At 47.1% G+C, this 57,671-nt stretch carries 56 protein-coding genes, 1 pseudogene and 1 other annotated feature (2 of these 58 running past the window's edge); of the genes and pseudogenes, 12 read left to right on the forward strand and 45 right to left on the reverse strand.

The features are described 5' to 3' along the window. From M1D67_RS15700 to zapA, 9 genes are all read right to left on the reverse strand, one after another. Positions 1-35 carry the 5' portion of an electron transfer flavoprotein subunit beta/FixA family protein gene (locus M1D67_RS15700; protein WP_026579113.1) on the reverse strand. 739 nt of this gene lie to the left of the window's left edge, so only the first 35 of its 774 coding nucleotides appear in the window; its start codon is at positions 33-35; its stop codon lies off the left edge, out of view. 31 nt (positions 36-66) lie between these two features. Then, positions 67-843, reverse strand: a complete 777-nt coding sequence (locus M1D67_RS15705) for an enoyl-CoA hydratase (RefSeq protein ID WP_105980104.1) — start codon at positions 841-843, stop codon at positions 67-69. Between the two features lies 1 nt (position 844). Then, positions 845-1,447 carry a TetR/AcrR family transcriptional regulator gene (locus M1D67_RS15710; protein WP_020452501.1) on the reverse strand — a complete coding sequence of 201 codons (603 nt, stop codon included), beginning with the start codon at positions 1,445-1,447 and terminating at the stop codon, positions 845-847. Between the two features lie 141 nt (positions 1,448-1,588). Beyond that, positions 1,589-3,268: a long-chain-fatty-acid--CoA ligase gene (locus M1D67_RS15715; RefSeq protein WP_020452502.1), complete on the reverse strand. Its 1,680-nt coding sequence runs from the start codon at positions 3,266-3,268 to the stop codon at positions 1,589-1,591. Positions 3,269-3,475: 207 nt separating this feature from the next. Continuing rightward, complete coding sequence (locus M1D67_RS15720; protein ID WP_026579111.1) at positions 3,476-3,880, reverse strand: DUF350 domain-containing protein; 405 nt, start codon at positions 3,878-3,880, stop codon at positions 3,476-3,478. Positions 3,881-3,898: 18 nt separating this feature from the next. Further along, a complete protein-coding gene (locus M1D67_RS15725; protein ID WP_023855454.1) occupies positions 3,899-6,256 on the reverse strand; it encodes an endonuclease MutS2 in 2,358 nt (785 codons plus the stop codon). A 16-nt stretch (positions 6,257-6,272) separates the two neighbouring features. Beyond that, positions 6,273-7,988: a DNA polymerase/3'-5' exonuclease PolX gene (gene polX, locus M1D67_RS15730; protein ID WP_146873403.1), complete on the reverse strand. Its 1,716-nt coding sequence runs from the start codon at positions 7,986-7,988 to the stop codon at positions 6,273-6,275. Positions 7,989-8,131: 143 nt separating this feature from the next. After that, complete coding sequence (locus M1D67_RS15735; protein WP_023855455.1) at positions 8,132-8,668, reverse strand: CvpA family protein; 537 nt, start codon at positions 8,666-8,668, stop codon at positions 8,132-8,134. Between the two features lie 8 nt (positions 8,669-8,676). Then, entirely contained in the window at positions 8,677-8,934 is a 258-nt protein-coding gene (gene zapA, locus M1D67_RS15740; RefSeq protein ID WP_020452506.1) for a cell division protein ZapA, read from the reverse strand. A gap of 151 nt (positions 8,935-9,085) precedes the next feature. On the opposite strand from zapA, the gene rnhC reads away from it, so the two are divergent. The 4 genes and pseudogenes from rnhC (at position 9,086) to M1D67_RS15760 (ending at position 13,020) form a co-directional block, all read left to right on the forward strand. Then, positions 9,086-10,027, forward strand: a complete 942-nt coding sequence (gene rnhC / locus M1D67_RS15745) for a ribonuclease HIII (protein WP_205802142.1) — start codon at positions 9,086-9,088, stop codon at positions 10,025-10,027. Between the two features lie 384 nt (positions 10,028-10,411). Beyond that, positions 10,412-11,011, forward strand: coding sequence for a hypothetical protein (locus M1D67_RS15750; RefSeq protein WP_095290831.1), 600 nt, complete (start codon positions 10,412-10,414; stop codon positions 11,009-11,011). Positions 11,012-11,036: 25 nt separating this feature from the next. Next, positions 11,037-11,840 carry a hypothetical protein gene (locus tag M1D67_RS15755; protein WP_224067344.1) on the forward strand — a complete coding sequence of 268 codons (804 nt, stop codon included), beginning with the start codon at positions 11,037-11,039 and terminating at the stop codon, positions 11,838-11,840. Positions 11,841-12,223: 383 nt separating this feature from the next. Beyond that, a pseudogene (locus M1D67_RS15760) lies at positions 12,224-13,020 on the forward strand (zinc-dependent metalloprotease). A 272-nt stretch (positions 13,021-13,292) separates the two neighbouring features. Here the strand turns inward: M1D67_RS15760 and pheT are convergent. The 3 genes from pheT to M1D67_RS15775 form a co-directional block, all read right to left on the reverse strand. Then, on the reverse strand, positions 13,293-15,707 hold the full coding sequence (pheT, locus tag M1D67_RS15765; protein ID WP_026579104.1) for a phenylalanine--tRNA ligase subunit beta: 2,415 nt from the start codon (positions 15,705-15,707) through the stop codon (positions 13,293-13,295). Positions 15,708-15,722: 15 nt separating this feature from the next. Then, entirely contained in the window at positions 15,723-16,757 is a 1,035-nt protein-coding gene (pheS, locus tag M1D67_RS15770) for a phenylalanine--tRNA ligase subunit alpha (protein WP_224067345.1), read from the reverse strand. A 362-nt stretch (positions 16,758-17,119) separates the two neighbouring features. Continuing rightward, positions 17,120-17,866 carry a TrmH family RNA methyltransferase gene (locus tag M1D67_RS15775; protein WP_023855459.1) on the reverse strand — a complete coding sequence of 249 codons (747 nt, stop codon included), beginning with the start codon at positions 17,864-17,866 and terminating at the stop codon, positions 17,120-17,122. 118 nt (positions 17,867-17,984) lie between these two features. Between M1D67_RS15775 and sspI the strand changes: the two genes are divergently transcribed. Continuing rightward, on the forward strand, positions 17,985-18,197 hold the full coding sequence (gene sspI / locus M1D67_RS15780; RefSeq protein ID WP_023855460.1) for a small acid-soluble spore protein SspI: 213 nt from the start codon (positions 17,985-17,987) through the stop codon (positions 18,195-18,197). Positions 18,198-18,228: 31 nt separating this feature from the next. Here the strand turns inward: sspI and cstA are convergent, their stop codons facing one another. Continuing rightward, on the reverse strand, positions 18,229-20,025 hold the full coding sequence (gene cstA / locus M1D67_RS15785; protein WP_020452513.1) for a carbon starvation protein CstA: 1,797 nt from the start codon (positions 20,023-20,025) through the stop codon (positions 18,229-18,231). 199 nt (positions 20,026-20,224) lie between these two features. Between cstA and M1D67_RS15790 the strand changes: the two genes are divergently transcribed. The 3 genes from M1D67_RS15790 to M1D67_RS15800 are packed head-to-tail and all read left to right on the forward strand — an operon-like array spanning position 20,225 to position 22,743. Beyond that, the gene (locus tag M1D67_RS15790) at positions 20,225-20,818 is read left to right on the forward strand and encodes a TetR/AcrR family transcriptional regulator (protein WP_479831382.1); all 594 of its coding nucleotides are present in this window, start codon (positions 20,225-20,227) and stop codon (positions 20,816-20,818) included. A gap of 10 nt (positions 20,819-20,828) precedes the next feature. Then, positions 20,829-21,308, forward strand: coding sequence for a PH domain-containing protein (locus M1D67_RS15795; RefSeq protein ID WP_020452515.1), 480 nt, complete (start codon positions 20,829-20,831; stop codon positions 21,306-21,308). Then, positions 21,295-22,743: a PH domain-containing protein gene (locus M1D67_RS15800; protein WP_479831383.1), complete on the forward strand. Its 1,449-nt coding sequence runs from the start codon at positions 21,295-21,297 to the stop codon at positions 22,741-22,743. Before M1D67_RS15795 ends, M1D67_RS15800 begins: the two co-directional genes overlap by 14 nt. Positions 22,744-22,869: 126 nt before the next feature. Here M1D67_RS15800 and M1D67_RS15805 read toward each other — a convergent pair whose 3' ends face one another. From M1D67_RS15805 to M1D67_RS15855, 11 genes are all read right to left on the reverse strand, one after another. Then, positions 22,870-23,148 (reverse strand): hypothetical protein, encoded by a 279-nt coding sequence (locus M1D67_RS15805; RefSeq protein WP_020452517.1) that lies wholly within the window; start codon positions 23,146-23,148, stop codon positions 22,870-22,872. A 93-nt stretch (positions 23,149-23,241) separates the two neighbouring features. Then, positions 23,242-24,750: an arabinosylfuranosidase ArfA gene (gene arfA / locus M1D67_RS15810; protein WP_023855465.1), complete on the reverse strand. Its 1,509-nt coding sequence runs from the start codon at positions 24,748-24,750 to the stop codon at positions 23,242-23,244. A 35-nt stretch (positions 24,751-24,785) separates the two neighbouring features. Beyond that, the gene (locus tag M1D67_RS15815; RefSeq protein WP_020452519.1) at positions 24,786-25,628 is read right to left on the reverse strand and encodes a carbohydrate ABC transporter permease; all 843 of its coding nucleotides are present in this window, start codon (positions 25,626-25,628) and stop codon (positions 24,786-24,788) included. Continuing rightward, on the reverse strand, positions 25,628-26,572 hold the full coding sequence (gene araP / locus M1D67_RS15820) for an arabinooligosaccharides ABC transporter permease AraP (RefSeq protein WP_020452520.1): 945 nt from the start codon (positions 26,570-26,572) through the stop codon (positions 25,628-25,630). The genes M1D67_RS15815 and araP overlap by 1 nt, the downstream gene beginning before the upstream one ends. 30 nt (positions 26,573-26,602) lie before the next feature. Next, positions 26,603-27,880 carry an arabinooligosaccharides ABC transporter substrate-binding protein AraN gene (gene araN, locus M1D67_RS15825; RefSeq protein ID WP_479831851.1) on the reverse strand — a complete coding sequence of 426 codons (1,278 nt, stop codon included), beginning with the start codon at positions 27,878-27,880 and terminating at the stop codon, positions 26,603-26,605. A 23-nt stretch (positions 27,881-27,903) separates the two neighbouring features. Further along, positions 27,904-29,109 carry a sn-glycerol-1-phosphate dehydrogenase gene (locus M1D67_RS15830; RefSeq protein WP_105980085.1) on the reverse strand — a complete coding sequence of 402 codons (1,206 nt, stop codon included), beginning with the start codon at positions 29,107-29,109 and terminating at the stop codon, positions 27,904-27,906. A 16-nt stretch (positions 29,110-29,125) separates the two neighbouring features. Further along, positions 29,126-29,812 (reverse strand): L-ribulose-5-phosphate 4-epimerase, encoded by a 687-nt coding sequence (araD, locus tag M1D67_RS15835; RefSeq protein WP_479831384.1) that lies wholly within the window; start codon positions 29,810-29,812, stop codon positions 29,126-29,128. A 15-nt stretch (positions 29,813-29,827) separates the two neighbouring features. Beyond that, positions 29,828-31,519, reverse strand: a complete 1,692-nt coding sequence (gene araB, locus M1D67_RS15840) for a ribulokinase (protein ID WP_268489470.1) — start codon at positions 31,517-31,519, stop codon at positions 29,828-29,830. Between the two features lie 14 nt (positions 31,520-31,533). Beyond that, positions 31,534-33,015: an L-arabinose isomerase gene (gene araA, locus M1D67_RS15845; RefSeq protein ID WP_101561174.1), complete on the reverse strand. Its 1,482-nt coding sequence runs from the start codon at positions 33,013-33,015 to the stop codon at positions 31,534-31,536. A gap of 260 nt (positions 33,016-33,275) precedes the next feature. Beyond that, on the reverse strand, positions 33,276-34,238 hold the full coding sequence (gene abnA, locus M1D67_RS15850) for an arabinan endo-1,5-alpha-L-arabinosidase AbnA (protein ID WP_479831385.1): 963 nt from the start codon (positions 34,236-34,238) through the stop codon (positions 33,276-33,278). Positions 34,239-34,389: 151 nt separating this feature from the next. Continuing rightward, positions 34,390-35,475: a M42 family metallopeptidase gene (locus tag M1D67_RS15855; RefSeq protein ID WP_020452527.1), complete on the reverse strand. Its 1,086-nt coding sequence runs from the start codon at positions 35,473-35,475 to the stop codon at positions 34,390-34,392. 173 nt (positions 35,476-35,648) lie between these two features. Here M1D67_RS15855 and M1D67_RS15860 point away from each other — a divergent pair, with 173 nt between their 5' ends. Next, positions 35,649-36,050, forward strand: coding sequence for a hypothetical protein (locus tag M1D67_RS15860; RefSeq protein WP_023855473.1), 402 nt, complete (start codon positions 35,649-35,651; stop codon positions 36,048-36,050). A 15-nt stretch (positions 36,051-36,065) separates the two neighbouring features. Here M1D67_RS15860 and M1D67_RS15865 read toward each other — a convergent pair whose 3' ends face one another. From M1D67_RS15865 to lrgA, 6 genes are all read right to left on the reverse strand, one after another. Continuing rightward, positions 36,066-36,329 (reverse strand): DUF1294 domain-containing protein, encoded by a 264-nt coding sequence (locus M1D67_RS15865; protein WP_020452529.1) that lies wholly within the window; start codon positions 36,327-36,329, stop codon positions 36,066-36,068. 123 nt (positions 36,330-36,452) lie between these two features. After that, positions 36,453-36,812 (reverse strand): 50S ribosomal protein L20, encoded by a 360-nt coding sequence (gene rplT / locus M1D67_RS15870; protein WP_003184266.1) that lies wholly within the window; start codon positions 36,810-36,812, stop codon positions 36,453-36,455. A gap of 32 nt (positions 36,813-36,844) precedes the next feature. Further along, a complete protein-coding gene (gene rpmI / locus M1D67_RS15875; RefSeq protein WP_003184267.1) occupies positions 36,845-37,045 on the reverse strand; it encodes a 50S ribosomal protein L35 in 201 nt (66 codons plus the stop codon). A 17-nt stretch (positions 37,046-37,062) separates the two neighbouring features. Beyond that, on the reverse strand, positions 37,063-37,581 hold the full coding sequence (gene infC / locus M1D67_RS15880; RefSeq protein WP_145654358.1) for a translation initiation factor IF-3: 519 nt from the start codon (positions 37,579-37,581) through the stop codon (positions 37,063-37,065). A 67-nt stretch (positions 37,582-37,648) separates the two neighbouring features. After that, positions 37,649-37,781: a sequence feature (ribosomal protein L20 leader region), on the reverse strand. A 136-nt stretch (positions 37,782-37,917) separates the two neighbouring features. Next, positions 37,918-38,601 carry an antiholin-like protein LrgB gene (gene lrgB / locus M1D67_RS15885; RefSeq protein ID WP_075212766.1) on the reverse strand — a complete coding sequence of 228 codons (684 nt, stop codon included), beginning with the start codon at positions 38,599-38,601 and terminating at the stop codon, positions 37,918-37,920. Between the two features lie 23 nt (positions 38,602-38,624). Further along, positions 38,625-39,038, reverse strand: a complete 414-nt coding sequence (gene lrgA, locus M1D67_RS15890; RefSeq protein ID WP_075212767.1) for an antiholin-like murein hydrolase modulator LrgA — start codon at positions 39,036-39,038, stop codon at positions 38,625-38,627. Positions 39,039-39,278: 240 nt separating this feature from the next. Here lrgA and M1D67_RS15895 point away from each other — a divergent pair, with 240 nt between their 5' ends. Then, a complete protein-coding gene (locus M1D67_RS15895; protein ID WP_026579093.1) occupies positions 39,279-40,829 on the forward strand; it encodes an alkaline phosphatase D family protein in 1,551 nt (516 codons plus the stop codon). Between the two features lie 50 nt (positions 40,830-40,879). On the opposite strand, the gene M1D67_RS15900 is transcribed toward M1D67_RS15895, so the two are convergent. From M1D67_RS15900 to M1D67_RS15910, 3 genes are all read right to left on the reverse strand, one after another. Continuing rightward, positions 40,880-41,602, reverse strand: a complete 723-nt coding sequence (locus M1D67_RS15900) for a LytR/AlgR family response regulator transcription factor (RefSeq protein WP_101561175.1) — start codon at positions 41,600-41,602, stop codon at positions 40,880-40,882. Continuing rightward, on the reverse strand, positions 41,577-43,361 hold the full coding sequence (locus M1D67_RS15905) for a sensor histidine kinase (RefSeq protein WP_026579091.1): 1,785 nt from the start codon (positions 43,359-43,361) through the stop codon (positions 41,577-41,579). Before M1D67_RS15905 ends, M1D67_RS15900 begins: the two co-directional genes overlap by 26 nt. Positions 43,362-43,746: 385 nt before the next feature. Next, positions 43,747-43,974 (reverse strand): DUF3923 family protein, encoded by a 228-nt coding sequence (locus tag M1D67_RS15910; protein ID WP_020452536.1) that lies wholly within the window; start codon positions 43,972-43,974, stop codon positions 43,747-43,749. 259 nt (positions 43,975-44,233) lie between these two features. On the opposite strand from M1D67_RS15910, the gene M1D67_RS15915 reads away from it, so the two are divergent. Then, the gene (locus tag M1D67_RS15915) at positions 44,234-45,046 is read left to right on the forward strand and encodes an HAD family hydrolase (RefSeq protein ID WP_020452537.1); all 813 of its coding nucleotides are present in this window, start codon (positions 44,234-44,236) and stop codon (positions 45,044-45,046) included. A 31-nt stretch (positions 45,047-45,077) separates the two neighbouring features. Here the strand turns inward: M1D67_RS15915 and thrS are convergent, their stop codons facing one another. The 9 genes from thrS to M1D67_RS15960 form a co-directional block, all read right to left on the reverse strand. Then, entirely contained in the window at positions 45,078-47,009 is a 1,932-nt protein-coding gene (thrS, locus tag M1D67_RS15920; RefSeq protein WP_020452538.1) for a threonine--tRNA ligase, read from the reverse strand. A gap of 343 nt (positions 47,010-47,352) precedes the next feature. Beyond that, positions 47,353-48,195 (reverse strand): putative sporulation protein YtxC, encoded by an 843-nt coding sequence (gene ytxC, locus M1D67_RS15925; RefSeq protein WP_020452539.1) that lies wholly within the window; start codon positions 48,193-48,195, stop codon positions 47,353-47,355. Positions 48,196-48,272: 77 nt separating this feature from the next. Continuing rightward, the gene (locus M1D67_RS15930; RefSeq protein WP_026579089.1) at positions 48,273-48,905 is read right to left on the reverse strand and encodes a TVP38/TMEM64 family protein; all 633 of its coding nucleotides are present in this window, start codon (positions 48,903-48,905) and stop codon (positions 48,273-48,275) included. Between the two features lie 38 nt (positions 48,906-48,943). Continuing rightward, positions 48,944-49,876 carry a primosomal protein DnaI gene (dnaI, locus tag M1D67_RS15935; protein ID WP_479831386.1) on the reverse strand — a complete coding sequence of 311 codons (933 nt, stop codon included), beginning with the start codon at positions 49,874-49,876 and terminating at the stop codon, positions 48,944-48,946. A 15-nt stretch (positions 49,877-49,891) separates the two neighbouring features. After that, positions 49,892-51,316, reverse strand: a complete 1,425-nt coding sequence (gene dnaB, locus M1D67_RS15940; RefSeq protein ID WP_023855478.1) for a replicative helicase loading/DNA remodeling protein DnaB — start codon at positions 51,314-51,316, stop codon at positions 49,892-49,894. Positions 51,317-51,432: 116 nt separating this feature from the next. After that, on the reverse strand, positions 51,433-51,891 hold the full coding sequence (nrdR, locus tag M1D67_RS15945; RefSeq protein ID WP_020452543.1) for a transcriptional regulator NrdR: 459 nt from the start codon (positions 51,889-51,891) through the stop codon (positions 51,433-51,435). 16 nt (positions 51,892-51,907) lie between these two features. Next, a complete protein-coding gene (locus tag M1D67_RS15950) occupies positions 51,908-52,300 on the reverse strand; it encodes a hypothetical protein (protein ID WP_020452544.1) in 393 nt (130 codons plus the stop codon). A gap of 185 nt (positions 52,301-52,485) precedes the next feature. Further along, on the reverse strand, positions 52,486-52,872 hold the full coding sequence (gene speD / locus M1D67_RS15955; RefSeq protein WP_020452545.1) for an adenosylmethionine decarboxylase: 387 nt from the start codon (positions 52,870-52,872) through the stop codon (positions 52,486-52,488). A gap of 235 nt (positions 52,873-53,107) precedes the next feature. Beyond that, positions 53,108-54,130 carry a glyceraldehyde-3-phosphate dehydrogenase gene (locus M1D67_RS15960; RefSeq protein WP_020452546.1) on the reverse strand — a complete coding sequence of 341 codons (1,023 nt, stop codon included), beginning with the start codon at positions 54,128-54,130 and terminating at the stop codon, positions 53,108-53,110. 517 nt (positions 54,131-54,647) lie between these two features. Between M1D67_RS15960 and M1D67_RS15965 the strand changes: the two genes are divergently transcribed. Next, positions 54,648-55,868: a pectate lyase family protein gene (locus tag M1D67_RS15965; RefSeq protein ID WP_229029929.1), complete on the forward strand. Its 1,221-nt coding sequence runs from the start codon at positions 54,648-54,650 to the stop codon at positions 55,866-55,868. Positions 55,869-55,893: 25 nt separating this feature from the next. Here M1D67_RS15965 and coaE read toward each other — a convergent pair whose 3' ends face one another. The 3 genes from coaE to mutM all read right to left on the reverse strand — a co-directional run. Then, positions 55,894-56,499: a dephospho-CoA kinase gene (gene coaE / locus M1D67_RS15970; protein WP_195201913.1), complete on the reverse strand. Its 606-nt coding sequence runs from the start codon at positions 56,497-56,499 to the stop codon at positions 55,894-55,896. Between the two features lie 17 nt (positions 56,500-56,516). After that, positions 56,517-57,149: a sporulation membrane protein YtaF gene (ytaF, locus tag M1D67_RS15975; RefSeq protein ID WP_009329359.1), complete on the reverse strand. Its 633-nt coding sequence runs from the start codon at positions 57,147-57,149 to the stop codon at positions 56,517-56,519. A 220-nt stretch (positions 57,150-57,369) separates the two neighbouring features. Next, positions 57,370-57,671 carry the 3' end of a DNA-formamidopyrimidine glycosylase gene (gene mutM / locus M1D67_RS15980; RefSeq protein WP_023855481.1) on the reverse strand. 526 nt of this gene lie beyond the right edge of the window, so 302 of the gene's 828 nt are visible here — the last part of the coding sequence; its start codon lies beyond the right edge, outside the window; it ends in the stop codon at positions 57,370-57,372.

Genomic DNA, 57,671 nt, shown 5'->3' on the forward strand with positions numbered 1-57,671 from the left:
TCAAACGTGCGCTTCATTAAGACATAAATGTTCATGTTCTATTCATCCCCTTTGTTTTCACGTTTGTTATTTCCCTTTAAAATGCGGCTTCCGCTTTTCAAGAAATGCCTGAATCCCTTCCTTCGCATCCTCCGATTGGAACACTTCGCCGAAGTATTTTCCTTCCAGCTTGAGGCCGCCTTCATACGAATACACTTTGCTCGAATTCAGGAGTTCAATGACATAAGCCATCGTCTGCGGACTTTTTTCAGCGAATTTTCGCGCGAGCTCTTGTGCCTTTTGCAGCACTTCTTCTTCATTCGCCACCAAAATCGTGACAAGGCCGTATTCAAAAGCTTCCTTGCCGGATATCGGCTCTGATGTCCCGATCATTTCAAGCGCTTTGGCGGTGCCCACATACTTCGGAAGGCGCTGCGTTCCCGCAAAGCCGGGAATGATTCCGAGATTCAGTTCGGGAAGGCCGAGCTTAGCGCTCTCCTCGGCAATCCGGATGTGGCATGCCATTGCAAGCTCCAGACCTCCTCCAAGAGCAGCTCCGTGAATCGCGGCGATCACGGGCTTTGGAAAAGATTCTACTTTTTCGAAAATCTGCTGGCCTTTATCAGCCAAATTTGCATAATCAGACCCGTCCATCAATGATGTAAACTCTTTAATGTCAGCGCCTGCCGAGAAAAATCTTCCTTCCCCGTGAATCACGACGCTTCTGACATCCTGACGTTCTGAAAGCTCCTCAAGACATGCGGAAAGGTCTTCAAGCACTTGCGTCGATAGCGCATTTGCCGGCGGGTGCTGAATCGTAATGGTTGCGATATAGTCGTCTACGGCGTATGTTAATGCTGCCATTTTATTTCTCCTCCTTCGTCTTTTGGCTGCCGAACCCATGGATCAGCAATTCATGAATGCTGTCTGCCAGCTTTGGCAGATCGTATTTTTGATCATTCATCACCCAGGTTGTAACCGTCTCATCCACCGTACCGAAAATCATCTGCTTCGCCAGGCGGACATCAAGCGTGCTCTTAAATTCTCCCGCTTCTTTTCCTTCGGTGATGATGTCTTCCAGGATCGTCAAGTACCCTTTGAGAATCTCATTGATTTTCAGCCTCAGCTCAAGATTCGACTGCCTCAGCTCAAGCTGGGTGACAATCGCGAGGTGGCGATCGCTGCTGAGCAGTTCAAAGTGCTTTTTGATGAACAGCGTGAGCTTTTCTGTCGCCGAATTTGTCACTTCCATTTCTTCGTTCATCTGCTCGATAAACTGTCCCATTTTCTCTTTGAATAGCGAGATGAGAATATCTTCTTTGTTTTTAAAATAAAGATAGATGGTGCCGTCCGCCACTCCGGCCTGCTTGGCGATTTTCGAAACCTGCGCCTGATGGTATCCGTTTTCTGCAATCACAATGACAGCTGCGTCGATAATCTGCATATACTTTGGTCTCTTTTGTTTCAATTGGCTTCGTTCCTTTCAAATTAATGAATGAATACTCATTCATGAGTTTATCGTAAATAAAAATGGACGCTTTGTCAAGAAGCTAAACTCAAATCGCACCACAAAAGCATGCCGTCAAAATCGACGGCAGACTTCGCTTTTTCAGACGCCGGTTTTTTCTTCTTGAACGAGCGCTCTTCTTAAAATCTTCCCGACTGCCGTTTTCGGCAGTTCGTCCCTGAACTCGTATACTTTCGGCACTTTATAAGGAGCCAGACGCGATCTGGCATATTCGTCCAATTCCTTCTCCGTTATTGTAACATGATCTTTCAGCACTATAAAAGCCTTAACCGTTTCTCCTCTGTATTCATCAGGGATGCCGGCAACAACCGCCTCCTGAACGGCTTCGTGCTCATAGAGCACCTCTTCGATTTCACGCGGGTAAATGTTGTATCCCCCGGCAATGATCACGTCTTTTTTGCGGTCGACAATATAAAAGAAGCCGTCTTTATCCATGTAGCCGATGTCCCCTGTAAAAAACCAGCCGTCCCTTAGACTTTGAGCGGTTTCTTCATCATTGTTCCAGTAGCCCTTCATCACCTGCGGTCCTTTGACGGCGATTTCTCCATGCTCATAAGGTCCGAGAAAACCGCCGGTTTCTTCCGAATAGATAGCCGCGTCTGTACCAGGCCAAGGACAGCCGATACTGCCCGCTTTATTCAAATCCCAAATAAAATTGGCGTGAGTGACGGGCGAGGTTTCAGACATTCCGTAACCTTCGACAAGCCTTCCGCCCGTTACCTTTTCAAACTGCTGTTTGACTTCAACAGGAAGCGCTGCAGATCCGCTCAAACAGCTCTTAATTGACGATAGATCAAATTGGTGAAGATCAGGATGGTTCAACAGGGCGATATATATCGTCGGTGCCCCCGGAAATATCGTCGGCTTTTCTTTATCGATCGTTTTCAGCGCTGCGCGCGCGTCAAATCTCGGCAGCAGAATCATTTCATACCCCTGCCTGATCGTGAAATTCAAGACGGCCGTCATTCCGTAGACGTGAAAAAACGGGACGATCCCCAGCACCTTCTCCTCCCCTTTATTCAATTGATAAAACCAGGCATCGCACATCTCCATATTGGCTAGTATGTTGCGGTGGCTGAGCATGACGCCTTTTGGCGTGCCTGTCGTGCCTCCGGTATACTGCAGGACGGCAATGTCGTGGGCCGGATCGATTTCAATCCCCGGCGGACCGCTTGGAACGGGGCGTTTCATGATGGTTCGGAAGAGGTGTGTCGTCTCATTTTCATTGATCTCAACCGACATTTGATTCTCTTTTTTTTGCACGATTGGGTACAGCAGATTTTTAGGGAAAGGCAGGTAATCTTTTATGCTTGTCGCAATGATGTGCCGGATATTTGACAGCGCTTTCATTTTATATGCCGCCGGGTACAGCATGTCAAGCGTAATGATGATGGTTGCCCCGCTGTCATGAAGCAGATGTTCAAGCTCCCTTTCCGTATACAGCGGATTTGTCTGGACGACGATGCCGCCGGAGAAAAGAACGCCGTAATACGCGATAACCGCCTGCGGGCAGTTCGGCAGCATGATCGAGACTCTGTCTCCTTTTTGAATGCCGAGTGACAGCAGGTAATCTGCCATTTTTAAAGCGTCCTCATAAACTTGCCGGTACGAACATTTTTTTCCGAGAAAATGAATCGCTGTTTTTTCAGAAAACTGTTGGGCGGATTGTTGCAGGATGGAATGGAGTGTTTGATCTTCAAATTGCAGCTCGTGAGGAATTTGTTCGGGATAATGACGCAGCCACGGTTTTTCAGTCGGCATAAGCTCCCCCCTTTTAAACAATATATTCTTGATTTCAGTATATCAAAACAATATTCAGAAAGTAATGATATTTTTTCTTTTTAAAAAGGCGCCCTTTTAAAGGACACCTTTTTCAAGCATAAAAGATCATATAAATCAGGCCGATAACCACAAATACCCCAGCTGTGAAAAACAGGACTTTCGCTAATTTCTCCATGTTGATCCCCTTTAGATACCCGAAGCCACGACAAATGACAGGCCGACTGAAATGACGAATGAAATGAAGCCGACTGCGCGGTTGTCGTTTTCAATCTCCTTGTCAATTTTAAAGCGCGGCGTCAGAAATTCAAAAATGAAGTAGCCGATCAAAAGCAGGATAAAACCGAACAGCCCCCACCCCATCATTTGCAGCAGGGAATTATGCTGGCTGATCGATTTTTGCAGCACGTTGGCGATGCCTAAAATTTTTCCGCCTGTTGCCATCGCGACCGCCATGTTTCCTTTTTGAATCTCCTCCCAATTTTTATAGGTGGTGACGAGTTCAAACACAGATAAAAATATCACAAGACACAAAACGGAAACGCTGTAGTACGCGGCAATTTCCACAAGGTCGTTCTCCCAAAACTCTTTCATCCTTCTAGACTCCCTTTTTTATTTTAATTCGACAATGGTGACGCCTGATCCTCCCTCTCCCGCTTCGCCGAACCGGGAGTTTTTCACATTGCGGTGGGATTTCAAGAGGTCCTGAACGCCTTTTCGGAGGGCGCCGGTTCCTTTTCCGTGGATGATCGAGACTCTTGGATAGCCCGCAAGCACCGCATCATCCAAGTATTTTTCAACCCGGTGAAGCGCATTTTCATACCGCTCCCCTCTAAGGTCGAGTTCGAGCGAGACGTGATAATCTTTTCCTTTGACGGCGGCGATCGTTTTTTGTTTTTCGGGTTCAGGTGCCGATTTCAGGAATTCCAGATCCTTTTCCTTAACCTTCATTTTCAGAATGCCGATTTGAACATTCCATTCGGCCGCACCCGTTTTTTCGAGCAGCGTCCCTTTTTGACCAAAGGTTAAAACCTTGACTTCATCGCCCGGTTTTAATTCGCGCTTGTCCGTTTTTTTCTGAGCCGGCTTTTTCGCTTTTTCAAACGAAGGCACCGCTTCTTCAAGGCGTTTTTTCGCCTCGATCAGCTCATGGTCTTTAAATGCTTTATGGTCTTCCTTGATCATGCGGAGCGACTGGATGATCTCGTCTGCTTCTTTCATCGCTTCTTTGACTTTTTCAGCGGCTTTTTGCTCCGCTTCTTCATAGAGCCTTTCTTTTTTCTCCTGCCATTCGCTGATCTGCTGCTGGAGGTCGCGGTGAAGGGCTTCAGCCTCGGCGCGGATGGCTTCTGTCTCGTTCAGCTCCGCCTCGGCGCGCTTTTTGCTGTCTTCCAGCGATGCGATCATCGTATCAACTTCATTATGCTCGGCCGTCATCTCCGCTTTTGCGCGGCCGATCAGGTAATCAGGCAGCCCGAGTCGCTTCGAAATTTCGAACGCATTGCTTCGGCCGGGCACTCCGATTAACAGCTTGTAGGTCGGTGACAGTGTATCGATATCAAATTCGACGCTTGCATTAATGACATTTTCGCGATTGTAGCCGTATGCCTTCAGCTCAGGGTAATGAGTCGTGGCAATGACGCGCGCGCCAGTCTGGCACACCTCGTCAAGGATGCTGATCGCAAGGGCCGCGCCTTCCTGCGGGTCTGTCCCGGCGCCGAGCTCGTCAAAAAGCACAAGGCTGTTTTCCGTCATGTCTTTCAAAATATCGACGATGTTGACCATATGTGACGAGAACGTACTTAAGCTTTGTTCGATTGACTGTTCATCGCCGATATCGGCAAATACTTGATCAAATATGGCGGTTTCTGATCCTTCTTCCGCCGGTACGTGCAATCCCGACTGCGCCATAATGGTCAAAAGCCCGAGCGTTTTAAGCGTCACCGTTTTACCGCCCGTGTTCGGGCCCGTGATGACAATTGTCGTATACTCTCCGCCGAGCTCAATATCATTCGGAACGACTTCATCCAGGGGCAAAAGCGGGTGGCGGGCTTGAATCAGGCGGACATAGCCGTCAGCATTGACAGCCGGTTTAACCGCTTTTGTCGCTTTGGCGTATTTTGCTTTTGCAAAAATAAAGTCCAGCGTCTGAAGCACTTTGACATCGTGAAAGAGTTCATTTGTGTGCTCTGCCGTCTTTTCTGTCAGGACGCGCAAAATCCGTTCAATCTCCTGTTTTTCGTTTACTTTCGCCTGGCGAAGCGCATTGTTCATATCGACAATCGCCTGAGGCTCGATAAACAATGTCGCGCCGGAAGACGACTGATCGTGCACGATTCCTCCGTAGCTTGATCTGTACTCCTGTTTGACAGGGATAACGAAGCGGTCGTTGCGAATTGTGATGATCGTATCCGACAGCATTTTTTGCGCAGATGAAGAACGCAACATTGATTCCAGCCGGTCCCTGATTCTTGATTCAAGCGTCCGCAGTTGCGTCCTGATTCCCCTTAACGTCTCAGATGCATGGTCTAGCACTTCTCCATGATCATCGATGCACGAATTGATGTCTCTTTCCAATTCGGAAAGCGGAATGAGCTTTTCTGCATATTGGTGAAGACAAGGAATCTCAACCCCGTCTTCGAACAGGCCTTCGAGAAAATGCTTCATCTGTTTTGCTGCGTATAGCAGACCCGATATTTCGGTCAATTCCGCCGGGCTTAAAATGCTGCCGATTTCCGCCCTTCTTAACGCTTTTCTAATGTCGGTAAGGCCTCCGAAAGGGGCGTTTCCTTTTAAACGCAGGACGGTTCCTGCTTCATCGACTTCTTCCTGCAGCTTTTTGACTTCTTCGAGCGAACGGGAAGGTTTGAGTTCCAAAAGCATTTCCTTCCCTAAAGAAGATGCCGCATGCTCTGTGAGCTGTTCTTTTACTTTATGAAATTCAAGTGCTGATAGCGCTTTTTGCTGCAACGTCCATTAAACCTCCTTAAGATCGATGGCGCGACAAAAATGCCTGGACTTCTTCAAAGGAGCGGGTATTTAATACATTGGCCTTTGGCGTCCATCCTTTTCTCGCTGCCGTAACGCCCGTTTTCATATCGTCAAGCATCGCTGTGTTGTGGGCATCCGTATTAATAACGAGTGTCACTCCGGCAGCATTCGCTTTCATCAAGTGTTCCATCCTGAGATCGAGCCGCGCTGGATTTGCGTTCAGTTCCAAGGCGGTATTCGTTTTCTTCGCAAGCTCGATCAGCTGGTCAATATCGACTTCATAACCCGCCCTTCTTCCGATCAGACGGCCGGTCGGATGAGCGATAATGTCAACGTGCTGATTCATCAGTGCGGTTTCAAGCCGCTTCATGATGACATGCTGCGGCTGTGAAAAGCTTGAATGGATCGAAGCAATGACAAGGTCCATTTCCGCCAGCAGCTCATCGTCATAATCTAGCGTTCCGTCAGGCAGGATGTCCATTTCCACGCCTTTAAAAATATGAAAATCGGTCAATTCCTTATTCAGTTCATCAATTTCCTTCGCCTGCATGCGCAGGCGCTCAGGCGTCAAACCGCCTGCCACTTTTAAATACTGGGAATGGTCTGTGATCGCCATATAGCGGTACCCTTTTGCCATGCAGGCTTCCGCCATTTCCCTGATCGAAAAAGCACCGTCGCTCCAAGCCGAGTGCATATGAAGGTCTCCTTGAATATCCTCGGCGGAAACGAGTCCGATGTCATCGCGGTAGTCCTCAACTTCTCTTCCTGTCTCCCGCAGTTCGGGCGGAATAAACGGAAGCCCGAAATGGGCGAAAAACTCTTGTTCGCTTGAGAAGGTTTTAATTTCTCCAGTTTCAACGGTTTCGACGCCGTATTCACTGATTCTTTCGCCTTTTTCTTTGGCAAGCTGGCGCATTTTGATATTGTGGTCTTTTGATCCGGTAAAATGATGGAGCGTCGTTGGGAACTGTTCCTCCGTCACCAGCCGGAAATCCGCACTGATTTCGTATTCAAACGCAAATGTGAGAGACACTTTCGTATCTCCTGCGGCAATGACCTCCTTGATGTTCGAAAGCTTTAAGAGTCCTTCCCGGACCAGTTCCGGATCAGTGACAGCCATAATGTAATCGAGGTCTTTCACCGTTTCTTTGGCACGGCGCAGGCTTCCAGCCCGCGAAAACTTGATGAGACCCTCGAGCCCTTCAAGCTGTTCTTCGATGATGCCGGCGACAGCCAAAGCGACCGCGATCGGGTACCGTTCAGGGCGTTTCCCCGCTTCACCTAAAGCCTGCAGGATTTTTTCTTCCGTTTTTTTGCCGAATCCGGCAAGCCCCTGAACCTTTTGCTGTTCGCATGCCTCTTTTAAAGACGCCGCATCACAGACGCCGAGCTCCTGATACAGCTTGGCGATTTTTTTGCCGCCGAGGCCCGGCAGCTTCAAAAGCGGGACAAGTCCTTCCGGAACCTCTTCCTTTAATCGTTCCAGCGTACCGGACGCTCCCGTGTCCATATATTCCTTGATGACGGCATACGTGCCTTTGCCGATCCCTGACAGGGACATCATATCATCGATTTCCGAGAGGCTCCGGTCGTCTTGTTCAAGAGCTGCCGCAGCCTTTCTGAAAGCGGAGATCTTAAACGGGTTATCCCCTTTTAGTTCCATATATATCGCAATCGTTTCAAGCAATTTGATGATATCTTTTTTATGCATGCTGTTCACCTCTTGTTTCCCCTCGTTCATCCTGCTTCAATCATACAAATTTTTGGCTGATCCTACAACAAACAGGCCTATTCGACAGTTTTCGGGGTTCTCAAGAGCCCCGAAAAAAAACTTCCCTACAAACAGAGAAGTTTTTACAAAGATCCGTACTGATGCAGCAGATTGTTTAACATGTTTGATAAAAACGGTGTTTTATGAATGATCAAATCAGCCATCACCGAACCGGCCATCATGTTTTGCAGAACATCGATCGGCAGAAGCGTTCCGATGAACAGAACGACAAACACGAACAGATAGATTTCCGCAAAACCGAGCACGGCTCCAAGTACTTGGTTGATCTGTTTGAGAACCGGTATGCTTGCAACGGCATCCAGAAACGATGCGGCAATTCTCAAAAGGATAATCGTCAGGAAAAAGAGAATCAAAAACGCAATCATATTGTAATAAGCGCCTTCAAGGCTTCCGTTTACAAACGCCAGCGCAGACTGGCCGCCCGTAAAGTCGGGAGACGGAATCCAGCCGAGCTTAGGTGCAAGGTCGCCGTAATAGGTTGCGGCCACAGCGATCGCTGCGATAAACGTAACCAAACGGATAAACTGGCGGATAAACCCTCTTTTGAGTCCAATAAACAAACCGGACAAAAGCAAAATGATAATGATGATATCTAGCATCGTGATGTTCAATCCTTTTCTTTAATTTGTCCTTTTAATCTCTCAAGCTCTTCCTTCAGCTTCAAATAATCGTGAACCACATTTACAGCCGTCAAAACGGCCAGTTTATTTATATCAAGATACGGATTTTTTTCGTTGATTTCTCTCATTTTATCATCCACAATCGAGGCAACGTGCCTCATATGGCTCTTGCTCTCATCGCCGATAATTGTGAATTGCTGACCGTAGATGTCAACTGTTGTTTTCGTTTTTTGACCATCAGACAACGTTTCTCCTCCATTCCAATTATGCGAGAATCCTAGTCTATATCATAACATGTTTAGAGATTGAATGGAAAGACGAGCCCTCCGCTGTTATGATACACTTATAAAAACAATGATTTAGCCTGTTTAAGCAGCTAATAAAGGAGATTAGAACGTGTCACATTCTGTTTTAAAAGTTCCCCCGTCTGTTATTGAACGGATGCAAAGCCACTACGGGCCTCACATGACTTCCCTTTCCGTACAGGGCGCGGTTTTCCAGGCCAAACCACAGGGCTGCACCATTACAGCATACCGGTCGGGGAAGGTGCTGTTCCAAGGAAAAAACGCGGAAAAGGAAGCGGAGCGCTGGACGGCGGATGCTGAAACACCGGCTGCCAAAAAGCCCGCATCCAAAAAAAGCATCCCGTCCGTCTATCAGCCGCCTGAAGGCATCGGTTCCATGTCTGTGATCGGCTCCGATGAAGTCGGGACAGGCGATTATTTCGGTCCGATCACCGTCGCGTGCGTATACGCTGACAAGGTAAAGCTGCCGCTGTTAAAGGAACTCGGTGTTAAAGATTCAAAAAACTTAAAAGATCCGCAAATCGTTCAGATCGCGCGCGACTTAATCAAGACAGTTCCTTACAGCCTGCTCGTCTTGAGAAATGAAAAGTATAATGAAATGCAGGAAAAAGGGATGAGCCAGGGAAAAATGAAGGCCCTTCTCCACAACCAGGCGATCGGCAACCTTCTCAAAAAATTGGACGGAACCCGGCCTGAAGCGATTTTAATTGACCAGTTCGCAGAACCTGCCGTCTATTTTAAACACCTGGCCGGCAAAAACGCCATCAAAGAACGTACATATTTCAGCACAAAAGCGGAAGGCATCCATCTTTCAGTTGCAGCGGCTTCGATCATCGCACGCTATTCATTTTTAATGGAGATGGATAAGCTTTCGAAAGAAGCCGGGATGACGCTCCCGAAAGGAGCGGGTCCGCTCGTCGATGAAGCGGCGGCAAAGCTGATCAAGAAACACGGCGAAGGCGCATTGAGGGTATTTACAAAGCTGCACTTTGCAAATACGCAGAAGGCGAAGCGGATTGCGTCGAGGCGATAAGCATTAAAAGGGGGACTTCCGGCTGTCGGAGGTCCCGTAGCTTTACATGACCTTAAACATTTTTTCATTTGAATGCGCTGTCTAAATTGAATTCCATATACCATATCTCCTGTAACCGAGGGATAAAGTTTCGTTTGATATCAAGAAAAAGAATTTTTGTATATCGAAAACCTACGGGAAACCAATATTATAGTTTTTAACTAATTCTCCCTATCTGTATCCATTTTCAAACAGTGAATATTCCATCGTTAGAAGATAAAATATTCTCTCTTCATGTTAAACACTTTTAAATAAATTGAAAAATCAGAAAAACGGTCTGTACTCCCTTTGAAGAAAATGGTGTATTTTTTCTGTATTTGAATATGTATACAGGAGTTGGTAGCCATGCAAAAGTCTCGTTTTTGGGTAGTTTGCATCACGATGCTTCTTACTATTAATCTTTTCCCTCTGTATCAGGCCTCTGCTGAAGAAGAATTTACTGAAGTGCTTGATGAAAATTCCGAATATTACGAACTTGGTGAGTCTGTTAAAATCGAAGGAGTTTTAGAGCCCGCAACGGCAAGCAGTGATTTTCAGGTTAGTTGCATAGCTTGTGTTAATAACAGATACGTAGTGAAGACAATAAAGGGCCCTACCAAGGTAAAAAAACGTGTAAGGTTTTTAACCTCTTCTTGGGCAAAAGCCTCTAGCTATACCTGGAGTAAAACTCAATCTGCCAGCTCCACTGTATCATCTAATGTGGGGATTAGCGCCAAAGGGATATCAAGTCAGTTAGGGGTTTCTAATACAGTAACCACTTCTTATTCAGTTGCAATCACAATTCCCGCTAATAGTAAGAAATATAGTAAACTTGCATTCTATAGTGATTACAACAAACGGTATGTAAGAGTAAGAAATTATTTAGGAAACTCCCTTATAAGTACAAAGTATGCTTACCACTATGCTCCGCGTAAAGATACATACTTGCAAGTTATCTATAAATAAAATATAAAGAGGTAAAGGAGTCACCATGTCAAAAATAAAATGGATCATCACGCTCTCCATATGCGCAGCTCTGGCATTTTCTCTCTTTATTTTCTTCAACAAGGCGAATTTTACAGAGGCCAGCGAAAATAAAGAAAACGGGCTTTTCTTTGCTCAAAACTATATCAGCTATGCGATGGAAGACGAGACGATGTCGTTTAACATTTTCGGCCTGCAAAAAGCAAACACCGGCATTCCGATAAGCGGTGATACGGTTACGTCGCTCGCTTTTGATAACGATCATATTCAAATCAGCGATTACAAGGTTGAAACAGGGATTCGCCATAAAGGCTATACGCTCGTCAACATCATCGTTGACGTCCGAATCTCAAGCGATAAACTGGAAAAAGCTGATCAGCTGCTGATATCTTTTAACGGACGTGATGCAGAAGCATTTCAAATCGGAAAGATTACCCTTCAAAACGATCATAATGTTCGAAGCGGTGACCTGTCGCCTGCCGGCCAGTATACTGCAGGATATCCAAAACCGTCCTTGGACGTTCGGCTGAAAAACAACCTGGCAAAAGATATCTCCCTTGAAAAGATCACCGATCTAAACTGCGTCATGACGTATTCATTTGACAAGAGGACCGCCATCCAAGCTAAACAAAGCAAACACATCGTCGTCCCGGCTTTTGATATGACAGGGGAATATGATTTTTATACGGTCACTCCTGTTTTACGTTACACTGCAGCAGGGAAGCCTCATCAATACAGCTTGCCCGGTGTACTGTACGGAGCTTTAGACTCCGATGTAGAAAAAATCGAACGGATGCTGAAGCGTCCATAGTTACTGCAAAAAAGCCGGTCTCTGGCTATTATGGTTCGGGACGGCTTTTTCTTTATCCTCTAAAAAACAGCTGATACATACCCCCAGAGTCTTTCTTTGATCGCTGCCATTTCAATTACGATAGCCGCAAGTTTTTGTAAAACTCAAATTTTTCTCTCGTTTGACCGAACATTTTGACGTTTTCAAAGATTACTTTTTTTAAAACCCAGATATCAGGGTTAAAAGACCTGAAAAAAGAAAGATTCTCATGACCATAGACGGTAATTAAAAGGGAATGCCGAATAGACCTATATAAATCTTCCTCATTTTGGATGGTTAGCAGGAATTCTTAGTTAACTGGACGAATCTTTAGTCTGTTAAAAACTAAGGAGGAAATTTTTCAAATGAAAAAACGGTCTTTATTCTTTACTTTATTGCTTTCTGCAAGTTTAATACCTGGGGCGGCCGGAGTCGCGGAAACGGGCGGTCATAAGCATACTCATGAAGCAAAAGGGATTTATAAGGAAGCATTGCCTAAACCTAAGGAAGGTTATAAAGATTTAACAGGCAAAGTTCAGATTGAAAAAACAACGAAAACAAAAGTGCTGGATGAGAAAGGAAATGAAACGAGTACGATCACATTTAAAAAGAATGTAAACAACGGTAAATTTTCGACTCAGGCAAGCAAAAGATAAGTGTCCTCGCGGTGGCTGATAAGCAGTACCGGCAGAAACACAAAGACTGGAAAACGAGAATCGTCAACATCGTTGAAGAGGCGGACGAAATGTTTAACCGCGACCACGATATTGATTTTGTCGTGGAAGCTGTTGCCCCATGGAGTTCTTCCGGAAGCAATGCCTCTGACATTCTTGACAACCTGGCGGACAAATTCGAAGGACAGCCTTATAAATTCGTAGCCGGCTTTACAGCCAACGACAATTTTGAAGCGGGCGGCATCGCTTTTCAATACCCTGTTAAACCGGACGGTCCTGCTTTCAGCGTCACGTTCGACCTGGGAACGGAAAATACGGCAAAAGCACAAAGACAAAGACACGAATTTTCCCATAATTTCGGGGTGGAGCATGATCCGCAAGGAAGCGGCATCCGTTGCATTATGAACTACGATTACGCATACACCGTCGATGTCTGGGATGCGGAACACAACAGCCTGATCGAGAAAAATAAAGTTTGGTATCAATAGTTATAAAAAGGCGTCTCCGCATAAAGCGGAGACGCCTCAGATTGTTGACAAAATCCCAAAACGGCTTTTTGTTTTGGGATTTTGTCATCTTTTCAGCGTGATTGAAAACCTTTGCAGTCTAGGAAGGCCGAGCATCGGAGCGGAGCGAATGTTGGAATTCGTGAGCACCGACGCGCAGACCTGACAACGAATGCGAGGGTTTGTCGACACGCTGAAGCGGAGACGCCTTTTTTGTACTGCAGCCGGGCAGCCTCAATTGGGCTGGGAACCGGTTATCCTCTCAATACAGCCTGATACGCATCCTCCAGTGCTTTCAGCACCTGGTCGTGAACTTTTGTCACTTCTTCTTCAGTCAATGTTTGTTCAGGATTCAAATATTGCAAGCTGAAGGCGACGGATTTCTTGCCTTCTTCCATGTGCTCGCCTTCGTAGACGTCAAAGACATGGACTTCTTTGAGCCATTTGCCGCCTGCTGTTTTGATGACGTCCTCAAGCTGACCGGCCGCTGTTTCTTTATTCACAACAAGCGCGATATCCCGGGTAACAGAAGGATACTTTGGAATTGGTGTATACGTGATCTCCGGTACATCCAATCGAAGGAGCTCGTGCAGGTCCAGTTCAAACACATACGTGTCGCTCAGATCCAGCTCTTTTTCAACTGACGGATGCAGCTGGCCGATGAAGCCGACTAATGAGCCGTTATGCAAAATATTGGCCGTCCGCCCGGGATGAAGCTCTTTTCTTTCAGATTGAGCGAATTCGATGCCTTCGGTGATGCCGAGCTTTTCTAACAGACCCTCGACGATGCCTTTTACGACGAAGAAATCAACCGGCTTTTTCTCGCCCTGCCAGAGGTTTTTATGCCACAGGCCTGTCACGGCTCCGGCGACGTGCTCTTTTTCGACCGGTTTCGTATGTTCTTCGGCTTTCAAGAAAACTGAACCGACCTCATAAAAAGCTGCAGAATCGGACTGCCGTGCCAGGTTGTATGCGACCGAATCAAGCAGATTAGGAAGCAGGCTGTGCCTCAGCACGCTTCTTTCCTCGCTCATCGGCAGCGAAAGGATCGTTTTAAACGATTTTTCCAATGCGTAAGCCGTTGCTTTTTTATCGTTTGTTAGTGAGTATGTGATCGCCTGGGAAAGGCCTGCTCCTTCCAGAAAGCGTCTTACTTTTCTGCGCTTGTCCTGATAAGGTGTCAGTCCGCCCGCAAAGCCTGTTACTTCCGGCAGTGTCGACGGAATGTTGTCATATCCGTACAGTCTTGCGACCTCTTCGATCAAATCTTCTTCAATCGCAATATCGCCTCTTCTTGACGGAACCGTCACGACCAGTTCCCGTTCAGCGTCTTCAACTGCAAAGCCGAGCCTTTCAAAAATGTTGACCATTTCTTCTTTGCTGATGGACATGCCGAGAACCTTCGTCACTTTATCAACGGAAAGGCGGATGACATTCTCTTTGATATCAAGGTGGTTTTCTTCAACCGTACCTTCTAAGACGGTTCCTCCGGCATACCGGCTGATCAAATCTGCCGCGCGTTCTGCAGCGAGGCGCACCCGTGCAGGATCGATGCCCTTTTCAAAGCGGACGCTTGATTCGCTGCGAAGACCGAGATCCTTTGATGCTTTGCGAACGGTCTGACCGTTAAAATACGCGGCCTCAAGCAGCACTGTCGCCGTATCTTCGCGGACTTCGGAGTCCGCTCCGCCCATTACGCCTGCGACTGCCTGCGGAAGAGAACCGTTTGTGATGACAAGATGCTCAAGCGTCAATGTTCTTTCTTGTTCATCAAGCGTCGTTATCGTTTCATTTTCGTACGCTTTGCGGATGACGACCTCTTTTGAGCCAAAGCGGTCATAGTCAAACGCGTGCAGCGGCTGACCGTATTCGAGCAGAACAAAATTCGTAATATCGACGACATTGTTGTGCGGTCTGATGCCGGCATTGATCAGCTTCGTCTGCATCCAAAGCGGCGACGGGCCGATTTTGACGTTTTTAATGATTTTTGCCGCGTACAAAGGATTGGCTTCTGTATCTTCAATTTTGACGGAAATATAGTCCGCCGCTTTTTCGGCGCCTGCCTGATAAGCCGTCTCAGGAAGCTTGACTTCGCGGCCGAGAATCGCAGCCACTTCATAGGCAACGCCGAGCATGTTCATGGCGTCGGCGCGGTTTGGTGTCAGTCCCAGTTCAAGAACCGCATCGTCGAGCGCCAGGCTTTGAAGGGCGTCCGCACCGGTTTCTGCATCGCCCGGGAAGACGAAGATGCCTTCCGCATATTCTTTCGGCACAAGCTTGCCTTGAATGCCAAGCTCCTGCAAAGAGCAGATCATGCCGTTAGACACTTCTCCGCGAAGCTTCGCTTTTTTGATTTTAAAATTGCCGGGCAATACCGCACCAACCGTGGCGACGGCTACTTTTTGCCCTCTGTCCACGTTCGGAGCCCCGCAGATGATCTGGACAGGCTCTTCTTCGCCGATATCGACGAGGCATTTATTCAACTTGTCGGCGTTCGGATGCTGTTCGCGCTCCAGCACATGTCCGATGACAACGCCTTTCATTCCTTCTCCCTTATATTCGATGCCTTCCACTTCAATTCCGCTTCTCGTAATCTTTTCAGCGAGAATCTCGGGAGTCATCCCATCTAAATCCACGTATTCCTGCAGCCATTTATATGAAACAAACATCACGCGTCCTCCTCTTTAAGCCTGTTTAAATTGAGATAAAAATCTGACATCGTTCGTATAGAAATGACGAATGTCGTCAATTCCGTATTTCAGCATCGCGATCCGTTCAACACCCATTCCAAATGCAAATCCCTGATATTGTTTGGAATCGAATCCGGCCATTTCGAGCACGTTCGGATGCACCATTCCGGCGCCGAGAATTTCGATCCAGCCCGTTTGTTTACAAACGGAGCAGCCTTTGCCTCCGCATTTAAAGCAGGAAACATCGACTTCGACAGACGGCTCTGTAAACGGGAAGAAGCTTGGACGCAGTCTGATTTCGCGCTCTTCGCCGAACATCTTTTTCGCGACCGTTTCAAGCGTTCCTTTTAAGTCGCTCATGCTGATATCGCGGTCAACGCAGAGCCCTTCAATCTGCATAAACTGATGGGAGTGTGTCGCATCATCGTTGTCGCGGCGGTATACTTTGCCGGGGCAGATGATTTTGACAGGGCCTTTGCCTTTATGCTTTTCCATCGTGCGCGTCTGGACGGGAGACGTCTGCGTTCTCATCAGCGTATCTTCCGTAATATAAAAGCTGTCTTGCATATCGCGGGCCGGATGCTCTTTCGGAAGGTTGAGCGCTTCGAAGTTATAATAGTCGGTTTCTACTTCAGGACCCTCTTCCACCGAATATCCCATGCTGATAAACAAGTCTTCGATTTCTTCAATAACGATCGTCAGCGGATGCCGCGCTCCTGTTTTTACAGGGCTTCCCGGAAGCGTCACGTCAATCGTCTGTTCTTTCAGCTTCCTACTCACCTCTTCTTCCTCTAGGCGGGCATTTTTTTCGGCAATCGCCGCGGCGATTTTTTCTCTTACTTCGTTCGCCAAGGCGCCCATTTTCGGCCTTTCTTCAGCGGACAGCTTTCCCATTCCCCGAAGCACTTCCGTGATCGGTCCCTTTTTTCCCAGGTACGCAACGCGGACATCGTTGACTTCTTTTAATGAACCAGCGGCTTCCACTTTTTCAACCGCTTCTTTCTCAAGCCGTTTCAGCTCTTCCTGCATCTTAAAAACTCCTCCTTTTATGTAGCAACCTGTTATTTTAGGCAATAAAAAAAGCCCCTTTCATAATGAAAGGGACGAATCGTGGCCGTGGTACCACCCTTTTTTAAAACAAAGCAAAAAAGCTTTGCTGCTTACTTCATTGGCATAACGGAATGAATCCGGTTCACCTTTACACATCCCTCGAGAGACGCGGTCCCGGTGACAACTCAAGAGGTGAAGCGTTTTTCCGGCCTGCCATAAAAATGCTTGCAGTCTAAGGCATTTTCTCCCTAAATGGCGACATGTGAAAAAACGGAGCCTCTATCACTGTTTTTAAACATATTACATTCATTATAGTGAATTACATGATCCTGTGCAACCGGTTATCCGTGGAGATGATAAAGAAGGACCGCGGTTGCGGCCGCTACATTCAGCGACTCCGCTTTTCCGTAGATCGGAACGTACAGATTTTGGTCGGTCTGTGCGAGGAGAGCCGGATCAACCCCAGATCCTTCGTTTCCGATCAAAAGCGCAAATGACTGCGACGGCTCCGCTTCTCTAAATGGCACGGCATCTTGCAGCGCTGTGCCGTATACCGGGACGCTTTTTCCCTTTAGCTCTTCAATCAGCTCCGAAAGCTCGCGTTTTAAAATCGGAATGTGAAAATGCGAACCTTGAGCCGATCTGAGCGTTTTGGCATTGTAGGGGTCGACAGTGCCTTGTCCGATCACAACGGCATCGATCCCCGCCGCGTCTGCCGTCCGGATGATCGTCCCTAAATTGCCCGGATCTTGCACAGCATCCGCAAGCAGCAGCTTTTCGTATTGAAAAGGTCCGCTTTCAGGCATTCGGCATACAGCGGCGACAGCCTGGGGTGTCTCTGTTTCGGCAATCGCCGAGAAAGCATCGTCGCTCAAAATATAGCGGGCAACAGACTCATCAAGCGCGGCCGGGAAATCCGCTTCGTCTCGGACCATGATTTCTTTCACAACACCCGGTGTCTTCAGCGCTTCCTCAACGAGATGCTCGCCTTCTATTAAGAAAGTATTGGTTTTTGTCCGCTCTTTTTTCGTATGAAGTTTTTTCCAATCCTTCACTTTTTGATTTTTGGCTGATTCAATTCGTTTCAAATCGTTTTGACTCCTTTGTCTCGCAATAGTCACATTATATCTCATCAATGATACATAATAAACCCGAAAGCGAGGCAGAATATAGAAAATCAGATTTGATGAAATGGAGTGAAAAAAGATGGATTTGAATTTGCGCCATGCCGTTATTGCCAATGTATCAGGAAACTCGCAAGAAGAGCTTGAGCACACGATCGTCGATGCGATCCAAAGCGGTGAAGAAAAAATGCTTCCGGGATTAGGTGTGTTGTTCGAGGTCATCTGGCAGCACGCAACTGAATCGGATAAAACTGAAATGCTTGAGACATTGGAACAAGGATTAAAAACGAAATAAACCGGCGGCCTGAAACGGCCCCGGTTTATTTTCATCCTGGAATAGAAGGCTCCATCCGCAATGCCGGATCGCGCCAAATCTCCGTCCACTTTTTAATGGCAGCCGCCATGATCACCAGCCCCAGCAGCAGCATAATAATTGATAAAATGCCGTTTAAAACGCTGAAACCGGCAGCTTCCGCATTAAAATAAACGTTTTTGATCATCCAGTATCCCGCATAGTTGACCGTTACGTACAAATAAGCGAGCGGAATGAGACATGTCAGCATATAACGCCGTTTGTCCGCTATTTTTAAAATGACCGTCGCGCCGATAATTAAACCGACGGATGCCATCAGCTGGTTGGATACGCCAAACAGCGCCCAAATCGAGCTGATGTCGCCTGAATACAGCAAATACCCCCACATGAAACAGGCAACGGCGCTCGCTGCGACCGAACCCGGAAGCCAGTCCGTTTTTTTCAGCGGTTTGTACACTTCTCCGAAAAAGTCTTGAATCAAATAACGCGCCACCCTTGTACCGGCATCAATCGCCGTTAAAATAAAGACGGCTTCAAACATGATGACAAATTGAAAAAAGTAAGAGGCCAAATGGCTGAAAAACGGAATATCCGTAAAAATATAAGCCATGCCGACGGCAAGGGTAACAGCTCCGCCTGTTCTTCCTTCAAGATCGAGACCGATTTCGCGGCTGAGTTCAGGCAGGTGGACGACATTCATGCCAAGCGTCCGAAAGACTTCAGGCGAACTGTTGATGGCAAAATAATCGCCCGGCTGCAATGCCGTTGCCGCGATCAGCGCCATGATGCCGACAAGACACTCAACGAGCATCGCCCCAAAGCCGACGAATTTCATATCGCTCCACTTATCAAGCATTTTCGGCGTCGTGCCTGAACCGACAAACGCATGGAAGCCGGAAATCGCACCGCAGGCGATCGTAATTGAAATAAACGGCCAAACCGGACCAGGCGATACAGGTCCCCCTCCGCCCGTAAACTCGGTAAACGCCGGAAACGGAATCGCCGGATTGACGACGAACACCCCGGCAATCAAAGCGATAAACACCCCGATCTTCATGAAGCTGCTCAAATAATCGCGCGGCGCGAGCAGCAGCCATACAGGGAGCGCAGCTGCAAAAAATGCATAGACAGGAAGTGCGACAGCAAGCGTTTTCGTATCAAGCGTCAAGGCGTCTCCAAGCGGCGTTTCCGCGATGGACGGTCCGATGAAGACACCGGCCATCAGTAAAATAAATCCGCCGGTTGACGCTAATTTTAAGTTACCTGTCTTTTTATAAAATAAACCGACCCCCATTGCGATCGGAATTGTAATCGCAACGGCGAACGTCCCCCACGGATTGCGTTCAAGCGCATGAAGCACAACCATCGACAGCCCCGCCATCGTGATCGTAATAATAAACAGCATCGCAAGCCCCGTGCAAAATCCCGCAACAGGCCCGAGCTCTTCTTTCGCCACTTCTGAAAGCGACTTTCCCTTCCTCCGCATGGACGCAAATAAAACGACAATATCATGCACGGCTCCCCCGATCACCGCTCCGATCAAGAGCCACAACAGCCCCGGCAAGTAGCCGAACTGCGCCGCCAAGATCGGCCCGACAAGCGGCCCCGCGGCTGCGATGGCCGCAAAGTGGTGGCCGAAAGACACCCATTTGTTCGTCGGCACATAATCTTTGCCGTCTTTCTGGAGATGGGCAGGAGTCGGCTTGTCATCATCAACCTTCAACACTTTCACCATCATAAATGTTCCGTACAAACGATAGGCGATCGCCAAAATACAGATGGAAGCGATCACAATTGTTATTGCATTCATCCAATTCCTCCCCCCTTTGTTTCTTTTTTAACATATCTCATATTTTTTGTAAGCGCAATCATCTTTTTTCGAAAAAAGACACGGCCTCCATCTTCGCTTTTTATGACAGCTTCCTTTTGTTATAGACGAGCACCCGGACCTCTCAGTTTGATTTCATATTCTTATTGACACTTTAGCACGATCGTACTAAAATTGAGTCATGAATACGAAATCACAAAAAAGACGACTGCAAATTATTGAAGACGCTATTCAAGTGCTTGTGGAAGAAGGCTATGCGAATGCCTCGATCGGCAATATCGCGAAAAAGGGGGGAATCAGCAAAGGAGTCGTTACGTATCATTTTCCAAATAAAATGCAGCTTATGAAGGCTGTTGTTGAGTATTGCTACGGACTTGCAGCACCTTATATGGAAAAATTCATGGATGGTTCAGACAGTGCGCCGGCGACACTGCGCGCATACATTGAATCAAATCTCAGATTCATGTATGAACACCGGGCTCACGTGACCGCAATCATTGAGGTGGTATCCAACCTACGAACAGAAACCGGTGAGCTGTTTTACCAGAATGAAGATGAATCAATATATGAGCCATTAGTTGAAATTTTTAAGTGGGGACAGGAAACAGAAGGGAGTTTCAGGCAGTTTTCCCCGCACATTATGGCCAGAACCGTCCGAAGCGTCATCGATTCTCTTGGGACCAAAATCGCAAATCAAGATATATCAGATAAGGAAGACATGATATCAGAAATTGTCGATACGTTCGATTATGCAACAAGAAAAATAACTAAATAGGGGGGCTATCGTGAACACTGGTGAATTTAAAAAATTGGACGGGAAAATTGTTGCCGTACGGAAGCTTGAAGGTGTGATCACTTTATGTGTGTATGCATCCATGATTCTGGCATTGCTATACTTTACTATCACATTCGGCTGGCCAAAATGGATATTGGCTGTCACATTATGTTTAGCTGTTGCCTCGGTACCGTTTGAACTTTATCTTTTGCCGAAGTGGAAATATCACTTGTGGCGATACCGCCTAAGTGAAGTAAGTATTCAAATCCATAAAGGGATCATTTTCAGACGAAAAGTATTAATTCCTATGGGGAAAGTCCAGCATGTCGAAGCAAAACAAGGTCCTATTTTAAAAAAGTACAATTTATATACAGTGACTTTATCAACGGCAGCCGGCAGCCACGACATTCTGGGATTGGCCGAAGGAACAGCCGATTCGATCCGCAAAGAAATTGAAGCCTATGCGAGGTTAAGCGATGAACAAGTCTGACACATTGATCAAACATCGTCTCCATCCGGTTTCCGTCCTTTACTTTATCGCTACAGCGATCAAAGAATCCTTTTCCTTTATTTGGTTATTCCCACTACTCGTATTATGTATTCATAAACTGGGCGGTGACATTCCCGCTTTCCTCATCAATATCACTTTAGGCTCATGCCTTATCATGTCGTTTTTCGTGATTGGTGTATTAAAATGGCGGTCATTTACCTACCAAATACATGAGAAAGCGATATATGTTGAATCCGGTTTGCTTGTCGTCAAGAAAAGATGGGTGCAGCCGGATCGTATACAATCAATTGATTCTGCGATTCGTGTATATGATCATTTATTTTCCACCCGGACTTTGACAATTGAACTTGCCGGAGGAGAAGAATCCGGCATCACACTCAGCTGCATTTCAAAAGAAGAAGAACAGCGCATTCGGACGGCTTTAAAAACAGAAGCAAAAGACAGGCCGAGCGAACATGCTGAAGACTCCATGTTTCAATTATCTAAAAGTAACCTCATTTTACACAGCCTGCTATCGCCTAAAGTCGGGATTGTGTTTACGCTGTTATTACTGGGATTGCTAAAATATATGGATATATCGAAAGAAGGAGACAGGGACACTTTGTTCACCTCCTTATCCGGCTGGTTCGGCCCCAACTGGATCATGATCACGGTGGTCTTGATGGCTATTCTATCATTCGCGCTTTCGCTATTACTCACATTTGCAAGTGATTTTCAATTCACATTAAGGAAAAATAGCAAAGGAGAAATTGAGATTGAGCAGGGTCTGTTTGAAAAGAAAAAACGAACGATCGGACAAGACCGGATACAGGCCGTTCTCATCATTGAGCGTCCGATTCACCGATTCTTGGGGTATGCAGCAATCAAAGCTGTTGTGATTCGCAATCGTTCAAATGAGCAAAGCAGTAAAACCGTCACCCTACTTCCTTTTGTTAAAAAAGAAAAGGCCGAATCCATGCTTGAACCGTTTACCGGTTACCGCAAAGGAGGCCATCTGCACACGCTCACAAAGGGAGCGAAAATTCACTATATGGTTATGCCATTTATAGCCGGCTGTCTTTTTGCCATACCGATATGGCTGTTTGTACCTTCCGACTATCACAATCTAGCTGCAGTTCTGCCGCTCGGATTATTCAGCCTGGGGTGGATAGGGTATCGGATGATTGGCTGGAATCAAAGCAGCCGGTTTTTAACTTTGCAATACGGAATTTTATCCCGGAAAACGGCAATTATGAAACGCGGACGCATTCAATGGGCATCATTGAGCCAAACATTTATGCAAGAGAGAAAAAACTTAGCATCAATTAAGCTGGCCGTTGCCTCAGGAAAAGAAAATATGAAGTTTTCGATCAGCCACATTCCAATAGAGAGTGCAGCAGATCTTTATCAACATGTCCTTAAAACAAAGGAATAATTTTCAAAACCACCCAAAACCCAGTTGACTAATAGGAATAATAAGAATAAAATAGACACATGCTTCATCTGCTGCCTTTTTTAAGGCGTAATTGGCGGGTATCATCGGATATCCGCCTTTTTTCTGTCAGCATAACGGAACAATAAAAAAATGAACGGCCATGACTAGACAGAAAGCGGCGATCCCTCCGATTCGATTGATGTTTGTTTTGACAAGTGAAGCTGAGAGATGGTGAGACAGCGAAAAAAACAATATGGTGCCGATCAAGATGACGCCCGCCTCTAAAAATGAGTGATTGAGAAACCTGGTCCGATCAAGGACCGCCGTGATAAACAGAAGCCAAAGGTATGCTATAAATGCGTACATCAAAAAGCAATATGCAGCCGAAAAAAACGACTTCATCATATCCCCCCCCTCCTGTTTTATAGTATTCTCCGACATAAATGCGCACACCTTTTCACACCTAAAAAAACCGGCACAGCGGCCGGATTTTTTAGATCATCTTTTTTTCATTCTGATCACATTCCAGGAAAGTTTCGGAAGGTGAGCCGTCAGCCTGCCGTCACATACTTTGGCGTCTCCGCCGCTGTGCGGAATGACGTTGTTGCGGTCTTTTTCATTCGTCGCTTTATGATCTTCGTGTTCCAGAACGATGTGCTCAGAGACACTGTACCCTTCAAAGCTTCTCATATCGGCTTCCATTTCAAGGCCGGCGTCAGTTGCGCGGTTGACGGCAAAAACGGTTAATTCTTCGGCTTCTTCATTGAAAACAGACACAGACTCCAGGTACGGCACATCCGTAAAGTCTTTCGCATCATACTTCGGAGACGATACCGCCGTCTGCAATACCGTTCCTCTGCCGTAGACGGAAGCGTGCATAAACGGATAGAAAATGGTCTGACGCCACGCTTCTCCCCCTTTGTCTGTCATAATCGGCGCGATGACATTGACAAGCTGAGCCAGACAGGCGATTTTCACGCGGTCGGCATGCTTGAGCATCGTAATCAGCATACAGCCGACGAGAAGCGCATCCTCAAAGTTGTAGATGTCTTCAAGAAGGTGCGGCGCTTTCGCCCAGCGTTCAGCTTCTTTGTCTTTTTCATTCGAGTGATACCAGACATTCCACTCATCATATGAAAGGTGAATCGTTTTCTTGCTTTTCTTTTTCGCTTTCATATAGTCGCAGACTGAGATGACCGTTTTGATAAAGTGATCCATGTCCAGCGATCTCGCCAAATAGTTTGGAAGGTCATTGTCACGGTTGCCGTAATACGAGTGAAGCGAGATGTACTCGACGTGTTCGTACGTATGGTCAAGCACGGTCGTTTCCCAGTCGATGAATGTCGGCATTCCGCTTCCCGAACTTCCGCAGGCGACGAGCTCGATCGACGGGTCCGTCCATTTCATCACCTTCGCGGCTTCAGCGGCAAGTCTTCCGTATTCGGCTGCAGTTTTATGGCCGATTTGCCATGGACCGTCCATTTCATTGCCGAGGCACCATGTTTTAATTTTATGCGGTTCCTTATATCCGTGGGATTTTCTCAAGTCGCTGTAGTACGATCCTGACGGATGGTTGCAATATTCTACCAGGTTGCGTGCGGCATCAATTCCTCTCGTTCCGAGGTTGACGGCCATATTCACCTCTGCCCCGACAAGCTTTGCCCAATCCATAAATTCGTTCGTACCGATTAAGTTCGGCTCGGTTGTCGCCCACGCCAAATCAAGTCTTGTCGGCCGCTGTTCGACAGGACCGACCCCGTCCTCCCAGTTATAACCTGAGACAAAATTTCCGCCCGGATACCTGATAAACGGAACCTTCAGTTCACTGACCAATTTAATAACGTCCTTTCGAAAGCCAGATTCGTCAGCTTCAGGATGATCGGGCTCATAAATGCCTTCGTAAACGGCTCTGCCGAGATGCTCGATAAAGGATCCGTAAATTCGCTTATCAACCTCTGCCACCTTATATTCCTTGTCAATCGTCATCTTCGCTTTGTGTGCAGTCATGTTAAATCATTCCTTTCAAGATGATATATAGTGGATCAGCCTTTAATTCCGCCCGCCGTCAAACCTGATATAAAGTACTTCTGGAAGAACAGGAAAATGAGAATCACGGGCAGAATCGCCAGCACAGAACCCGAAATCAACATGTCATAATTGTTCCCGTACGGACTGAGCAAAGCGGACAGTCCGATGGGGAGCGTAAACATTTCTTTCGATCGCAAAACGATCAGCGGCCATAAGAAGTTGTTCCAGCTGTTTAAGGATTGAAGAATGATCATCGCTCCAAATGCCGGCTTCATCAAGGGCGCCATAATCCTGAAGTAAATGCCGAACTCTGTGCAGCCGTCCATTCTCGCGGAATCAAGCAAATCTCTCGGCAGGCCGAGCGCATACTGTCTAAAGAAAAACACGGCGACAGGCGAGACGATAAACGGCAGAATCACACCGGCGTATGTGTCGACAATATGAAGAGAAACCGTCATTTTAAATAAAGGCAGCATGAGAATTTCGATCGGCACCATCATGATCAGGAGCACAGCTACAAACAAGAGATTTTTTCCTTTAAAGTCGTAGACGGCAAGCCCGTATCCAACCATTGAAGAAAACAAGAGCGTCAGCACGGTGGATATCACCACGAGAATCAAGCTGTTCGAAAACCATTGAAAATAAATGCTTCCTCCGTTAAACAAGTATGTGTAATTGTCAAGGCTCAGGATTTCAGGGCTCAGCTTTAAATTCAAGCCGAAGCGCAACAATTCCGAAGATGGTTTGAGCGAGCCGAGCACAAGGCAGAAAAGCGGAAACACAAACAAAAAGCTTAGTATCGCAAACAGCAGAAACAGAGCAACTTTCGCAATGTTGAGGCCTCTGGCAGGACGCATTAATAGCCCTCCTTTTTAAAAGATCCAGACAGCTTTAATGAAATGAGGCTGCAGATGAAAATGATGATCAAGAGCACGATGCCGAGCGCCGAGCCGTAGCCCATGTTGTTGTAGGCAAGCCCCTGCTGATAAATGTATCCGACCATCGTCAGGCCGATGTTGCCCGGAGAGTTGTTTTGCCACAACACATAGCTTTCTTCAAACATCCGGAAGCCGCCGATGATGCTGATCGTCAGCACGTAGACGCTGACGGGCTTTAAAAACGGAAGCGTAATATGGTAAAACTTCTTGAACGTGCCTGCGCCGTCGATTTCGGCAGCTTCATATAATTCTTTCGGAACGTTCTGCAAGCCCGCCAAAAAGTACAGGACATTGATTCCCATCCATCTCCAGGATGCGAGCATCACCATTAAAAACATGCCGGTATGTTCGTTGTTCAGCCAGTTGTACGGCGAAGCTCCAAACTTAGCCAATATCGAATTCGCCAGCGATGTATCCATTTCTCCAAAAATCAGCCTGAAAATAATCCCCGCCACAATGGTTGACGTCAGAGCCGGGATGAATAAAGCCGATTTGAACACGTTTTTAAACTTTACGAGTTTAGAATCTAAAAAGACTGCCAGAATAAGAGGAACAGGTATTAAAATCAGCAATGTCCAAAAGGTGTATTTTACGGTGTTGAATAGTGCGGTATAAAATGTAGGATTGTTTAATGCTTGATAGTTCTCCGTCCCGATGAAGCGGACTTCCCCGGGGAGAATGCTTTGAAAGCTCATGATGACGACGCTGATAAGCGGATAAAGAAAAAATATGCAGAAGGAGAGTACAAAAGGTGCTGTGAAAATGTAGGGTGCGGCTTTTGCTGAATATAATAATCGTCTGATCTTTCTTTTTCTGCTCACCGGCGGAAACGAATGCACTGTATCTGTTTTAACAGTCTTCAAGTTATCGCCTCGCTTTACAGTAATGAAAGACTATTGCCCTTTCACTTCAGCTGCTGCTTTGTCCAATGCTTCTTTCGGTGTTTTGCTCTTCGTTTTGAGCGCTTCGTACAGGACGTTTCTGTTGACGAGATCGGAAGTCTTCGCATAATCCTCAGTAAGGTAAAGCGGATTGATCTCATCCTTTATGTCAAGAAGCACGGAAAAGATGTGTTGTCCGTTTTGAAAGTATTCTGTATATTGATTTGGTTTTTTCAATTCGTCCGAGTCCCACACATCCCATCTGAGCGGATCGAATCCGAGCACGGTCCACAGCTTGATGTTGCCTTCTTTCGATGCTTTGGCAAATTTCAAGAAATCCTTGGCCAGATCGACCTCTTTCGCCTGTTTTGGAATCACGGTGGCCGTTCCGCCCATTCCCGCTGAACGGTCTCCCCCTTCTTCCCATGCCGGCAACGGTCTGATCGCGATTTTCCCTTTCAAGTCAGGCATATAATCCAAAAAACGGCCCATATACCAGATCGGCATTAAGACAGACGCCGCGCCGCCTTGGTTCATAAACCCGTAGTATTCTTCACTGTGATGATTACCTCCGGGCGTTGTGACGGCAATTTTGTCTTTCTCAATTAAAGTCTTTAAAAATTCGAGCGTTTTTACGTTTGTCTCATTGTTTAATGTCAAACGCCCCTGCTCATCAAAGTAACCGGATCCCTGCTGGGAAACCAGCGGCAGAAATGAATTCGGATCGGTCGTTTCAATCGTTGTCATCGGCTTTCCGAGAGCTTTGACGACCTTTTTGCCCGCTTCCCTGTAATCTTCCCACGTTTTGATGTCGTCAGGATCAACGCCTGCTTTATTCATCATTTCCATGTTGTAATACATCACGGTTGTTCCGACATGTGTGTCAAGTCCGTAAAGCTTGCCGTTTTTGCTGTAGAGCGTCAGCCTCGCTTCAACAAACTTGTCGCGTTCGCCCTCCACAAGCGGCGTTAAATCTGTAAGAGGAATGTCAGAGCCCTTCAAAAAGTTCGAATAGCGCCCCAGCTCAACATCGGCAATATCTGGAACCCCTTTCCCGGCTAAAAGCGAGATTGATAAATTGTCATGCATCTGTCCATACGGATACACCACTGTATTTAATTTGATTTTTTGCTCGGGATACTTTTTGTTCCATTCTTTCACCATCTCAGCATAAAACTGTTCATGAAGGCCGTTGAATGTCCAAAATGTCAGTTCGGTGCCGTCCGCTTGATCAGAGGCTGAACTTGCCTTGCACCCCGATAAAAGCAGACATGCAGCGACCGTGACCATAAAGATAGATGAAAGGAACCTTTTCACATTTTAACCCCTTTCACGCCTGGTCCTTTGCCTAAAAGCCCCGGCAAAAGGCCGTATTGATTGATGATTTTCAGTCCTGTATACCGGTCTCTGAGCTGATGGGCGTATGCAAGCGCTTCTTTCACCAGCTCTTCTTCAACATCGAGTTCTTTGAAAGATACAGGCCCGCCGATACGCCTCATCCACTCTGCCATTTTCTTACCGTCAGGAAGCTTTTCATAAACGGAGCGAATCGCTTGCTCAGCGTGTTGATCACCCAGGCTTGTACCGATAAGAGATCGGTAAATGTCAGTCAGCATGATGGCGCTGCAGCCGACTTTAGCACCGTGGAGCACTTGCCGCTTATTGTTCTCCAACGCTTTCATTTCAAGGTAGTGGGAAAGATGATGCTCGCCGCCGGAAGCCGGCCTTGAATGGTCGAGAACCAGCATGACAAGACCAGAAAGGATCAGTGATTCCATCAATTTCTTAATCCCATCACGCGTCTTGGCAGCGATGTCATCTTTTCGGTCAAGGCATTGATCAAGCGCTTCCCTCGTGAGCCGGCTGGCGGCCGGGCAATACGGCTCATCGGCAAGCAGGCGGGAAATTTCCCAATCCGCAAGCGACGTCTCCTTGCCGAGCATATCGCCAAAACCTGCGGCTATCATGTTCTGCGGCGCTTGACACAAGAGCTCCAAATCGGCAAAAAGCGCGATCGGCGCTGTCGTTTGAACCGTCTGTTTCTTTCCTTTTAAAATCAGCGGTGCGCCGGCTGAAGTAAAACCGTCAACCGACGGAGCCGTAGGAACTGAAATAAACGGGATGCCGCGCTGATAGGCGCAAAACCTGACGATGTCGTGAATCGTGCCCGCTCCGGCCGCAATTAGTACATCCGCATCAATCGGTACACCGATCAATGCACTCACCAATGTTTGCTCATCCGCCGTCACATCGCCCGCTTCATTAGCTTCCAGCAGAACCTGAACCGTTTCAGCCGTTTCTTCAAGAAGAGGCGCAATCCGCTTACCGGCTATCCGTCCGGTCGTTTCATCATAAATGACAGCGGCTTTTTTATAGGAAGCCGATTTCACGAAAGCGGGCAATTCTTGCTCAACAGCCTTGCCGCCGATCGCGATTTTTTCGACTGTAAGCGGATGATGAACGGCTCCGCATTCGCACGCACCCAAAGTGTCTTTCACATAAGAGATCAAATCTTTCATTGACAGCTTCCCTCCTCTATTGGCCGTAATACGCGTCTGCCCCGTGCTTGCGAAAATAGTGCTTATCCTGCAAAGCGCTCTTAATCGGCTCAAGAGACGGATTCAGCATCAGGGAGCGGTACGCCATCTTCGCGACTTCTTCCAAGACGACAGCATTGTGTACGGCCGCCAAGGCGTCTTTCCCCCAGCAAAACGGCCCGTGATTGTTCACGAGAACGCCGGGCATCGCCAGGGGGTCCAGATGCCGGAACGTCTCGGCAATCACTTTTCCTGTATTCAACTCGTATTGACCTCTGATCTCCTCAGGATTCATTTCTCTTGTACACGGAATGTCACCGTGGTAGTAGTCGGCATGAGTCGTTCCGAGTGACGGAATATCCTTCCCTGACTGCGCCCAGCTTGTCGCCCACGGAGAATGCGTATGGACGATCCCGCCGATCGACTGAAACTGCCGGTAAAGATAGAGGTGTGTCGGCGTATCGGAAGACGGCTTCAGATCCCCTTCTACAATCTCGCCGTCCATATTCAGAACCACTAAATCTTTGGCTTTCAAATCGCTGTATTTGACACCGCTCGGTTTGATGACGACCAGCTCATTCTCCCGGTCAATACCGCTGACATTTCCCCATGTAAAGGTGACAAGCCGGTATTTTTCAAGTTGCAAATTCGCTTTTAATACTTGTTCTTTCAAAGATTCCAGCACAGTTTTCTCCTCCCTTTAAGCCATCGCTTTACCGGTGTCAGAACTAATGGACTGGATGTTTTTCAATTTTTTAAGGCGTTTCATCACGTTGTTTTGCTTTCCGAAGTACGTGTAAAGCTCCTTGTATTCCGCATAAAGCCGATCGTATAAGGCAACGTTTTCAGGAATTGGTTTGTACGTTTGATCCCTGATCTTGCCCATATGTGCGACTGCTTCTTCGATATGGTCATAACCGCCGTTCACGCTTCCGGCCGCGAGCGCTCCGAATATCGCGGAACCTAAAGCCGGCGCCTGCGGAGATCCGGATATTTTGATTTCCATGTTGGTGACATCTGCGTAAATCTGCATGATAAACGGATTTTTTTCGGCGATTCCTCCTGCGGCATACAGCTCCTCGATCGGCACGCCGCTTTGTCTGAACGTTTCAATAATGATCCTCGTCCCGTAAGCAGTCGCTTCAACCAATGCACGGTATATCTCTTCAGGCTTAGTGGCAAGCGTCATACCGAGCAGCATGCCTGTCAGATCGGCATCAACGAGTGTTGAACGGTTTCCGTTCCACCAATCCAATGCAAGCAAACCGCTTTCGCCGATTTGGAGACGGTCAGCTTTTTGAGACAGCAGTTCGAAAATGGAAATCCCTTCGGCTTTAGCTTCTTTCATATACGCTTCTGGTACAAAGTGTTGAATCAGCCAATGAAAATGGTCGCCGACGCACGATTGGCCTGCTTCATAGCCGACATAGCCCGGGAGAATCCCGTTTTCAACAACACCGCACATTCCCGGCACCATTCTGACATCTTCACCGAGCAGCATATGGCAGGTAGACGTTCCCATGATCATCAGCATCTTGCCCGGCTCTGTGATGCCGACCGCCGGAACTGACACATGCGCATCAACATTTGCGACAGCGACCGCCGTACCAGCCAGAAGCCCTGTCTTCCCGGCCATTTCTTCAGTCAGTCCGCCCGCTTTTTCACCTACAGAATAAATATCCTCTGTTAATTTTTCGCGAACGATATTTTTCAGCTTCGGATGCAGGCTTGCGAAGAAATCATCAGAAGGATAGCCGCTTTTATTGTTCCAAATCGCTTTATAACCCGCTGTACAATTGTTGCGCTTTCTAGTTCCGCACAGCATATAGACGATCCAGTCGGCCGCTTCCATAATCTCGGCTGCAGCATCATAAATAACAGGCGCTTCTTCCGCGATTTGCATCACTTTTGGAACGAGCCACTCGGAAGAAATTTTCCCGCCGTATGTTTGAAGAAAAGGTTCATTTCTTTCTTCCGCGATTTGATTCAAGCGATTCGCCTGCTCCTGTGCAGCATGGTGCTTCCAAAGCTTGACATAGCTGTGCGGTTCTGACGCATACTCTTCCCTCATGCAAAGAGGAGTGCCGTTCTCGTCAACGGGCAAAATCGTGCAAGCCGTGAAATCGATTCCGATGCCGATGATTTCTTTCGGATCCGCTTTCGACTGCTTTAAAAGGCTCGGAATTGTTTCCTCCAGCACTTCAATGTAATCAGCCGGATGCTGGAGCGCCCAGTCCCGCGGAAGTTTTCGCTTTGAGACGGGAAGCTCCCGGTCTATCACCCCGTGTGTGTACTCTTTGACAGCTGTCGCGATTTCCTCACCTGTCCGGACATCGACGAGAACAGCGCGTCCTGACAATGTTCCAAAGTCAACTCCGATTGTGTAAGGGATAAGCCTTCACCCCCTTAAAATTTGCGAAGCCGATATGCAGCTTCACTCCATTTAAGTTCATTGCGAAGATTTAAAATCGTCGTATCGCGATTGATCAACACCGCTTCAATGCCTGACATTTCGGCCCAATCGAGCATCTGCTCGGCTGTCAGCTGATACGAAAGGCATGTATGGTGCGCACCGCCAGCCAAAATCCACGCTTCAGCCGATGTTCTCAAAGACGGCTGCGGCTTCCAAAGTACGCGCGCCACCGGAAGATTCGGCATATCATGCGGAACCTTCTCAGCTTCCACTTCATTGATGACAAGCCTGAAACGGCCGCCCAAATCGATGAGAGAGACATTGACCGCAGGGCCTGCAATTCCGTCGAACACGAGCCGCGCCGGATCGTCCTTTGCACCCATTGACAGCGGATGGACTTCAATTCTCGGTTTGTGATCGGCAATCGACGGGCACACTTCAAGCATGTGGGAGCCGAGAATCATTTCATTGCCCGGTTCAAAATGGTACGTGTAATCCTCCATAAATGACGTTTCTTTTCCGCCGGCCATCACTTTCATCATCCTGACGAGCGCAGCCGTTTTCCAATCTCCTTCTCCTCCGAAACCGTAGCCTTCGGCCATCAGGCGCTGAACGGCCAAACCTGGAAGCTGCTTCATACCGTGGAGGTCTTCAAAGGTTGTCGTAAAGGCCGTATAGCCCCCATTCGAAAGAAAGCGCTTTAATCCAAGCTCGATCCGCGCCTGCTCTTTGACGGATTCCCTTGCCTCTTCGCCTTCCGGCCACTCATAAAGCTCCTCATATTCGGAGATGAGCTCGTTCAGACTTTGTTCTGATACAGTATTGATCTCTGTGACGAGGTCGCCGATTCCATATCCGTCGACAGACCAGCCAAGCTGAATCTGCGCTTCAATCTTATCTCCTTCTGTTACCGCCACATTGCGCATGTTGTCCCCAAATCGGGCGACTTTGATATGACGGCTCTCAATATATGCGACCGCTGCGCTCATCCATTTGTCGATCGAGTGTTTGACGTCTCTGTCTTCCCAATACCCGGCTATTACTTTTCGCGGAATGCCCAATCTCGCTCCGATAAAGCCGTATTCGCGGTCGCCGTGTGCAGACTGATTAATATTCATGAAATCCATGTCGATTCTATCCCACGGAATGTCCCGGTTAAATTGGGTATGAAAATGGAGCAGCGGCTTATTCAGCTCAGACAGGCCCGGAATCCACATTTTCGCCGGTGAAAACGTATGCATCCAGGTAATGATACCCGCGCACTCCTCGTCCCGGTTCGCCTCTTCAAACAGTTTTCTGACGCCGTCCAGCGAAGTGGCCACCGCTTTGTACTTGACTTGAAACCTTAAATGTCCGTCATTTAATCCGTTGCAGATTATTTTGGAATGCTCTTCCACCTCTTGTACGGCCTTTTCTCCATATAAATGCTGGCTGCCTGTCACAAACCAAAATACATGCGTCTTTGTTTGAATCAAATAGCTTCCTCCTCTTCTTTAAGGTTTCTGTGTAAAGATTAGCAAACTATTAAAACGCTTACAAAAAAACATGAATATACCTTATTCTCAAACTTATCGCGACTATATGTACGTACAACTAAACTCAAAAACATATTTGTACGAACAACTTCATTATATCATTTTGAAAAAAACTGTCAATTTAATTTCCAGTGTGTTTTTTATTTTTTTTGACAGATTTCAGAACAAAAAAACCGGGCGGAAAAATCGCCCGTCATCTGTTAATAAGTCGGCCACCCTTGGGAATCCCAGTACAAGTCGTTGATGAGCAGCTTCGATACACCATTGTCCAACGCGTCATAAGCGTGTCTGACAAGGATCGAGTTGTTCAGAACATCCTGATGTCCCGGCCCTTTCCAGCGGTCATTGCCGGAATCCAGGATCGTCCCTCCGCCGTTCATCATATTTTTGCCGCTTTTATCATAATAGGGTCCCGTAATGCTCGTTGAACGGCCGTACGCTATTTTATATGTGCTGTTCACCCCTTTACAGCAGCTGTCAAACGAGACAAATAAGTAATAGTAGCCGTCTTTGTAGGTAATGTTCGGCGCTTCAACCGCTCCGCCGTTATTCGGCCTTGAGGCGATCGAATACAGGCTTCCCGTCGGCTTCATCGTGTTTTTATCAAGCCTTGTCAGCTTGATGCCGGTCCAAAAGGAACCGAATGAGAGCCATGGATTCCCGTTATTGTCAATAACCAAATCAGGGTCAATGGCATTAAACTGATCACCGGATGTCGATCTGATGACCAGCCCGTCATCCCGCCATTGGCCGGATGAAATCCGGTCTGTCGATGCGAGTCCTATCGCTGATGTGTTTGAACCGAAAGACGATACAGAGTAATACAGCCAATACCGGCCGTTATAGTAGCTGATATCCGGCGCCCACTGATGCGGTTCATGATTTGGTACGTACATCTTCCACCAGGACAATGGAGCTGGAAAAATACTCGGGGCAGCACTCCAGTTTCTGCCGTCGGTTGACTTAATGACACGCAGCCCTGTACCGAGCCCGGTTCCAAATGTATACCACGTATTTCCCTCTTTAATGATGGAAGGGTCATGGATGAAATTGTCCCCCTTTATGTCCCAAAACGCAGCCTTGCCTGATTCAGGCATCAAAAAAGCCAGCAGCAGTCCGAACATCAATCCTGTCAAAGACATTCTCCGCAACACATTTTTCATTCAAATCACACTCCTGTTTTTGTAAATGAAAAAACAATGCCTCCCTTTCTTTGTCAATTTTTCGAACAATGTTTATATATGTAAACGCTGTCTTTGACATTACAAAAAAAGCTGACAGCTTATAAAATAAGCCTGTCAGCCACATCTTTCATCAGTCAAACGTAATATTTTGAACCGTCTCTTTATCCAATCGCTTAATCACTTCGGTAATTAATTTTACCGCATGTTCATAGTCATCCCGGTGAAGCATGGCTGCGTGCGTATGGATATACCTTGTCGCGATCGTGATCGACAGAGCAGGCACTCCGTTCGCGGTAAGGTGGATCGAGCCCGAATCTGTTCCTCCACCTGAGAGGGCGTCAAATTGATACGGAATGCCGGCTTCATCTGCAACATTCGTGACAAAGTCGCGAAGCCCTTTATGAGACACCATTGAAGCGTCATAAAGGATGATCTGCGGGCCTTTTCCCATTTTGCTTGTCGACTCTTTTTCCGTAATACCCGGCGTATCACCCGCGATTCCCACGTCAACACCGAAAGCAATATCAGGCTTGATCGTATGCGCGGCGGTTTTCGCGCCTCTCAGTCCGACTTCTTCCTGTACGGTTCCGACGCCGTAGACGACATTCGGGTGATCCGCTCCTTTCAGGTTTTTCAGCACATCGATCGCGATCGCGCAGCCGATACGGTTGTCCCATGCTTTGGCAAGCAGCATTTTTTCATTATTCATCACCGTAAATTCAAAGTAAGGAACGACCTGGTCTCCCGGAAGAACGCCCCACTCCATCGCTTCCTCTCTGTTCGACGCTCCGATATCGATAAACATATCTTTAATATCCACCGATTTTTTTCTTGCCTCCTGAGACAGGACATGAGGAGGTTTTGAACCGATGATACCGGTGATGTCGCCTTTCTTCGTCACGACCGTCACACGCTGCGCCAGCATGACCTGGCTCCACCAGCCTCCAACCGTCTGAAAGCGGAGATAACCCCTGTCATCGATCCGCGTAACCATAAAACCGACCTCATCAAGATGGCCGGCAATCATAATCTTCGGTCCGTCAGCCTGTCCGGTCTTTTTAGCGATTAAGCTTCCCAGTCTGTCTGTCGTAACCTCGTCGGCAAACGGTTCTATGTACGATTTCATGACTTGTCTGGGCTCTTTTTCATTTGCAGGAATTCCTTTTGCATCTGTTAATTCCTTTAGCATCGTCAATGTTTCATCAAGCTTTGCCATCTCTATACAGCCTCCTTAATTAACCCTCATTTACTATTATACAGAAACATCCCTTTTCAATACGACCAATATTCTGTACAGCTTTTTTGGTTAAAAAATGAAACCTTGCGGGAACTGGTTCGTATATATTGGGATATACTCAAAATTACGTTCAAGGGAGGTTCTGTTTTAACATGATTGTCATCATATTGAGACTGGCTTTGCTGGCGCTTTTGGTTTACGTCGTGTACAGGGCCGTTCAATTTTTGGGAAGTCCGGACAGAAGGCTGAAATCAGCACAGGCCAAAAAACACTTTTATTTTTTGGACGAACAGAAAAATGCACGCAAAAATCTCAAGCTGACATTTAAAGGCGTGCTTTTCGAAGGAGAAAAACACATTCCTTCAAAAGACCATCCGCTGTTCATCCATACGATTTTTGTATGGACGGAAGCGCCTGAAGAAAAGCTCAGCTCTTTCACGGAAGAAGACTTCGCAGAATTGGAAGAAAACATTAAAGCCCACTATCCCGATTGCAAAATCGACTGGGATTCGAACATTCAAAAGTGGAGAAACAAAAAAGCAGAAGAGCAATAAGCCTCATCTGCTTTTTTAATTCATCATATAAAAATAGGTCAAAACGGCTTGCACGGCCAGCAAAAAAGGAATGCCAAGCCTGAAGGAAAGGTGTTTTGTCTTATGTCTGAACCGCATCATCCCGAACCAGACGCCTGCGGATCCGAAAGCGGCCGCAACGAGCCAGATGCGGCGCTCAGATACCCTCCATTTCCCAGTGACCGCTTTTTGCTTGTCTGCTTTCATTAAGAAAAAGCCGTATCCGTTTATGAGGATCGCGTAAATCCATATGAGAGTCATATTGTTCATTTCTCCTTGTTTCGCGGTTGGGGCTTGCGGCGGCCGGTCTCACGAACCGTTTCACATCCCGCGCGAGTAACTTCTAACAACAAAAGAAAAAGGCCGGGTTCCGGCCTTTTTCAATTATTTATTCAATTGCGCTTTAGCAGCGTCTGCAAGCTGATTGAATGCGTTCAAATCGTTTACAGCAAGGTCAGCAAGCATTTTGCGGTTTACTTCGATACCGGAAAGCTTAAGACCGTGCATCAAACGGCTGTAAGAAAGACCGTTCATGCGTGCTGCAGCATTGATACGAGTGATCCACAGTTTGCGGAAATCGCGTTTTTTCTGACGACGGTCACGGAAAGCGTAGTTTCCTGATTTCATAACCTGCTGGTTAGCTACTTTATATAATGTATGTTTTGAACCAAAATAACCTTTTGCTAATTTGAGAACCTTTTTACGACGTTTGCGTGTAACAGTTCCGCCTTTTACTCTTGGCATTAGATTTCCCTCCTAATTATACCTTTTCCGAATTACTTAATGTTGGCAAGCTGCTGCTTGATGCGTTTGAAATCGCCAGCGCTTACGACTGCGCTTTTGCGAAGCTTGCGCTTTTGTTTTTGAGATTTATTTGCGAACAAGTGACTTGTATATGCATGAGAACGTTTCAGTTTCCCGGAACCTGTCTTTTTAAAACGTTTCGCAGATCCGCGGTGAGTTTTCATTTTTGGCATGGATGTTTCCTCCTTAATTACTTTTCAGTTTTAGGCGCGAGCACCAAGAACATGCTGCGGCCGTCCATTTTCGGCTTCGTTTCAACATTCGCCACTTCCGCGCAGGCTTCTGAGAAACGGTCCAGCACGCGCTGTCCGATTTCTTTGTGCGTGATCGCACGGCCTTTAAAGCGGATGGACGCTTTCACTTTGTCCCCTTTTTCCAGGAACTTGATGGCGTTGCGAAGCTTTGTATTGAAATCATGTTCTTCAATACCAGGGCTCAGCCGAACTTCTTTTAAGTTAATGATTTTTTGATTTTTGCGTGCTTCCTTTTCCTTCTTCTGCTGCTCGAATCTGTACTTTCCGTAGTCCATGATCCGGCATACAGGCGGTTTTGCATTCGCTGCAACCAACACAAGGTCAAGATTTGCGCGACCCGCAATTTCCAGTGCTTCCTGGCGGGATTTGATCCCAAGCTGATCGCCATTTTGTCCGATCAAACGAACTTCACGCGCACGGATACCCTCATTAACCAATTGATCTTTGCTAATAATGAGCCACCTCCATAGAATCTTTGAATTGATTTCACAACTCATTTTGACCGTTTCTTTGCATTCCACAGGCAAACAAAAAGTGCGGGCATCGAAACACCCACACTGCGAACATTGCATAGAAAAATAAGAAATGTACGTTTAACCTGCCAACTACAAGAATGTGTCAATCAGGTGAGAAGCGGGTGCTTCTGCTTGTTGATATATATTCAATTCATTATCCATCTTACATAAACAAATCCTGCAAGTCAAGATATAAAATTTATCACAACATTTGCTATTATATCAGGACACATTTGAAATAGCAATGGCTATTTTTTTATTTTTCTTTCACCGGCTCTATCCGCCGATCATTTGGACACATAACGGAACGACAAACACGGTCACGACGCCGACGACGACAACTGCAATACTCGCCATTGCCGCTTCGACTTCCCCCATTTCAATTCCGACGGCGACGCCGAGGGCATGTCCTGATGTTCCGAGCGCCAACCCTTTGGCGATCGGATGCTGCACTTTGAAGATCTTCAAAAAAAGCGCGCCAAGCGCATAGACGATCACTGCGTTAAAGATGACGGCGAAGGCCGTGATATCTTGAATGCCGCCGATTCCTTTTGATAAAGGAAGCGCAATCGCGGTCGTGGCGGCCTGAGGCAGCATGCTTTTCATGACGGCTCCGTCAAGATGGAGCGCGTTTGCGATCAGATAGACGACAGCAACCGAGCAGACAGAGCCCGCAATAATGGCGCCAAGGATTTGCAGCCAATATTTTTTCAAGCTTTCCACCTGTTTGTATAAAGGAATGGCGAACGCAATCGTGGCGGGCTCCAAAAAGAACTTAATGATGTCTCCGCCGCTCTTGTAGTCCTCATATGAAAAACCGCCGATTTTTAAAAATGCAATCCCAAGAATCATCGCGACAAACAGAGGCGTGAACAAGAAAAAACCATTTGATTTTTTAAATAAAAAAGTGCCGATGCCAAATGCGGCCAGTGAAACGACGATACCGAAATAAGGTGTCATAGCGTTAATAACCTCCTATTGATTCAAGAAGCTGTTTTTTTGGCTGATTCAACCCGGTTGTCCTGACGGTCCTTTTTGCTTGCAGACAGGATGAACTGTGAAAACAAGCCTGTCGCTGCAAGCAGAATGACGGTGGCCAGGAAAATCACGAGGACGATCGGCAGCCCGTATTTCTCCATGACACCGAGCGAGTTCATCACTGATATACCCGACGGAACGAATAAAAAACCGATCAGCGAAGTGAGCGCCGTGCCAAGCGATTCGACTTGTTCCAGCTTCAGCACGTTCGCACACAGCAATGCAAACAACATCACCAAGCCGATGACAGACGGAGGAATCGGGATGGGCAGAATCGCGGCGATTCCGTTTGAAACAAACATAATAACAGCAAAAATAAATGCCTGAGTTAAAAAGCCATATTCTTTTTTCCCCTTCATTTCGTTCACCTCTTTGGCTGTGTTGGGTTCATTATATAAAAAGGCCCCGGCCAAAAAAGCGTTTTCAAAATAACTTGCCGGATACCGCCCTTCAATTGCAGAAACGGGACGCTGAAATGCAAATTATTCTTCCGGCTTTGCACATTCTTCACAATTATTTAAATTCCAGAATGTGCTAATGGAGCAAAACAGATCGTATAGTGGTTAATGAGAAAACGATTGATGAGGAGGCTCTGACTCATGAACCATTCAAGAGGAGGGCGCTTTGTTCCGGCTGGCGAATTCGCATCTTTAGCAAGACGCGGCCTGATGCCTGAAGACGCTTCGATCGCCGCCGGCGCGCCCCGATTTGCAGATTATCCATTCAAGCTTGGAGTGGCTTCAGGTGACCCGCATCCCGACGGGGTTGTCATTTGGACGAGGCTTGCCCCCGATCCGCTTGCCGAAGACGGTTTAGGGGGAATGCCCGGCAGAGCCGTCCCTGTTCAGTGGGAAGTAGCCGAAGATGAACATTTCCGCAAAGTGGTGAAGCGCGGGACCGTCTCAGCGCTCGCTGAGCTCGCCCACTCCGTTCATGTTGAAGTGAACGGCTTAAAGCCGGGAAGCTATTATTGGTACCGGTTTAAAGCGGGACGGGAAATCAGCCGGACAGGCCGTACAAAAACAGCGCCTTCCCCGCACGCCGACATCAAGGGAATGTCGTTCGCTCTCGCCTCGTGCCAAGCTTGGTACCACGGATATTTTACAGCTTACCGGCATATGGCCGAAGACCATCCGGACGTTGTTTTTTTCCTCGGAGACTATATTTACGAATATGCCATTAATGCTAAAAATCTTTTCCGCGATGTGACTTTATCTGCTGCCCATAACGCAAAAACCGTCACGCTCAGCCAATACAGACTCAGATATTCTCTTTTTAAGACAGACCCGGACCTCCAGGCCATTCATGCGCTGGCTCCCTGGGTTGTGACGATGGATGACCATGAGGTCGAAAACAATTATGCCGGCATCCATTCCCAATACAACACATCTCCGGACGATTTTCTCCGGCAGCGCGCAGCGGCGTACCAAGCTTTCTACGAAAATATCCCGATCCGCAGCACATCGATTCCAAATGGGCCTGACATGCTGATGTACAGGCGGTTCCGCTATGGAAACCTGGCTGAATTCAATGTTCTGGACACCCGGCAGTACCGCAATAATTTTCCGGCAAATGAGGCCGAACGGCTTGAGCCGTCACGCTCCATACTCGGATTTGACCAGGAGCGCTGGCTTTTTAACGGCTTGAGCCGGTCTGACACGGTGTGGAACTTTTTAGTCCAGCAAGTCGTCCTGGCTCAAATCGACCGCGATACAGGCCCCGGAGTTGAGTACAGCACAGACCAGTGGGACGGTTTTCCCGCTTGCCGCGACAGGCTTTTTTCCGCATACAAGGCATACGGCATCCAAAACCCCGTTGTGCTGACAGGAGATATTCACAGACATGCCGCTGCCGACTTAAAGGAGAACTTCGACGATGCGGGCTCAGCGACAATCGGAACCGAGCTGATCACAACTTCGATATCTTCAGACGCTGACGGCAGCGAGACCGATTCATTGGCGCCGATCTGGCTCGGAAACCCGCATGTCAAACTGTACAATGCGCAGCGCGGCTACGTTCGCTGCCGCTTGACGCCCCGGCAGCTTGAAGCCGACTTTCAGGTTCTTCCTTATATCACACGGCCCGGCGCCCCAGTCTCAACTTATGCCACATTCTCCATAGAAGCGGGACGGCCCGGGCTTCAGCGCTAAAAAACGGCGGTGAATGACGAATTCAGTCTTTCACCGCCGCTGATCATTTTTCACACCATATGCAGCCGTTTTTTCAGCTCTTTCGCGTATGTACGGCTGACAGGAATCGTGGAGCCGTCTTTCATCAGGAGGTTGTATGTCGAATTGAACCAGGGTTTGACTTCTTTAATATGATCCATATTTGCGAGAAAGCTTCTATGCACCCTGATCAACGCCGTCTGTGAAAGCTTTTGTTCGAGAACGACTAATGTATCGTGAACCGTGTATGCCTGATCAAAGGTTTTCACTGTGACGTGTCCGTCTTCTAACCCGGCGTATACGATTTCGTCCGGATCGAGAATGACGATCGCTTCGTCAATGCTGAGAGCCAGCCTGTGGCGGCCCGCAAGCTGCTGCCCCTCCTGATGGCCGGGACGCATCCTTTTATATTTTTGGATCGTCTGTCTGATTCGCTCCTCATCAAACGGCTTTGTCAAATAATCGACCGCATCCACTTCAAATGCTTTCAGCGCATATTCATCATAAGCGGTCGCAAAAACGACAGCCGGAGGCACCGACATTTTTTTCAGCCGCTTCGCAATGTCAAAACCGTTCTCCCCAGACAAATCGATGTCCAAGAAAAGAATATCAGGTTTGTGATCCGCCATTTTGTCAAACGCTTCTTCGATATGTTCAGCTTCATCGACCGCAACCACTTCTTCGGTCTGCTCTAATAAATATTTCAGCTCGTCTCGCGCAAACATTTCATCATCCACGATTAATACCTTGAGCATCTCTGTTCCCCTCTCTTTCGGTTTGAAAAGGAATCTTAAAGGATATCTCTGTTCCTCTATCAGGTTCGCTGGCAAGCTCGAGGGCAGCCTGGTGCCCGAACAAACCGGTAAGCCGCTGATTCACATTGTAAAGCGCCGTCCCGTTCCCTTCTTTTGAAGGTGCGGGCGCCTGTCCCAGCTGTCCAAGCAGCTCGGGATCAATTCCCCTGCCGTTGTCTGACACCTTCATCAAAACGCCGTCCTGCTCTCTCACAGCGCATACTTTTACCGTGCATACCTTTTGTTTTCTCGGGAATGCATGGCGAAGCGCGTTTTCAACAAGCAGCTGCAATATAAATGGAGGAATTTCCATGCTTTCAAGACCGTCCTCGATATGAAAATCAATATGATACTTGCCAGGGAACCGGGCCTGCTCCAATGATAAATAGGCTTCCAGGTGGTTCAGCTCTTTTGAGAGCGGAATCATCAGCTGCCTGGCTCCCTGCAGATTGGAACGAAAATAAACGCTCAACTGCAGGAGGAGTTTCCGCGTTTTTTCGGGATCTGTCCTGCACAGAGCAGAAATCGTATGGATGGCATTAAATAAAAAGTGCGGATTGACCTGCGCTTGAAGCGCCTTGATTTCGGCATCTTTCAAAAGCTTGCTTTGCAGCTCAGCCTCACCGAGTTCTAGCTGAGTGGAAAAAAGCATGGCAAGCCCTTCGGCGAGCTCTTCCGTCACACGGTTAAGACCGGATGGATGCTTAAAGTACAGCTTCAGCGTGCCGATTGTTTCGCGGTTGGAGAAGAGCGGCAGTACGATCGCCGCCTGCAGCGGACAGGAACGGTGCGCACACTCGATTTCATCGCGCGACTTCACTTTCATGACCTTTCCGGTTTGAATGACTTTTTTCGATAAACCGGTGATCAGATTTTTCGAAGGAATATGATGATCTGCTCCATCTCCGACATGAGCGAGAATGTTCTCTCTGTCCGTAATCGATACGGCATCCGTCCCCGTCATCCGGTGAATAATGAGAGCGGCGCTTTTGCAGGAATCCTCATTCAGTCCCCGGCGGAAAAAAGGAAGCGTCTGATCCGCTATCGAAAACACCTTATGGGTCTGAACGGCCCGCGCCTGTTCCTCTTTGCGGATAATAGACTGAATGATCGATAGAAAAATAAAGCTGCCCGTCCCGTTGACAATCATCATCGGAATGCCGATCATCTGAACGAGCGCAATAGCCTCAGCCTGCGGTCTTGCAAGTACGAGAATCATCAGCATTTGCAGACCCTCCATACAAATACCCGCCAGAGCGGCTACCCTTGGTGTCACCATCTGATGCCGTTTCCTGAAAAAGCTGCCGATATAACCGGCGATGACGCCAGCCAGCAGTGAAGAAACCGCACAGCTCAAAGCTGTCGTCCCTCCCAGTGAAAAACGGTGAATGCCTGACAATAGCCCGACACCCGCTCCGACAAACGGCCCTCCGATCAGACCGCCGATTTCGACACCGAGAATTCTCGTATTGGCAATCGAGCTTGATGGATCGATCGCAAAAATCCAATCATTGTTCAAAATCTTATGTTCCCGGATTTCAATGCCTGTATAGTTGCTGATGATGCTGAACAGGGAAAAAATGAAGATGAGAACCCCTTTTCCCTTATACCCTTCCGGATGCTGGAGGTGCTGACGGAACACCTTCATATGGGCCAACATAAAGCCTAGGATAACGATGATCCCCACTCTCTCCAGCATCATGATCATGAGTTGAATCATGTACTTCCCCTTGCTTTCTTTCTGTATCGGAATTTGCTCTTATTCTATCATACCTCTTTTTATTCACACTTTGACGCGGCATGCTTTACAAAATAAAAAAGGCAGCAAACAATTGCTGCCTTCAGATTGTTGACAAAATCCCAAAACGACTTTTTGTTTTGGGATTTTGTCATCCTTTCAGCGTGATTGAAAACCCTTGCAGTCTAGGAAGGCCGAGCATCGGAGCGGACTTTCACAGGAGGTGATGACGGCGGTGTTCAGGCAGGACGCCTGGGTGGTTAGCCGCCGATCCTTCCTCTATTCGTGAGCACCGACGCGCAGGCCTGACAACGAATGCGAGGGTTTGTCGACACGCTGAAGATAGCAAACAATTGCTGCCTTTACCTTATTTGCTGCTACCCGTTTTCAAATTAACAATCAGCCACACAACTTGAATAATGAATGGAAATATAAATGCAATCAATAAAACGATAAACGCTATTAATTTAAGCTCAGGCGTTTGAGTAACACCGGCGCCATCAACATCTCTCAGCCACACGAGAGCCGTCCCCATTACAAAAACGGCCATCCAAAATATGTTACAAATCCACCAAAATATCCATCGTTTTTTCACAAAACCATTCCTTCCATTTCTACACTGTATCTGCTTCTTCTGTCCGCATGTGAGCCCGTTATCACGAACATAAGATGCATCTTAAAAATCCCCTGCATTTCCAAACAATAGAAACCCGTTTCATTCTATCATATTCGAGAAGCTTTCACACTTTGACACTGCATTACATCACATTCTTAAATTCATTTCTTTCACATCCATTTAATCTATTGTAAAATAAATAAGAGAATTCTATAAATTAATGGCAGAGGAGAAGATCATGAAAGCCGTATTTTTTGATTTAGACGATACATTGCTCTGGGATGAAAAAAGCGTCAGCACAGCATTTTCCAAAACGTGTCTTAAAGCTGAAGAAAAATACGGAATCCATGCGGAAGAATTTGAAGCAGCGGTCCGCGAAGCAGCGCGAAAGCTTTACACGTCTTATGAAACATATCCATACACCGTCATGATCGGCATCAACCCATTTGAAGGCCTGTGGTCAAACTTCAGCGAGCCGATCAGCGAAGGCTTTCAAAAACTGAACAAAATTGTTCCTGAATACAGAAAAAACGCATGGACAAACGGATTGAAGGCGTTTGGCATCGACGATCCCGCCTTCGGGGAAGAACTCGGCGAATATTTCGCCGCAGTGCGCCGAAAGAGCCCTTTCGTGTATGAAGAAACATTTGCCGTTTTAGATGAACTGAAAGGAAAAGTAGAGCTTCTTTTGCTGACAAACGGCGATCCGAGCCTGCAGAAAGAAAAGTTGGCAGGCGTACCGGAACTTGCTCCTTATTTTAATGAAATCGTCATTTCTGGTGAATTCGGAAAAGGAAAGCCTGATCCAAGCATATTTGAACACTGCCTCAGCCTCCTCGGCATGACAAAGGATGATGCCGTGATGGTCGGAGACAACTTGAACACCGACATTCTCGGGGCTTCCAGAGCGGGCATTCAAACCGTCTGGGTCAACCGCAAAGGCAAAAAGAATGAAACTGACCTTACACCCGATCACGAAATCAGCCATTTGAGCGAACTGTTCGATATCCTCCGCGGAAAAACAGCCGACAAACTAAGCAAAAAAGCATGACTCCCGAGCGGGAATCATGCTTTTTTCTCGTTTATTTCTTTGCTTCTGCAACGGCTTTTTTAATGAAGTCTGCAAAGGCAACTGTTTCTGATTTTTGCTCTCCGTATTTGCGGACGTTGACGGCTTCGTTTTCAACTTCCTGGTCGCCGACGACAAGCATGTACGGGATTTTTTGCATCTGTGCTTCACGGATTTTATAGCCGATTTTCTCGTCACGGATATCGACTTCAACGCGAAGTCCTTCACGCTGCAGGCGCTCTTGAACTTTTTTGGCGTAGTCAAGATGCACGGACGGCGATACAGGGATGACCTGGAACTGAACAGGGGCAAGCCATGTCGGCAATGCGCCTTTATGCTCCTCAATTAAGAAAGCGACAAACCGTTCCATTGTGGAAACGACACCTCTGTGAATGACGACCGGACGATGAGGTTTTCCGTCTTCTCCGACATATGTCAGATCAAATTTTTCAGGAAGAAGGAAGTCCAGCTGTACAGTTGACAGTGTTTCCTCTTTTCCGATTGCTGTTTTGACCTGAACGTCAAGCTTCGGTCCGTAGAACGCCGCTTCCCCTTCGGCTTCGTAATAATCGTGTCCGATCTCGTCCATCGCTTCCTTCAGCATCGATTGCGCTCTGTTCCACATTTCATCGTCATCGTAATATTTCTCTGTATCTTCAGGGTCGCGGTAAGACAAGCGGAATGAGTACTGCTCAAGGCCAAAGTCTTCATACACTTCCTGAATCAGGCGGACAGTGCGGATGAACTCTTCCTTAATTTGATCGGGACGGACGAAAATGTGCGCGTCATTCAAAGTCATCCCGCGAACACGCTGCAGACCTGAGAGAGCGCCTGACATTTCGTAGCGGTGCATCGTTCCGAGCTCCGCGATCCGGATCGGCAGTTCACGGTAGCTGTGAATGTCGTTTTTATAAATCATCATATGATGCGGACAGTTCATCGGTCGAAGCGTCAATGTTTCATTGTCCATTTCAATCGGAGGGAACATTGTGTCTTGATAATGATCCCAATGCCCTGACGTTTCGTAAAGTTCTTTGCTGCCAAGGACAGGTGTATACACGTGCTCATAGCCGAGCGCAAGCTCTTTGTCAACGATATAGCGCTCGATGACGCGTCTGATGGTTGCACCCTTTGGCAGCCAAAGCGGCAGCCCTTGCCCTACCTTTTGCGAAATCGCAAACAGCTTCAGTTCTTTTCCGAGCTTTCTGTGGTCGCGTTCTTTTGCTTCCTCAAGGAGGCGAAGATGCTCATCAAGCTCCGCTTTTTTGAAGAAAGCCGTACCATAAATGCGCTGGAGCATCTTGTTGTTGCTGTCTCCGCGCCAGTATGCTCCCGCAAGGCTCAGCAGTTTGAACTCCTTGATTTTTCCTGTCGAAGGAACGTGAACACCGCGGCACAGATCGAAGAATTCGCCCTGCTCATAGATCGATACCGTTTCACCTTCCGGAATCGCATCAAGCAGTTCCAATTTCAAATCATCGCCGATTTCGGCAAACCGGGCTCTGGCTTCCTCACGGCTGACTTCTTTTCTTACGATCGGCAGATTTTCGCCAACGATTTTTTTCATTTCCTTCTCAATCTTCGGAAGGTCTTCCGGAGTCAGCGCTTCTTCCATATCCACATCGTAGTAGAAGCCGTTTTCAATGACCGGACCCACGCCAAGCTTCACGTTTTTATACAGGCGCTTGATCGCCTGGGCCATTAAGTGTGCAGTACTGTGGCGCATGATTTCAAGCGCTTCTTCGCTGCCTTCTGTAATGATTTCGATGGCGCCGTCCTCAAGGATCGGTGCGCGCAGATCGATTTCTTTGCCGTTTAATTTCCCCGCTATTGATTTTTTCTTTAAGCCGGGACTGATTGATGCCGCGATATCTTCTGTTGTCGTCGTTTTTGCAAACTCCTTAACCGCTCCGTCAGGAAATTTGATTTTTACCATATCTGACATCCTAGTCACTCCTTTTTTTTACAAAATAAAAAATCCCCGTCCCCCTATGAAAGGGACGAGGATTAATAAACGGAATTCGTGGTTCCACCCTTTTTCCCGAAAACGCAAAAAACCCGTCGCGCTCTCGGCTTTCGGTTCTGTAACGGGAAGTCCCGTCAGTCATTACTAGACACATTGCCGTTCACAACTGATGTTCAAAGGCGGTAAAAAAATGCTCCTTGGCTTAAGAGACTTTCAGCCGTGGTCTCCCTCTCTGTCAAACCGGTGTTCATCTTTTCATGTCCTTATCGATACATAATATCTTTAAGTTTACATCGTATTATAAATCGTTTTTCACACAAAATCAAGAATGCTCTTCCAAAATGTTTTCTCGCGGATGAAAGGCGTCAAGCGAAAGAATCCGTACGCGCTCCTGAAAAATATTTTGAATGGTCTGAACCATGGCGTGTTCCCGGTCTTCTGTATAGAGGTCTATTTTTTCCGGCGCAATCGATACGAGCGGAGCCAGGAGATGGGAATCAATATACATCGGGTGTTCTCTTACGAACCGCCTGTCTATGTATTTTTTTTGTTCCCGTTCAGAAATATACTTTAATTCCCACAATACAAAATAACCGTCGTGCACAATGCGGACATGGTCAAGCATCGGCTCTTTCGACATGACGTAGTCTCTCAGCGATTGAATGAATGTCTGATATTCCTGTTCCATTTTATACTCGTCAATTGCCGCCTCCACATAAGACCTGAGGCGTTCATAATACCTCCCGAGGCGAAATGTCATAAAAGACCGAATGGAAAAGACGTTTTCCTCAAGACAAATCGTTTGGAGCTCCTGAATGATGTAATGTTCGCGAGGGGTGTCGTCCTTGTTGAGAGGAAGCCCTTCAAGTTCGCCCTCCATAATGCTGTGGGCCAGTTGAAGAATCTGCTGCTGTTCATCCCGGTCCAAAAAGTAATAATCGCCTTCAATAACCGAAAGCATGTATTCGTCTTCTTTGCATTCTGTAAAAAATCTCGTCAGAACCGGCTCAATATAGGCCTGAATACTGACAGAGGAATGGGTCTTTTCAATTCCGATCTTCCCTGGTGCTTCGTGAATCTTGATATGCCGGTTCGCATCCGCATTGCGAAGGAGATGCAAAAACGCGGCTGTATCATAATCATCTTCAAATGTAATTTCAAGCATGTTTGTCCCCCCTAACAACATCTGATACATGTATATGGGGGTGACAAATAAAATAGACGTAAAAAAAGGATGAGCCCTTAATCGAGGAGCGCCTGCACTTTTTTTCTGAACAAAAGAGGCACGGTAATGAATATCAAGTAAATTGCCGCTGTAGCTGCAATTGCTATGATGTCGCCGGTCAAGAGGCTTGACCCGAGCACATTTAAAATAACGGTGCCCGGAATGATGCCCGCAGCCGTCGCCAGGGCAAACGACAGGGGCTTCACTTTTGACACGCCTGCCGCATAGCTAACCGCGTCAAAATGAATCGGCGCGAGCCTCAAGAGCAGAATGCAGAAAAAGCCGTTTTTCCGCAAAAGCGTCCGCAGGCTGTCAAGCTTCAGCGGCATGTGCTGAAGGTTTCCGCCGAGCCTGTATGCAACAGCGAATGACAAAAATGCACCGCCCGCCGCACCGATAAAAGAATACAAAGAGCCAAACAGCGGACCGAATGCGAGGCCCCCGCTGACGGCGAAAACGGAAGCAGGTAGCAGCAAAAACGGCCGGATCATCAATAATCCGATATAGATGAGCGGGGCGAAAATCCCGAAGGATAAGACGCCTTCTCTTATATGAGCGGGGCTCAGATTCAGATATTTCGCATTCAACCATAGTCCGGCCGCCGCGATTACGGCGATAACCGTCCATTTGGCCAAGGTTCTTTTTTGCATCTTCTTCATCTCCGTAATTGAAGCTCGGGATCATGTGATTACTGACGTCGGTTTTTCCCGTCCAGCCGGACAGGTGTCGCTAAATACAGCACCCTCTCCATCAGCCTTGCCGCTTTCACCTCTTCTTTTTCGCCCCTTTGCGAATAGGTGAAATGGTGTTTCAGTTCATCAGGGTCAAAGTTGGAAGAGAAAAACGTCGGCAGCTGATGAGACATTCTGTGCTGAAGGATGGCGCCAAGCACCTCATCCCTCACCCAGCTTGACATGGACTCCGCACCGATATCATCGAGCATTAGAATCGGCGTAGACTTGACCATCTCAAGCTTTTCTTCAAGCGACTGATCGTGTATCGCATTTTTCAGTTCCCTGACAAATTCGGGGACATAGACGAGAATGGATGGATGGTCCTTTGCCGCAAGCTCGTTGGCGATGGCGGCCAGCATAAAGGTTTTTCCGACCCCGAACTTCCCGTAGACGTAGATGCCTTTTCCCTTTCCCGTTTCGTTATAGTCATGCAAAAAGCCCGTCACAAGCTGAAGGACCTTTAATCTGCTCGGATCATCTCCGTCAATATCGGCAAACGTAGCATTCAAGAGATCCTGTTGAATATAGATGCTTTTAATCAGCGACCGCTGTCTTTCCCTCTCGTCCGCTGCCTTTTTTTCCGGACACCTGTCATATTGAACATCGATCGTTTTTCCGTTCATCACAAGCTTTGGATGATAACCTTGAATCAGGTTTTTGCACTCTTTCAGACTCGGGCAGTCTTGGCATCCTTTGCTTTGCTGTGTAAATTCATAAAGCTTGTTTAGGCTCCTGTCGATCATTCCTTGATCCACTTCTGACTGGCGGCTGTTTAAAAACTCCTGAACATCCTTGTCAGAGAGCACTTTTTCTTTCATATCTTCAAGGCGTTTTTGAAAATCGGGTCTCGTCGTCACGCCTTGCAAAGCGCGTTTAATCGGCTCCATCATCTTCACCTCACATTAAAGAGCGGAATGGTTTTTCAGTTTTTTTATTTCTTCGAGCAGCTTCTGCTTCTGTTGGTCAAAGCCTTCTCTCGTTACGGAACCGGCCGGCTCTGTTTCGAGCGGTTTGCTGTCGGCTTCGTCACTTTCCCGAAGCCAGTCAGGCAGCTTTTCTTCCCTGATGACTTTCTTGTTCCGGGAAGGCTTTTTCTTCCCTTCCGCCCATTCAAGATATTGGCGGTTTTCTTCTTTCGCAAGCTTCATGGCCTCTCTAACCGTGCGAACGTTTTTTCTGGCCCAGTGAGAAGCTATTTTTTGGGTGTAATTTTTCGAAAGCTTCATATCGGTTTTCAGCATGACATAATAAATCAGAACATTGATGACGCCGGGCTCTAATTTTTGGTCAAGCATTATTTCTTCTATAATTTTCAGATCGGCTTTGGATGGTTCCGCTCCGCCGCCGATATCCTGCAGCAGCTTTTTCGGCGATACCTGCTCAAGCAAAGCAATCAAATTGTCTTCCTTGGCATTCGTTGACGACTGTTGATTCGGCTGTTCGCGGAGATTCATCGGCTGCACTTTGTCGACGAGTTCCGGAAGCGGGCCGCTGCGCTCGATCTGATACCAGTCGCTCGCCGCTTTTCTGAGCGCTTCTGTCGTGATCGTATCGTGCTCATCAACGGCTGACATGACGACGTTTTGCATCTGAAGCGGTTCGATCCCGTAGAGAAAGGCGAGCTTTTTAATCGTTTCCTTCACTTGGTCTGACAGCGCTTTTCTCGGAATAAGCGTGTCGGATAAACCGGCGAGAAACAGTTGAAAGTCAAAGGCGTCGTCTGTGACCGCCGCCGGTTTGCCATTCCCTTCTTTCATCCATTCACGATCTTCGCGAAGCTCCATCGCTTCGATCATATCGTCAGACATCTTCCATTCGCTCGGCTGGACAGATGCAAAAACTTCGTTGAAAGAACGGGTGATATCCCGTGCTTCTTCGGGAACAGACGGGTGGGAAAAGTATTCTTTCAGCTGCTGAAACCTCGCTTTTCCGACGCGGTTGTACAAGAAGACATTCAGCATGCCGTCCTGAAAGAACTCATCCGGTCTGAGCGGCGGAATCAATTCATATATAAACAAACGCTCGTCTTCCGTTTCTTTCATATAAGTTTTCAACAGTCCGATTCCCTCAAGCTTTTCCTTCTCTGAGTGAATCGTCTTCAGGTTGGTCTGCATCGCCGCCATCAGCTGTCTGTGAGTCGAGCTTTTCCCCCAGACTCTGTTTTGCTCCAGTTCCCCCCACAGCGTGAGAAACAAGCTGAATGAAAAAGAGCCGATTAGAGGCTGATACAATAGCGTGACAATTTGCCGGTCCAAGTCCTGAAGCAATCCGCAGCTTTTGACAACGTACGGATCGACAGGAAGCAAGTCTTTCCAATAATTACTCATATCTTTTGTCAACCTTCCACTTTGTTTCTTGTCCTCATTTTACACCTTTTTCAGGCCTTCATGTCACACGACCGTGGTTTTATCATGAGAAAAGAGCTGGATTAATTTACAGCTCTTTACCGTTCTTTCTTTATTAAGTCTTTCAGCTCGTCGATAAATACGTTAATATCTTTAAATTGGCGGTATACTGAAGCAAACCGGACGTATGCGACTTCGTCGATTTTCGCAAGCCGGTCCATCACCATTTCTCCGATCATATCGCTTTTCACTTCAGCAACGCCTTGATTTCTAAGCTCTTTTTCAATTTCAAAGCAAATATCCTCAAGTTGCTTTAAGGCGACAGGGCGTTTTTCGCACGCTTTGATCAAACCGCGGAGCATCTTCTCGCGGCTGAATTCTTCCCGGATTCCTTCTTTTTTTACGACGATGAGCGGAATTTCTTCCACTTTTTCAAATGTAGTAAATCGATAGTTGCATGATTCGCATTCGCGTCTTCTGCGAATCGATCTGCCTTCGTCAACGGGACGGGAGTCCAAAACCCTCGTCCCGTTATGCTGACATGCTGGACATTTCATTTTTTCAGCTCCCTATTCAATTGTTTGAATGTACAGATTTCTGCAGCTTTCCGTCCAGTTCGCTGTATAGCGTCGAGACAAGCCCGCGGCTGTAGCCAAAATCGGTCGGCAAAAACGTTTCCGTTGACACATTAAAATCCACCGCTGTATCAAAAGGGCGAATCGACACGACTGTCGCCACCACAAAAGCTTTTCGCGTTTTTTTCACCTCGGCGCTGATTTCTCCTCTTTCTTCCGACACCGATGTCACCTTACAGCCGTCAAGGCCTTCCAGCACTTCCTTTACAGCATTGAGCGCTTCTTTTGACGCCGCTTTATAATAGCGGCTCTTCAGCTTGTCCGAAGGATGGCGGTCAGACGTTTCGGCGTGTGTAGAAAAAAACCGGTGAATGTTTTGAAAAAGACTCATATCCCCTGTCCCCTTTGTCTTTCTTCTCTATATTTTATTAAAAAAATGGTTGATTTCCAAGGGAAAACAAATTAGGGCAAGAGAATGCCGGGGAAAATATGTTTCGGGGATTGTCGCGAGAGGAAAGAAAAAGGAGCGGATTTTAAAAGCGGTGTCCGCTTTTTCATCCAGCTCCTCTATCGGCATTAAAGTGCCTGTGCTTTGGCGTTGGCCTGTTTCACCTGAACAGGTCCCATGCCTCTCGGTATTTCAATGTTCTCTCTTGTTTCTGCTCTTAATTCTTCTGCGATATAATCGGCAGCTACGTTCGGATCTAAATCTCCGCAAGTATAAACATCAATGCTGGCATATCCGTGTTCAGGAAAACTGTGAATGGTCAAGTGAGATTCAGAAATGATCACAACCCCGCTTACACCTTGAGGTGCAAACTTATGAAAGGCTACCTCACGTACCTCAGCACCTGACTTCAGTGCCGCATTTACAAACGTTTTTTCAATAAAATCCATGTCATTCAGCTTATCAAAATCGCATCCCCACAGTTCGGAGATAACGTGACGCCCCATTGTTTCCATAGCATGGACCCCCCTTAACAAGAATTAGAAAAGTGAATTTCCAAGCAACTGAACCGGTCATTTACCACGGGGGAAAGTTAGTCCGGAGAGGTCCTAACCCTTTAAGTAATGCCGAAGCGCTCACGAACTAGAAGTTCACGAAAAATAGTATACTTTGTTTGAATATTTTTTGCAAGGCGGTTTTATCATTTGATGGTTAAGGGGTATTTATTTTTTATCCGTCCATGCTCTTATTTTATACAGCCGAAGGGTGTTTCATTCTTGAAGCCACGTATCTGATTAAATCGACAACCCTGCACGAATATCCCCATTCGTTGTCATACCATGCGAGCACTTTCACCTTTCTGTTCTCAAGCACCATTGTTGAAAGGCTGTCGATCACCGCCGAGTATGGATTCGTATTAAAATCGGATGAGACAAGCGGTTCATCGCATACATCGAGGATCCCGGACATCGAGCCTGCCGCCGCCATTCGGAACGCTTCATTAATATCTTCTGCCGTCGCATCGCTTTTTAAATCAGCCACAAGGTCAACGAGTGACACATTTGAGACGGGAACGCGCAGGGCCAGGCCGTGCATTCTTCCTTTTAAATGCGGCATGACAAGTGACAGCGCTTTCGCGGCGCCTGTCGTTGTCGGAATGATCGAAGAACCGCAGGCGCGCGCCCTTCTCAAGTCTTTGTGCGGATTATCAATATTTTTTTGATCATTTGTAAATGCGTGAACAGTGGTCACCAGGCCGTTTTCAATGCCAAATGCATCATCAAGCACTTTTGCGACAGGAGCGAGACAATTCGTCGTACAGGAAGCGTTTGAAATAATCGTATGACGCTCCGCATCAAATTCGCGTTCATTGACGCCCATCACGATTGTGATGTCTTCATTTTTCCCCGGCGCTGTCAAAATAACTTTTTTCGCGCCGGCTTCAATATGAGCCTCCGCTTTTTCCTTCGCGTTAAATTTCCCCGTCGCTTCTACGACGATGTCGATCCCGTATTGCGCCCACGGAAGAAGTTTAGGGTCCCTCTGATTGGTCAGCATGACCTTTTTACCGTTAACGAACAGGCAATCGTCTCCAGCGTTTACATCAAGCTCATATCGGCCGTGATTTGTGTCATACTTTATTAAATGAGCGAGCGTTTCCGGAGGGTAGCTCGCATTGATCACTGCAATGTCAATCTGTTCATCAAGCATCGCTTTTCTAAACACCATTCTGCCGATCCGGCCGAATCCGTTTATCGCAACTTTCACTTTCATCAAATATGCACCCCTTATTTTATGTCATTCCACATCATGATTTATTCAAAATAAGTATAACACATTATTTTTAATTAGCCATACCATTTGTTTCTTTTACAGCAAATTTACGCGGTTTTTGTGAAACAATGAACAAAGAACTAGAAAAAATCGGCATTAAAGCATATATTTCAAATACATCTTTAGTGCTACAATTTCCAACGGCGCCAAATTTTCACACGACAGAAGGCAGTGTCTTCAAGAAAGGACAACCATGAAACTGACCAAAAACATATATTTTATCATTTCTTTTTTGGCTGCGGCCGGCATTTATTTTTTTATAGGAACAGCAGCCGCTTCCGCGGCGAACGAAGGTTATCCGAAACAGATGATCAGGCTGGAAAGCTTATCAGGCATAAACATCACGCCCGCCGGGAATCAAGATAATGCACCGCTAACAGCAAAACAGACGAGCGGGGAAAAAGCAGAAAGATGGAGGCTGGATACGTCTGACGGCAAACAGTTTAAAATCAGAAATATGGATAACGGCAAAATTATCATCCCTTCCCATTACGCGTTGTCAAACAATAATCCCGCTGTAGTCTACTATGACAATTCACGAAAAGAAGAGTTGTGGAATATTATCGGGGCTGACAAAGACGGAAACGGAGACTTTATCACGTATAAAATCGTCAGTGCGCAAAACAACAGCCTTGCCCTGACACTGGACGGCAGCGGAGTGAAGCTTGCCAAATATACAGGCAGCTCCGTCCAAAAGTGGAAGCTTCCAAGCGACGGTCTCGAAGGTTTCGCGGGCTATGCAAAGGAAACGAATGGCAAGCAGAAAACAGGCACAACCGGCGGCCTGCTTGGAAAAGTCGTCTATGTCAACAATCTGGGCGAACTGAAAGCCAATATTGGAGGTTCAACGCCCCGCACCATTGTCGTCTCCAGCAATATCGGCGCTTCAGCCAAAACGGTATTGACGGTGGGTGCCAATAAAACAATCATCGGCTCGTATGAAAAACATAAGCTGAACAACATTTACTTTAAAACAAAAACGGACTCAGGCAACGTGATTTTCAAAAATCTGATCATTGCACATGATGCATTCATAAATGAAAACAACGACATCCCTGTTTACATTACAGATTCGAGGAATTACTGGATTGACCATGTCACATTCCAGGGCCACAGCTATTCAGCAAACGGTCACGATCTCGACAAGCTCTTATACATCGGCGCTAAAGCCGATTACGTCACACTGTCTCACAGCACATTCACAGACCACAGGTACGGCTTGATTCTCGGCTGGCCTCAAGATGACAAGCAATACCACAGTATATATAATGGATATCCGCGGATGACAATCAGCCACAACCGCTTTGAGAATCTCTATGTCAGGGCGCCCGGGTTGATGCGTTACGGCCATTTTCATGTGAAAAACAATTATATCAACAATTACCATCTAGGCTTCACGATAACGACATTGGCCAAAATTTATTCTGAAGCCAATTACTTCGGTACGGGCAGCGAGAAAGGCATACTTGATGATTACGGAGACGGCTCATTTAAAGATGTCGGATCATATCCGGCGATAAAAGGACAGAAATCGCCTGAAACAAGCTGGAAACCTTCATCCAACTACAGTTATCGGACGATGAAGGCAGGCAATGCCAAAGCTTTTGCCGAACGGTATGCAGGTGCACAACGCACCGCGCTGTATTATGCGAATTACAGCCAGTTTAAAAACGACTAATAAAAAAGTGAGCGCAATTTCGCGCTCACTTTTCAATATTTGACCATGTATCAAGCAGCTGATGAAGCTGCGCTTCTGTATCTTTCAGACTGCCGCTGTTATCGATCACCGCGTCTGCCTTTTTCTTTTTTTCGTCAAGAGAATGCTGGGCGTGAATTCTGTTCAGCGCCTCGTCTTCAGTGAGCCGGTTTCTTTTCATCAGCCGCTCAAGCTGAAGCTCCATCGGCACCCAGACGACGATCACTTTATCTGTCAAATGTTCAAGCCCGCTTTCATATAAAAGCGGAATATCGAGAACAACAAACCGTTCACCGGCCCGGATGGCTTCGTCGCGCTGTTTGATCATCATTTTTCTCACTTCCGGATGGACGATCGCATTTAACTGCATCCTCTTTTCTTCGTTAGTAAAAACAATTTCTCCAAGTTTTCTCCGGTCGATACCGCCTGTTTCAAGCAGCACGCCTTGACCAAATGTCTCTGCGATTTTGTGATAAGCGGGCATCCCTTGTTCAACGGCCTCTTTCGCGATCACGTCCGCATCGACGACTGTGATGCCGCACTGCTGGAACATTTGCGCGACAGTACTTTTGCCGCTGGCAATCCCTCCGGTCAACCCGATGACCAATGTCAAAGGCCTGCACCTCCTTCTTACAGTTTCCAGATGCCGATCATAATCAGCAATATACCGGGAAGAAAGGTCAGTTTATCCATCCAGTTCCATTTCGATAAAAATCGCCCCGCCTGTATTCCGCAAAATACGAACAATGAGCTCATGATGCCTACCGTAATGCTCATCGGTACAGGGGAAAAGCCGAGCGCAGCCGCGCCGATCCCTGCTCCGAACGCGTCAATAGAGAGGGCGAAACCGAGAAGGAAAGCTTCTATACCGGTAATGATTCCTGATTTATCAATGTCGGCGCTTGTCGGTTTTCTTAAAATGTGTATCACGATTCCGAGCGATTTCAATTCAAGGTTGATGAGCGTTTTTTCAGAGAAGACGAGATCCTGTTCTTTCTCCGGCCTGAAAAACTGATACAGCACCCATGCGCCGATCCCCATTAATATGACGGCTCCGAGCCTTTCTGTTACGACAACGGGCAGGAATTTCGCCAAAAGGGTTCCGATCATCATGGCAATATACATCACGGCACCAGAGCAAAAAGCAATAATCAAAATCGCTTTAAATGGGATTTTCAACTTTCGCAATCCGTAAGTAAATCCGACTGAAAAACTGTCCAAGCTGACGGCAAATGCCAGCAGCAAGAAAGATGCAAACATCATATCAGGCTCTTCCTTTCTGTTGATGCGAGCAGTTAAGTCATGCAGCCTAAAGGCAGCTTTCTAGGCTTCTTATATATATGAAAGAAGAAAACCATCCGTGTGTTGTTTACCCGAAAAAGAAACATCACACCTTAAAGCTTGCTTTTAACAGCTATATGGAGCGTATGCATCGACAGCTTGAACCATGATACGGCTTGCTGTTGTCCCTTTTATGCGATTGTCATTTTTTCTGGCACTTTATGCAAAAATGCGTGCCCCTTCCGCCAACGACTGTTTTTTCAATTGGAGATCCGCACTTTTTACAAGGTTCATCTTTCCGGCCGTAAACGAAAAGTTTGAGCTGGAACATGCCGATTTCACCTTGTGAATTGATGTAAGATCTGACTGTGCTTCCCCCTGCTTCAACAGCTTCCTTTAACGTTTGAACGATCTCTTCATGAAGAAGAACCGTCTGTTTTTTTGTGAGCTTGTTCGCTGTTGTCTCGGGATGGATACCGGCTCTGAACAAAGCCTCGTCGACAT

The sequence above is a fragment of the Bacillus sp. PK6-025 genome (assembly GCF_056530265.1).

Bases quoted from the DNA above. Each gene is read 5' to 3' on its own strand.
- nrdR (WP_020452543.1), bottom strand. From the start codon at position 51,891: ATGAAATGTCCAGCATGTCAGCATAACGGGACGAGGGTTTTGGACTCC.
- lrgA (WP_075212767.1), bottom strand. From the start codon at position 39,038: ATGAAGGGGAAAAAAGAATATGGCTTTTTAACTCAGGCATTTATTTTT.
- ytxC (WP_020452539.1), bottom strand. From the start codon at position 48,195: ATGCTTGAAATTACATTTGAAGATGATTATGATACAGCCGCGTTTTTG.
- M1D67_RS15720 (WP_026579111.1), bottom strand. From the start codon at position 3,880: ATGAAAGAGTTTTGGGAGAACGACCTTGTGGAAATTGCCGCGTACTAC.
- M1D67_RS15800 (WP_479831383.1), top strand. From the start codon at position 21,295: ATGAACAAGTCTGACACATTGATCAAACATCGTCTCCATCCGGTTTCC.
- abnA (WP_479831385.1), bottom strand. From the start codon at position 34,238: ATGAAAAATGTGTTGCGGAGAATGTCTTTGACAGGATTGATGTTCGGA.
- M1D67_RS15735 (WP_023855455.1), bottom strand. From the start codon at position 8,668: ATGCTAGATATCATCATTATCATTTTGCTTTTGTCCGGTTTGTTTATT.
- M1D67_RS15895 (WP_026579093.1), top strand. From the start codon at position 39,279: ATGAACCATTCAAGAGGAGGGCGCTTTGTTCCGGCTGGCGAATTCGCA.
- dnaI (WP_479831386.1), bottom strand. From the start codon at position 49,876: ATGGAGCCGATTAAACGCGCTTTGCAAGGCGTGACGACGAGACCCGAT.
- dnaB (WP_023855478.1), bottom strand. From the start codon at position 51,316: ATGAGTAATTATTGGAAAGACTTGCTTCCTGTCGATCCGTACGTTGTC.
- M1D67_RS15705 (WP_105980104.1), bottom strand. From the start codon at position 843: ATGGCAGCATTAACATACGCCGTAGACGACTATATCGCAACCATTACG.
- M1D67_RS15750 (WP_095290831.1), top strand. From the start codon at position 10,412: ATGCAAAAGTCTCGTTTTTGGGTAGTTTGCATCACGATGCTTCTTACT.
- thrS (WP_020452538.1), bottom strand. From the start codon at position 47,009: ATGTCAGATATGGTAAAAATCAAATTTCCTGACGGAGCGGTTAAGGAG.
- polX (WP_146873403.1), bottom strand. From the start codon at position 7,988: ATGCATAAAAAAGATATCATCAAATTGCTTGAAACGATTGCGATATAT.
- M1D67_RS15960 (WP_020452546.1), bottom strand. From the start codon at position 54,130: ATGAAAGTGAAAGTTGCGATAAACGGATTCGGCCGGATCGGCAGAATG.
- M1D67_RS15965 (WP_229029929.1), top strand. From the start codon at position 54,648: ATGGATAACGGCAAAATTATCATCCCTTCCCATTACGCGTTGTCAAAC.
- M1D67_RS15865 (WP_020452529.1), bottom strand. From the start codon at position 36,329: ATGACTCTCATATGGATTTACGCGATCCTCATAAACGGATACGGCTTT.
- M1D67_RS15755 (WP_224067344.1), top strand. From the start codon at position 11,037: ATGTCAAAAATAAAATGGATCATCACGCTCTCCATATGCGCAGCTCTG.
- M1D67_RS15815 (WP_020452519.1), bottom strand. From the start codon at position 25,628: ATGCGTCCTGCCAGAGGCCTCAACATTGCGAAAGTTGCTCTGTTTCTG.
- sspI (WP_023855460.1), top strand. From the start codon at position 17,985: ATGGATTTGAATTTGCGCCATGCCGTTATTGCCAATGTATCAGGAAAC.
- pheS (WP_224067345.1), bottom strand. From the start codon at position 16,757: ATGCAGGAAGAGCTGAAACGGCTTGAGAAAGAAGCGGTTGAAAAAGTG.
- cstA (WP_020452513.1), bottom strand. From the start codon at position 20,025: ATGAATGCAATAACAATTGTGATCGCTTCCATCTGTATTTTGGCGATC.
- M1D67_RS15900 (WP_101561175.1), bottom strand. From the start codon at position 41,602: ATGCTCAAGGTATTAATCGTGGATGATGAAATGTTTGCGCGAGACGAG.
- araN (WP_479831851.1), bottom strand. From the start codon at position 27,880: ATGGTCACGGTCGCTGCATGTCTGCTTTTATCGGGGTGCAAGGCAAGT.
- M1D67_RS15855 (WP_020452527.1), bottom strand. From the start codon at position 35,475: ATGGCAAAGCTTGATGAAACATTGACGATGCTAAAGGAATTAACAGAT.
- M1D67_RS15830 (WP_105980085.1), bottom strand. From the start codon at position 29,109: ATGAAAGATTTGATCTCTTATGTGAAAGACACTTTGGGTGCGTGCGAA.
- ytaF (WP_009329359.1), bottom strand. From the start codon at position 57,149: ATGATGTTTGCATCTTTCTTGCTGCTGGCATTTGCCGTCAGCTTGGAC.
- M1D67_RS15715 (WP_020452502.1), bottom strand. From the start codon at position 3,268: ATGCCGACTGAAAAACCGTGGCTGCGTCATTATCCCGAACAAATTCCT.
- M1D67_RS15930 (WP_026579089.1), bottom strand. From the start codon at position 48,905: ATGCAAAAAAGAACCTTGGCCAAATGGACGGTTATCGCCGTAATCGCG.
- rplT (WP_003184266.1), bottom strand. From the start codon at position 36,812: ATGCCAAGAGTAAAAGGCGGAACTGTTACACGCAAACGTCGTAAAAAG.
- lrgB (WP_075212766.1), bottom strand. From the start codon at position 38,601: ATGACACCTTATTTCGGTATCGTCGTTTCACTGGCCGCATTTGGCATC.
- speD (WP_020452545.1), bottom strand. From the start codon at position 52,872: ATGGAAACAATGGGGCGTCACGTTATCTCCGAACTGTGGGGATGCGAT.
- pheT (WP_026579104.1), bottom strand. From the start codon at position 15,707: ATGTTTGTTTCATATAAATGGCTGCAGGAATACGTGGATTTAGATGGG.
- M1D67_RS15860 (WP_023855473.1), top strand. From the start codon at position 35,649: ATGATTGTCATCATATTGAGACTGGCTTTGCTGGCGCTTTTGGTTTAC.
- rpmI (WP_003184267.1), bottom strand. From the start codon at position 37,045: ATGCCAAAAATGAAAACTCACCGCGGATCTGCGAAACGTTTTAAAAAG.
- M1D67_RS15905 (WP_026579091.1), bottom strand. From the start codon at position 43,361: ATGATTCAACTCATGATCATGATGCTGGAGAGAGTGGGGATCATCGTT.
- M1D67_RS15805 (WP_020452517.1), bottom strand. From the start codon at position 23,148: ATGATGAAGTCGTTTTTTTCGGCTGCATATTGCTTTTTGATGTACGCA.
- M1D67_RS15950 (WP_020452544.1), bottom strand. From the start codon at position 52,300: ATGAGTCTTTTTCAAAACATTCACCGGTTTTTTTCTACACACGCCGAA.
- M1D67_RS15915 (WP_020452537.1), top strand. From the start codon at position 44,234: ATGAAAGCCGTATTTTTTGATTTAGACGATACATTGCTCTGGGATGAA.
- M1D67_RS15790 (WP_479831382.1), top strand. From the start codon at position 20,225: ATGAATACGAAATCACAAAAAAGACGACTGCAAATTATTGAAGACGCT.
- arfA (WP_023855465.1), bottom strand. From the start codon at position 24,750: ATGACTGCACACAAAGCGAAGATGACGATTGACAAGGAATATAAGGTG.